The sequence below is a fragment of the Vicinamibacteria bacterium genome (genome assembly GCA_035570235.1).
Taxonomy (GTDB): Bacteria; Acidobacteriota; Vicinamibacteria; order Fen-336; family Fen-336; genus DATMML01.
In genome coordinates this window covers 1-56,723 of the sequence record DATMML010000097.1, presented here as the reverse complement: position 1 = coordinate 56,723, position 56,723 = coordinate 1, and the positions used below count along the sequence as shown (strand labels likewise).

Genomic DNA, 56,723 nt, shown 5'->3' with positions numbered 1-56,723 from the left:
CGGTATTCTTGATCCTCCTTTTGGATCGTCCGCACAGCCCCTTTCGAGCTCGACGAGCCCTACCGGGAGCAAGGAGTGCGCGGCTTCTGCCGCGCGTGGTTCGCTCTACGTCTCCGCCATTGTAAGGCTTCCCGGGCTTCTTGTCTTGCCCTCACGCCTTGCGGGGGCCGTTGAAGCGGTTCATGGCCGCCACCACGCCCTCCCGGATCACGCATTCCGCCGCGTCCGCGGCCCAGCCGACCGCCTCCTGCACGACCAGCACGTCGTCCGGGGGGAAGTCCGACAGCACATAATCGGCCAGGTCCGGCGGCAACTCGCCCTTCTTGATCCCCACCCGCACCCGGGCGAACTCGTCGGTCCCCAGAACGTCGATGAGGGAGCGGAGGCCGTTGTGGCCACCGTGGCTCCCCCGCTCCCGAACGCGGAGCACCCCTAGGTCCAGGGCGGCGTCGTCCACGACCACCACCAGGTCCTGGGGGCCAGCGTCCCGGGAGGCGAGGAGGGCGTTCACCGGTTCCCCGCTCCGGTTCATGAAGGAGAGGGGCTTGACGAGCAACACCCCCTCGTCTCCCAGCTCGGCCTCCACCACCCACGCCCCCTGCTCCTCGCGGCCGCGGGGCCCGCGGCCGCGGGCGGCGAGGGCGTCCACGGCCATGAAGCCCACGTTGTGCCGCGTGCGCCGGTAGCGCTCTCCGGGATTGCCGAGACCGACGACCAGCCGCAGTCTACTTCTTCTCCTTCTTCTCGGCCTTTTCCTTCTTGTCCGGCCTCTCCTTCTTCTCGCCCTTGTCCGGCTTCTCCTCCGTGACCTCGCCCTCCGCCGCCGGCTTGCCCTTCTTGATGACCTCCGGCTCCGCGGTCGCGGCCTCCGCCTCCGCCACCGCTGCCTCCGCCACCGCCGTCGGAGCCTCCTCCGCCCGCGGCGCCACCACGTGCGCGATCACGAGCTCGGGATCGGTCCGGACCTTGATCTTGTCGGAGAGCTTGAGCTCCGAGACCCGCACGTGCTTGCCCAGCTCGAGGTGGGACACATCCACCTCGATCTTCTCCGGGATGTCCGCGGGCAGGCACTCGATCTCCAGCTCGCGGGTCACGAAATCCACGATTCCGCCCTGGGCCTTGACCCCCACCGGCACGCCCTGGAGCTCCACGTGGACCTTGACCGCCAGGACCTGGTCCAGGGCCACTTCGTAGAAGTCGGCGTGCAGGAGGCGGCCCTTAACGGGCTCGCGCTGGAACTCCTTGAGGATGACCTTGCGGCGCTTGCCCTCCAGGTCCAGCTCGAAGAGGGTGTTCTCGCCCTTGGCGCTGCGCAGGATGGACCCGATCTCCTTGGGGGAGACGGCCACGGGCACCGCCTTCTTGCTCGGCGCGTAGAGCACGCCGGGCATGAGGCCCCGGGTGCGCAGGCGCCGGTTGGCGTTCTTTCCGGTATCGGTGCGGCTCTCGGCCGCGACCACAATCTCAGGCATGGCTTTCGAACTCCTTGGCAGATATGAGGGCTAGACGAATAGGCTCGTGACCGAGGTCTCCTCGTGGATGTTCTTGATGGCCTTCCCCAGCAGCTCGGCCACGGAGAGGACCACGATCTTCTCCGAACGGCGCTTCTCCAGGGAGACGGGGATGGAGTCGGTAACGATGAGCTTGGAGAGGGGGCTCCGCTCGATCTTCTCCATGGCGTTGCCGGAGAGGACCGCGTGGGAGGAGGACGCGAGCACCTCGCTCGCCCCCGCTTCCTTGATGGCCTCCGCCACCTTGGCCAGAGTCCCCGCCGTATCCACGATGTCGTCCACGATGAGGGCCGTGCGTCCCTCCACGTCCCCGATCACGTGGTGGATCTCGGCCACGTTGGGAGTCTCGCGCCGCTTGTCAACGATGGCCAGGGCGGCCTCCAGCCTCTTGGCGTAGGCCCGGGCCCGCTCCACTCCTCCCGCGTCGGGCGAGACCACGGTCAGCCGGGGCAGCTTGAGCCGGGAAACGTAGTCCATGATCACGGGGGCGGCGAAGAGGTGATCCACGGGCACGTCGAAGAAGCCCTGGATCTGGGAAGCGTGCAGGTCCATGGTCAGGATGCGGTCGGTGCCGGCGGTGGAGATCAGGTCCGCCACGAGCTTGGCGGAGATGGGCACCCGGGGCTTGTCCTTGCGGTCCTGGCGAGCGTAGCCGTAGTAGGGGATCACCGCCGTCAAGCGGGAGGCGCTCGAGCGTTTGAAGGCATCGAGCATGACCAAAAGCTCCATCAGGTTCTCGTTCACGGGGGGGGCGGTGGGTTGAACCACGAAGACGTCCGCCCCCCGCACGTTGTCCTGGATCTGGAACCAGACCTCGCCGTCGCTGAATCGTGAAAGGTGGGCGCGGCCCAGAGGGATCCCCAGCGAGCGGGCGATGCCCTCGCCCAGCCGGGGGTGAGCGCTTCCCGTGAATACCTTCAGCTCTTGGCTCATGCCATCCGCTCGATCGTTCATGCGCTACCCGTGCCCCTCGGCCCTGGGCATGCTGCTCCTCGCCGCGGGCCCGGGTTGGCTGGGGCGGAAGGATTCGAACCTTCGAATACGGGGTCCAAAGCCCCGCGCCTTACCACTTGGCCACGCCCCAGTAGGGGTACTGCTCTACGCTTGAGAGGCGTCCCGCGTCGAAGTCTGGTCGGAGCCGGGAGGGGTCTCGCCGCCCGGAGACCCCCCGGGCGCGGCGGGGGCCGCGGCCACCTGCTGCTTGTAGACCGAGAGGACCTTCTCCTCGAGGTACTGCCGCATCTGGTTGTTCAGCGGATGGGCGATGTCCTTGAACGTGCCGTCCTTCCGCTTCTTGCTCGGCATGGACACGAACAGGCCCTTAGGACCATGGATGATCTTGATATCGGTGACGACGAAGCACGCGTCGAAGACAATCGATACGAAAGCCTTGAGCTTCTCATCATCCACGGGGATGACCTTGACGTCCGTGATCTCCATGATGTCCGCTCCTCTCCGCCCCTCCAGAACCCCCTAACGACATCGTACCCGCGACCAACGTCTTCGATACTGGTCCAGAGACAGCGTCCGCGCGCGAGAGACGGTGAAGCCTTCCTTGGCTAGCGCCGCCTGGGCCTGGCGGGCCCGGCGGGCGTCGTCGAAGAGACCAAAGAAGGACGACCCGCTCCCGGAGAGGGCCGCCCAAAGGGCGCCGTTCTGGACCAGCACGCCCCGGATCCGCCTCCCCTGCTGCACCAGGACGGGGGCTTCCTCCAGGGCCGCCTCCTCGAGGTCGTTGGAGAGGAGCCTCCATCCCCCATCCCCCTCCAAGTCGCTCGATACAAAGCGAAAAATCGTAGTACTGTTTTCGCGGGGTGTCAAACTTGCGTCCAAACGCCGGAACACCGCGGCCGTCGAGACCGGCACCCCGGGGTCCACGACCACCACGTGGGCCTGCACCTGTCGCTTGAGGGGGTAGACCTCGTCTCCCCGGGCCAGCCCGAGCGCCGTGCCCCCCAGGAGGAAGAAGGGCACGTCCGCCCCCAGGCGGCGGGCCAGGGGGTGGAGTCCGGCCGGCCCCAGGCCCAGCTTCCAGAGCCGATCCAGGCCCATGAGCACGGCGGCGGCGTTGCTGCTGCCACCCCCGAGGCCACCCGCCACCGGGATCCGCTTGGTGATCACGATCTCGACCCCGTGGCCGAGCCGCGCGTGGCGCCGCAGCTCGAGGGCGGCCCGCACCGCCAGGTTGCTCTCGTCCGCGGGCACCTGCGGGTGGTCGCAGCGGACCCGGATCTCGCGCGGGAGCGGCCGCAGCACGATGTCGTCATGGAGGTCGATGGTCTGGAACAGCGTCCTGAGCTCGTGGTAGCCGTCCGCGCGAGAGCCGAGCACCTCCAGGCCGAGGTTCAGCTTCGCGAACGACGGCACGCGGAGCGCCCTCAACGGCCCCCCCACAACCGCCGGGCCTCCTCCGCGCTCACCCGGCGGTAGCCCGCGTGGGGGGGCTCCGCGAAGGCGGCCGGGGGCAGCTCGACGCCGGTTTCGGCGTCCTCGACCTTGGCCTCTAGCCGGCTGCCGTCGGGCAGGGTGGCCTCGATCTGGGCGGGCAAGACGGGGCCCCAGCGCACCCGGTAGGCACGCAGGCGCGGCGAGCCCACTCCCACCAGGAGGTCGATCACCTCCTCCGGGGCCAGGCCCACGCCGAGCAGGGCCTCGAACTCCGCGGGAGTGGCCGCGCCCAGGAACACCGCTCGGTCCCCGGGAAACACCGCGGCCAAGGCACCCTCCCTCGCCACCGCCACCAGGCGCGCCCCCGTCGGCCCCGGGATCTCGATGCGGAGGGCGTCCGGCCGCCGGAAGGCCACGAGCGCGCGCGTGCGGGCGCGGAGGGCGGGGCCCTGCAAGGAGATCCGCAAGCGGCCGCTGTAAGTGGGAGTGGCCCGCGCCTTCTCTCTGACCGCGGGCGGCGGCAGGGCGGCGGTGGCACAGCCCCCGGCCAAGAGGGCCAGGGCGACGGGGCTACGGACTCTTCTGGTCGTGGGCGTGCAGGAGGGTCTGGGCCTCACGGATCTTGCGCTCGACGCCGGCCCGATCGAGCTCTCCCTCCTCGTCCTCACCCTGGAGGGCCTTTTGCCAGAGGGTCATGGCCTCGGCCACGTGGCCGCGACGCCCGAGGATGTCGCCCAGGTGGTCGAGGATGACCGCACTGCTCCCTTGCTGCTCAAGGGCCTTGCGCACGTTCTCCTCCGCCAGCTCCAGGCGGTTCAGGCGGTACTGGGCCCAACCCAGGCTGTCGAGGTAGGCTCCGCTGCCGGGGTCGAGGGCCAGGGCCTTCTCGAGCAGGCCCATCGCCTCCTCCACCCGCACGTTGCGGTCCGCGTTCATGTAGCCCAGGTAGTTGAGGATGGCCGCGGAGTCGGGCTCCAGCTTCAGGGCCTCGCGGAAGAAACGCTCCGCCTCGTCGAGGCGCTTCTGCCGCTCGAGCACGGCCCCGAGCTGGAAGAGCACGGGCAGGCTCTTGGGCTCGAGCTCATGCGCCTTCCGGAGGGCGGCCTCCGCCTCCGAGAACTTGCGCGCCTTCCGGTAGAAGTCCGCCACCTGCAGCAGCACCTTGGGGTCCTCGGGCGACTTCTGGCGCAGCGCCTCCACCACGGTGAGGGCCCCCTTGAGATCCCCCTTCTCGCGCAGGACCGTGGCTTCCAGGCTCGCGAGATCGGGATCGTCGGGGAAGCGCGCGCGGGCGGCCCGGGTCTCGGTCAGGGCCCGTTCCAGGTCCTTGGCCAGGAGGAGGGCCTCCGCGTGGTAGCCGAGGAGGGTCGCGTCGGGATCTCCTCCGACCCGCTTGGCCCGTCCGAAGGCCGCGGCCGCGTCCGCGTGCCGGTTCTGCTGCTGGTAGGCGAAGCCGAGGTGGATCAAGAAGACCCGGTCGTTGCTCGCGCTCTCCTGAGGGTCCTCCCCGCTCCGGCTCCGGGCCAGGATCGCCTCGAGCTGGGTGGCGGCGGCGGGGAAGTCTCGCCGAGCCTCCGCGATCGTGACCTTGAGGTAGGCCGCCTTGAGGTCGCTCGCATCCTGGACCAGTACCTCTTCCGCCGCCTCGTCCGCTTTGTCGAATTCTTTCAGGTCGCGGAGGATGCGGCCCTTCAGGTCGAGGGCGTAACGGTTCTTGGGATCGGCGAGAAGAACCGCCTCCGCCTCGGCCAGGGCCTCCGGGTACCGCCGGGCCCGCTGCAGGATGTCACCCAGGCCCAGGTGCACCCGCAGGTTGCCGGGCTCGATCTCGAGAGCCTTGCGATAGTGGAGGATGGCCTGGTCAGTTTGCTGGGCGTGCGCGTAGATCTCGCCCAGGGCCTGGTATGCCCGCACGGAGGGCTGCATCTCGACGGCCTTCTTGAGGGCAGCCGCCGCCGCCTCGCTGTCTCCGGCCGCCAAGAGCTGGGTGCCGAACTGGACTTGGGCGTCGAAGCGGATCTGGGGGTCGAAGCTGCTGGCGTCGAGGGCCAAGAAGAGCTGCCATACCCGGGCCGCGTCCTTGTGCTCCTGAAGCTGGCCGTACACGTTGGCCAGGGCATGAATGGTGTTGCCGTCCGTGGGCTGGAGGCGCACGACCACCTCGTACTCCGCGGCCGCGCGCCGCAGGGCCTGCTCTGCGCCCGCACCCTCGGTGCGCAGCTGGTAGAGCTGGCCCAGGATCAGGTGGGCGTCGGCGTTGTCCTCCTCCAGGCGCACCGCCTCCTTGGCCTCGGCCAGGGCCTCGTCCAGGCGGCCCGACTCGCGGAGCAGACGCGCCGTCTCCACTCGGATCGCGGACGAGCCCCCGTCGAGCTTCTGCGCCCTCCGGTACTCCTCGAGCGAGGTCTCCGTATCGCCGGTCAGCCGGGCCTGGAGCCCCAGGCTGAAGTGATAGTAGGCCTCGGCCCGGCGGGCTTCCAGGGAAGCCCTGGCCGGGGGTGGCGACGCGATCTGGGCCGCCAACACGATCAAGGCCGGGTTCATCATTTAGTGCTCGGACCCCCCAAGCTCGATTCTCACACGCCCTTCCCGTGGGAGTCAAAGACGGTTTTGGGGTTGGCTACCCGCCGGGCGGGAGCCTGCGTTAGACTCGGCCCATGGCGATCCATCCGGAACTGCTCGAGATCCTGGCCTGCCCCGTCTGCAAGACCCCGGTGGAGGTGGTGAAGGAGGGGGCGGGGCTGCGGTGCGGGCAGTGCAAGCGCGTCTACCCGGTTCGCGACGATATCCCGATCATGCTCCCGGAAGAGGCCACGGTCGAGGACTGAGGCCAAGGCCGGAGGCAGGCGGGAAGGGCCGGTGGTGAACCTCGAACGCGCGCAGCTCGGCCTGGTGGCCATCACCGCGGCCACGTGCCTGGTCTCTATATTCGCTGCCCAGCTCGCGCTGGCCCTGGCCGTCGTCGTCTTCCTGGTCCGGCTCCTCAGCGGGCGCGCCCCGCTGCCCCGCACACCGCTCGATGGGCCCATTCTGGCCTTCTCCGTGTGGACCCTGCTCGCCGCCTCCTTTTCCGCCGATCCCTTGGCCTCCCACGAGAACGCCAAGAAGCTGCTCCTCTTCGCCCTCGTCTACCTGGCCCTGGACTCCGCGGGGGGGGAGCGGGAGCGCGAGCGGATCGTGGACGCCGCGCTTCTGGGCGGGATCGCGCTCGGCGTGGGCACCATCCTGCAGTTCCATTTCCTGGGCTTCGACACCCTGAACCGGCGGCCCCACGGCTTCATCGGCCACTACATGACCGCGGCCGGCCTCTCCATGGGCGTGGCGGTGGTGGCCGCGGCGCGGCTCGCCTTCCGCCGGGAGCCGTTCCGTCCCTCCCGGGGGGACGTGAAGCTCTTGGCCGGTTTGGGAGCCGCCCTCCTCGTCGTCTCCCTGGCCGACGCGGCGGGGATCTTCGCGGTCGAGACCACGCGCCTCTTCGTGGCCGGGCTGGCGGCAACGGCGGCGGCGACGGCCCTGGCCCGGGGGCCCTGGCCCTCGCCTTCCACGGGCACCACCCTCGCCGCCCTGGCCCTGCCGATCTGCGCCTGGTCGCTCATCATCTCCATGACCCGCAACGCTTGGCTCGGGGCCATCGCCGGCCTGGCCGTGGTGGCGGCCTTGCGCGCACCCCGCGCCCTCTGGTTGCTCCCCACCGGCCTGCTCGCCGTGCTCGTGCTGCGCCCCGCCACCGTGATCGACCGCTTGACCCTCAGCGACCCCAGCAGCGTCGATCGCTACTACATGTGGCAGGCCGGCATCGACATGATCTTGGACAAGCCCGTGTTCGGCCAGGGGCCGGGGATGATCCTCCAGACCTACCCCCGCTACCGCTGGCCGGAAGCCCCCAACCCCCTGGCCCCCCACCTCCACGACAACGCGCTGCAGATCACGGCCGAGCGGGGCCTTCCCTGCCTAGTCTTCTGGCTGTGGCTGGTGGCCGCGGCCATGGGCGACGCCTGGCGCGAGTGCCGCCGCGGCCTCTACGGGCGGGGCTGGGTCGCCCCCGGCGCCCTCGCCCTCCTGACCGCGGTGATGATCTCCGGGCTCTTCGAGTACACTTTCGGGGATTCTGAGGTCCTCATGTTCACGCTGATCTTCTCTGCTTTCCCCTACGCCTTGCGGCGGCAACGGGCGGTGGCCGCGGTTTGAGGGAGGCATGAAGCCCGCCCGGGCCCGGGCCCTGCTCAAGGCCATGAGCGGCCGGCGGGTCCTTGTCCTCGGGGACGTCATGCTCGACGAATTCATCTGGGGCAAGGTGGTGCGCATCTCCCCCGAAGCCCCCGTGCCCGTGGTCGAAGTCACCGACCAGAGCTTCCACCTTGGGGGTGCGGGGAACGTGGCCGGCAATATCCGCTCCCTGGGGGGGGAAGCGGTGCTGGTGGGGGTGGTGGGTGCGGACGCAGCGGGGGAGAGGGTCGAGGCGGCCTTGGCCGCGGCCGGGGTCGAGGCCGGCCTGACCGTGGCCGACAGCGGGCGGCCCACCACCGTCAAGACCCGGATCATCGCCCACCACCAGCAGGTGGTCCGGGCCGACCGCGAGCTGGCCGACGACATCCCGGAGGCCCTGGAGCAGGCCCTCCTGAAGCGGGTGCAGAGGGCCCTGCCCTCGTGCCAAGCCCTCATCCTCTCCGACTACCAGAAGGGCGTCGTCACCCCCCGGCTCATGAAGGCCATCTCTCCCTTGGCCCGCCGCCGCCGGATCCCCCTCCTCGTGGACCCCAAGGTGCCGCACTTCTCGCTGTACCGGCACGCGGCCGTCGTCACCCCCAACCAGACGGAGGCCGAGCAGGCCACGGGCATCCGCATCCGGAACGCGGCCGACCTGGCCGCGGCCGGCAGGCGCATCGTGGCCATGCTGGGCTGCCGGGCCGCCCTCATCACCCGCGGGGAGCACGGCATGAGCCTCTTCGAGCGCAGCCGGCGGCCCCTGCACATTCCCACCGCCGCCCGCGACGTCTTCGACGTGACGGGGGCCGGGGACAGCGTGATCGCCACCCTGGGCCTGGCCCTGTGCGCGGGGGCCACCCTCCCCGAAGCCGCCGCCCTCGCCAACTACGCGGCCGGCGTCGTCGTGGGCAAGCTGGGCACGGCCGCGGCCACCCCCGACGAGCTGCTCGCCGCGGTCGAGGACGGCGCTTGAGGGTCGCGGTCGTCGGCGCCGGCCCCGCCGGCTCGCTGCTCTCCTACCACCTGGCCAGGGACGGCGCCTCCGTCACCGTCTTCGACCCCTCCCATCCGCGCGAGAAACCCTGCGGCGGCGGGGTCACGGGCAAGGCCCTGGCCCTGCTGCCTCCGGCACCCGCCGCCGACCCCCTGCCCGCCCGCTGGGTCGACGCCTGTCGGTTCGAGTCCGGTCACGGCGAGTGGGTGGACCTCCAGCTTGACCGCCCCCTGGCCGTGGCCGCCCGCCGCGACCTGGACGCCTGGTTGCTGAGGCGGGCCACGGAGGCGGGCGCGGTCCACGCCCCCCAGCGGGTGGTCGAGGTAGACACGCAGGGCCGCGTCCGCACGGCGGGCGGGGACGAACACTTCGACTGCGTGGTGGGGGCGGATGGAGCGGGTAGCTTGGTGCGGCGGACGTTCCTGTCCCCCACCCCCCCCTCCCGCCTGTGCATGGCCGTGGGCTGGTTCGCCCGCGGCACCTCGCCCATGCTCGTCCGCTTCACACCCGGTCTGTCCGGCTACCTGTGGCTCTTCCCCCGCCCCGACCACGTCGGCGTCGGCATCTGCGCGCCTCTGGCCGCCCTTCCCACCCGGCAGCTGGTGGCGCGGCTCGAGGCCGAGGTGGCCCGCGCATTCCCGGCCCTGGTCGAGGACGAGGGCGACCGCTACGCCCACACCATCCCCTCCCCCTCCACCGATCCCGCTTCGATCCTGGAAATCGCGGGCCCCCGCTGGGCGCTGGTGGGCGACGCCGCGGCCCTGGCCGATCCCATAACCGGCGAGGGCATCCCGAATGCGCTGCGCTCCGCCGTGACCCTCGCGGAGACCCTGCGGATGGACGGCTCCCCCCTGCGCTACCCGGAGCGCGTGCTCGCCGCTTTCGGGCGGGAGCTCTTGAAGGCGGCCGCGATCCGCGCCCGCTTCTACGCCCCCGGCTTCGCGCGCCGCATGATCTCCTGCGCCGGCCGCAGCCGGGCTATCCAAAGGGTCATGACGGAGCTGGTGCTGGGTGAGCTCGGCTACCTCGCGCTCAAGCGGAGGCTCCTGCTTGAGGGGCCGCGCTTCCTGCTCCAGGGCGGGCTCTTCGCCCTCCGCGCCACCATCTAGCCCTCCGGCGCGCCGCCGCCGGGCCCCGGCGCTTGGTCAGTGGCGGAAGTGGCGGACCCCCGTGAAGACCATGGTCAGGTTCTGCTCGTCCGCGGCGGCGATGACCTCTTCGTCCTTGACCGAGCCTCCGGGCTGGATGACGGCCGTGGCCCCCGCCTTGGCGACCTCGTCGAGGCCGTCGCGGAAGGGGAAGAAGGCGTCGGAGGCGGCGGCGGAGCCGGCCAGGGGCAGCGCCGCCTTCAGGGCCGCGAACCGGGCCGCGTCCACCCGGCTCATCTGGCCGGCCCCGACCCCGAGCGTCTGCTGGGCGTTCGCGAAGACGATGGAGTTGGACTTCACGTGCTTGCACACGGTCCAGGCGAGGAGGAGCGCCTTCCACTCCTCGGCACTGGGCTTGCGCCGAGTCATGATCTCGCACTTGTCCTTATCGAGCTGATGGAGGTCCCATTCCTGGGCCAGGAGCCCGCCCATCACCCGGCGCAGGTCGAATCCGGTGACTCGATGGATGCCGGTGGTGTCCATGTCCATGACCCGCAGGTTGGGCTTGGCGGCCAGCGTCTTCTTGGCCTCCGATTCGAAGCCGGGTGCGATCACGGCCTCCACGAAGACCCCCGCGATCTTGCGGGCGGTCGACCCGTCCACCCGCCGGTTGAAGGCCAGGATCCCCCCGAAGGCGGAGACGGGATCCCCCGCCCAGGCCCGCTCGTAGGCCTCGAGGGGATCGTTGCCGAGACCGGTGCCGCAGGGGTTGGTGTGCTTGACGATCACGCACGCGGGCTCGCGCAGCTCCGTGGCCAGACGCCAGGCCGCGTCCAGATCGAGGATGTTGTTGAAGGAGAGCTCCTTCCCCTGGATTTTGCGGGCCGCGGCCACCGAGTAAAGCGTGGAGCCGAGGTCGCTGTAAAAGGCCGCCCGTTGGTGGGGGTTCTCGCCGTAGCGCAGGTCCTGGACTTTCTCGTAGTTCAGGGTGAGGCGGTAGGGGAACACGTCCTCAGATTCGGCCACCGCATAGCCGCCCTCGCGGACCTCGACCTGGGCGAAGTAGCCGGCAATCGCGGCCTCGTAGCGGGCGGTGTGGCGGAAGGCCTTCTGGGCCAAGAAGAGCCGGGTGGGGCCGTCGATGCCCCCCGCCCGGTCGAGTTGCTCGAGGAGCAGGGGGTAGTCGGCGGGGTCCACGACCACCGCCACCTGCTGGAAGTTCTTGGCCGCCGCCCGCAGCATCGTGGGCCCGCCCACGTCTATGTTCTCGACCGCCTCTTCGAAGGGAGCGCCCTTGGCCACCTTGTCCTCGAAGGGGTAGAGGTTCACGACCACGATGTCCACGGGCGGGATGCCGTGCTCGGCCAGGGCCTTTTGGTGCTCGGGGCGGTCGCGCCGGGCGAGGATTCCGCCGTGGATCAGGGGGTGCAGCGTCTTCACCCGGCCGTCCAGGATCTCGGGGAAGCCGGTGGCGGTGGACACCGGCACCACCGGCACCTTCGCCTTCGTCAGCTCAGAAGCGGTGCCGCCGCTGGACACGATCTCGTAGCCGCGGGAGTCCAGGCCCCGGGCCAGATCGACGATCCCTTCTTTGCGAAAGACGGAGATGAGCGCTCTCTTTCGTGCCATGTGGGTTCCTTCAGAGCGGAGGGGAGCGGGTCTCGAGGGTGGAGGGGGGCTCGTCTCGCGGCCGGACCTCCCGCGGCGGGGGCATCCGCGTCAGGTCGCCGTGGGCCTCGCGCCACACCACCAGCCAGGTGGCGGCGATGCCGGTGACCGCGCGTGAATAGGATATGGAGGCGACGCCGAAAACGGGTGAGCGATAGTCGACGGTCCGGTGATCCACCAGCCTCCCGTTGCGGAACAGTTCGGTTCTTATGACGGGCGACTGGACCCGGCTGCGGTCCAGCAGCCCCTGCCAGTAGGCGGCCAGGTCACGGTGGTCCAGCTTCAGGGCCGGGGGGTCCTCCAGGACGACCGGGATCAAGCCCAGGCTGCCCTGCGTGAAGTCGTAGTACTCGCGCACCACCCCGGGGGGGAAGCCCTCGGGCCCCGCGGTCAGCACCGGGTCCGCGAGGTCAGCGGGGATGCGCAGGAGCGCGCCCAGGCGCACCAGCCCCTCGCCCAGGCGCTGGGTGCGGAGCAACTCCACGACCGCTTGGAGCTCCGCTTCCAGGGCGGCCAGGGTCTCGGGCTGGAGGTGTCCGGTCTGGAAGTCCACGGCCAGAGCCTGGCTCAGGGCGGGGGGGAAGCGCTTCAGCTCCTCCCCGATCAGGGCCTCCCGCGAGGCCAGGAGCCGGCCCAGGGAGCGGGGAACGACCCGGCGGGCGTCGCGACCCAAGGCTTCCATGAGCGAGAAGGGCCAAGCCCCCGCGCTCGCCGCCCCCAGGGCCATTAGGCAGGTGAGGAGGAGGGGGCGTCGCACGTTGCTACTTGACGACCTTGGCCTTGAGGCTGACCTTGCCGTCCCGGGTCTCCAGGCGGAAGTCCACCGCCTGCCCCCCCTTCTCGCTGATGAGGCGCGTGGTCTGCTGGCCGATCAGCTTCTGGAAGCTGTCAAACTTCACGGGCGCGCTCTCCCCCGCCGCCTGGCGCGCGGCCAGGAAGCGCTCGTAGAGGGAGCGCACCGCTTTCGCGTCGCGGTCGAGGCTCTGCACCCGGACTTCTGCGTTCTCGGCCCGCCGCGCGGCGGGTCCCGCGGGGCTCTTCACGGCCGCGGAGGGGGGAGGCGGAGGAGGCAGAATGTCCGCCTTGAGGCCGTGGACGCCCAGGGGTCGCCCTTCTTCCTTGGCCCGCAGTCGCTTGGACCACAGCTCGTTCAGGGTGTTGTATTTCGCGGTCAGGCTCTGATACCGGAAGCGTTCGGTGTTGTTGCGGATCTCCGCGTTCGCGTGCCGGCGTATGAGCGCCTCCACCTTCGTCTTAAGATCGGTGGGGGGCTTCCTCTCCAGCCCCCCGAAGAACTTGTCCCACTCGATCTGGAGCTGCCGGATCGACCTCTCGATGACCTCGACGTCCTCCTCGATGGGCACCTCTAGGCCTCGCCGCCCACGAAGATCCAGAAGAGGGGCAGCCAGAGCTCGTGGGCGTAGGGAGCTCTCTTCCCGTCGACCAGCACCTCCGTACCCGGGCGCTGGCCCACGAGGTCGTAGAGATCGCGGAGCACGCGGGCGGAGTGGGCCTCGAAGGCGGCGTGGTGGGTGGGGCCGTCCGGGCCGGGCACCTCGCGGTAGGCGGGAGAACGCCGGGCCAGCTCCAACGCCCGCGCGTAGTCCTCCCCCGCGAAGGCCTCGAAGGAGATCCCCATTCGGTAGGGACGGGTTCGCCAGCGAGGATAGAGGATGTCCGCCATCTCGTCGGAGAGATGGGAGATGTCCGCCTCCTCCTGGGGGATGAGCCGGGGCAGCCTCTCGGCAAAATCCTTCGCGCGCTCCCGACCCATGCCGGCGAGGATAGGTCACGCGCCGGGAACAGTCAACGCGTGTATAGTTTTCGAGGTGCCGAATCCCACCGAAACCGACCTGCGTCGGCGGCTGCCCTCGGTGGACCAGGCGCTTCAAGCGCCCGGGGTGGCCGCGCTCCTCGAGCGCCACGGGCGCGCGCCCGTCCTGCGGGAGCTGCGGGAGCTCCTCGAGGAAGCCCGCGCCCGGGCCAACGCGGGGGACGGGCCCGGCCTCGAGGCCTCGCTCCGCGATCTGCCCAGGCTCCTGGCCGACCGCCTCCTCGCCGCCGCTGCGCCCTCCCTCATTCCCGTCATCAACGCGACGGGCGTGGTCGTCCACACGAACCTGGGCCGGGCGCCCCTCTCCCCCGAGGCCGCGGCCCGCGTGGCGGAGATCGCATCCTCCTGCTCCAACCTGGAGTTCGACCTCGAGCGCGGGGACCGTGGTGACCGCGAGGTCCACGCCGAGGGCCGCCTCAGCGACCTACTGGGGGTCGAAGCCACCCTGGTGGTCAACAACTGCGCGGCCGCCGTGCTCCTCGCCGTCAACACCTTTGCCGAGGGCCGGGAGGCGCTGGTGAGCCGGGGGGAGCTGGTGGAGATCGGCGGCTCCTTCCGGATCCCCGAGATCTTGGGCAAGGGGGGGGCTCGCCTGCGCGAAGTGGGCACCACCAACCGCACGCGCCTGGCCGACTACGCGGCCGCCCTGGGGCCGGAGACGGGGATGATCCTCCGCGTTCACCCCAGCAACTTCAGGATCGTAGGCTTCACGGAGTCGCCCTCCCTCAAGGACCTGGCTGGCCTCGCTCGGGAGGCGGGCGTCCCCCTCGTTGAGGACCAGGGGAGCGGCCTTCTCGCACCGCTGCCCCCCCCTCTTGATGGCGAACCCACCGTCGCCCAAAGCCTTTTGGCGGGGGCCGACGTCGTGACCTTCAGCGGCGACAAGCTGCTCGGGGGGCCCCAGGCGGGACTGGCCGCGGGGCGCCGGGCCCCCCTTCTGGCCATGCGGCGGAACCCGCTCTACCGCGCCCTGCGCGTGGACAAGATGACGCTCGCCGCCCTGGACGCTGTCCTCCTCGACCACGCCGCGGGCCGGGCGCGGGAGAGCGTGCCCGTTCTGCGCATGCTCACCGCCACCGCGGGCGAGGTGCGGGCGCGCGCGGAGGCCTTCGCGCGCGCCCTCCGCTCGGAGAGCCCGGGCCTCGGGGTCGCGGTGGAGGAGGGCAGTTCCAAGGTGGGCGGGGGGGCCGCGCCCGCCGTCGCCGTCCCTACCGCCCTCGTGACCGTGGCCCATCCCGCTCTGGGGCCGGCCCGGCTGGCCGCGGCCCTGCGCGCGGGGCGGCCACCGGTCGTGGCACGGGTGGCCGACGACCGCCTGGTCCTCGACTTGCGAACCGTACGACCGCAGGACGAGCCGGTGCTTCGGGCCGTGCTCGTGCGCGCGGCCGCCGAATCAGACGAGACCGGTTGAACCGGTCAGGCGGGAATGGCATGATCGCACGCGATTAGATGAGACGCGCCCTTCTCCCCCTGGTCGTCCCCTCCCTCCTCGCTCTCGCCGTCCCCGGTTCCCCGCAGGACATTGTGAAGCGGGTGGGTTTGGTGACGTTCCTGGTCGACTCCAGCCAGGCCTTCCCGGGGGGTCTCTTCGTCGTCCGCCTCCAGGCGCGGGGCGCCCTGGGCGCAGCGTATGCGGTCGTGGACGGACAGCGCGCCCCATTCTTCATGGCCGCCAAGGGCCCCCGGGCCCTCGTGCCCATCCCCCTCACCGCCGTGCCCGGGCCGACCACGCTGGGCGTCGAACTCATGGCCCGACGGGGGCGGCAGCGTATTCCCCTCTCCGTCACCATCGCCCGGCGCGACTACCCCGCGCGCACGGTGACGATTCCCGAGACCAAACGCCCGCTCCTCAAGCAGCCGTCGGTCACCCACGACGCGCGGCAGCTCCTGCTCTTGCTGCGGACGGAGTCCCCCGACGCGCCTGGGCCCCTCAAGCCTCCGATCACGGTGGTGGACGGCCACGGATTCGGGGGCGTCCAAACGTGGCTGGGGGGCTCCCCGGTGGAGTCGATGCTGGATGGGATGTACGGAGAAGAGCACCGCGGCCTGGACTACGAGGTTCCTCCCGGCACGGTGGTCATGGCCCCCGCCTCCGGAACCGTCCTCTTCGCCGGCCCCATGGCCCTGGGGGGACAGACGCTCGTGCTCGACCACGGCCAAGGGATCCTGAGCGTGCTCTTCCACCTCTCCCGGATCGACGTCGCCCCCGACGGCCACGTGGAGGCGAGGGCCGCCGTCGGCTACTCGGGGGAGACGGGTCTGGCCGTGTCGCCCCAGGTGGAGTGGCGGACCTATCTGCACGGGGTAGCGGTGGACCCGCGCAGCCTGGACCGGCTGGATTAGGGTCGGCCCCCGCTCCCCCGCGCCGTTCCGTGAGCCCTCGCGTGGCGTTTGGCGCCCCGCGGCTCCCCTTCCCCCCGGAGAAGGCGCTGCCCTTAGTCTGAGGTCAGAGATCCTTCCCCAGGCAGACGCTCAGGGGGGAGTCGACGTACTCGCCGAAGGCGGGGATGGGCGAGTAACCGACCCTCCCATAGAGCGCGAGCGCCTCTTGCTGGCGAACACCGGTCTCGAGAACCAGCCGCCGGATACCCAGGCGGCGGGCCTCGGCCTCGAGGGCGTCCAGAACGGCGAGCCCGACGCCCCGGCCGCGGACGGCCGGAGAGACGTACATCCGCTTGATCTCTCCGACCGCCTCTCCTATGACCCGGACGGCGCCACAACCGACGGGGGTCGACGCCAGGTAAGCGACGAGGAAGGCGCCCCGTCCCTCCGCCACCTCCTCCGCGTGGAGACGAAAATGCGTGGCCCCTTCCTCGGGGTAGCGGTCGGAGAGCTCCGCGTTCAGGGAGCGGATGAGCTGCTGCGCGACCGCGGAGAGGATGTCCTCCCGGACAACCTCTACTCTGGGCTCGACCCCCATTGCCGCCAACGCCTCCCCCGGGGGAAGGCTCCCCTTAGCGTCCGTGAAGAGCGGGACGAACTGGGGCCGCATCCCCGCCGACCGCGGAAGTGTCGGGCTCGCTTCTACTGCAGCGACCGCGCGGCCTGGCGGGCGAGGGCCAGTACCGGCCCCGGGTAGACGCCGAGGCCGAGGACCACCGCCACCGACACGGCCAGGGCCAGCGCGGAGCCCGCGCTCACGGGGCCCCAGGCGTCCTCACCCGCAGGCTCCCGCATGTACATGGCCACGACCACGCGCAGGTAGTAGTAGGCGGAGACCACGCTCATCAGCACTCCCACCACGGCCAGAATCGTGCGCCCGGCGCTCACCGCCGCCCCGAACAGGTAGAACTTGCCCACGAAGCCGGCCGAGACTGGGACCCCGGTCAGGGAGACCAGGAACACGGTGAGGGCGGCGGCCATGGCGGGGCGGCGGGTGGCCAGGCCGGCCACGTCGGAGAGCGAGAGCGGCTCGCGCCCCTGGCCGGCCAGAGCGGCGAGGGCGCCGAAGGCCCCGAGGTTCACCGCCGCGTAGGCCACCAGGTAGAACAGCACCGCCTCCGCCCCCACCGCGGGGACCGCCACCAGGGCGGTGAGCATGTAGCCGGCGTGGGCCACCGAGGAGTAGGCGAGCATCCGCTTCAGGTTGCTCTGGGCCAGCGCCCCCAAGTTGCCGAAGACCATGGTCACGATGGCGAGCACCGCCACCGCCGGCTTCCACCCTCCCGCGAGCCCGGCCAGTCCGGAGGCGAACACCCGGAGGAGGGCGCCGAAGGCGGCCGTCTTTACCCCCGCCGACATGAGGGCGGTCACGGTGGTGGGCGCTCCTTCGTAGACATCGGGGACCCACATATGGAAGGGCACGCTCCCCACCTTGAATCCGAAGCCCACGAGCAGAAGACCGGCTCCGAGCACCGCAAGGGAAGCCCCTCCCGCGGGCAGCCTGTTCAGCGCGGAGGCGATCTGCCCGAGGGTGGTGCTGCCGGCGACGCCGTAGAGGAGGGCCACGCCGTAGAGGAAAAAGGCGGAGGAGAAGGCCCCGGTCAGGAAGTACTTCAGCGCCGCCTCCTGGCTCTCCGGGCGCAGGCGCTGCAAACCGGCCAGGCCGTAGAGGGCGATGGACATGATCTCGAGGGCCACGAAGAGCGAGACGAGCTCCAGACAGGAGACGAGGCCCAGCATGCCCACGATCGCGAAGAGGACGAGCGCGTAGTACTCGACGCGGTCCATGCCCGTCGCTTTGAGATAGGAGGGCGAGAGGAGGACGGTCAGGACGCCGATGCCCAGGATCAGCCCTTGCGTGAACAGAGCGAAGTCGTCCGCGGTGACGCTGCCCCCCGTCACCGCCACCCCACCCCCGCCCTGGGCGACGATGATGACCGCGAGCAAGCCCCCTCCGAGGCCGACGAGCGAGATCTCGGCGGCGGGGGCCCGCCGACCGGGGGGGGTGAACGCTCGGAGCAGGAGCACGGCCAGGCCCGTGACGGCCACGATGAAGGCCGGGAAGAGCGGCCGCAGGTCCAGGGTGCCCATCACGGCCGGGTCGCCCCCGGAGGGCCGGGCGCGGGGGCCAGGGCCGAGCTCGCGAGGGGGGCCGGCCCGGCATGCTGTCTCACCTGCCGAACGAGGCTGTCCACCGAGGGCTCGATGCTCCGGGTGAAAAGCGGGCTCGCCACCCCCATGAAGAGGGCCAGGGCGACCAGGGGAAGGAGGATCGCCGCCTCCCGGGCCGAGAGGTCGGCCAGGGCGCGGTTCCTCTCGTTCGTGACCTCGCCGTAAAGGACCCGCTGCACCATCCAGAGGATGTAAGCCGCGGCCAGGACCACGCCCAAGCTGGCCACCACGGTCAGGGGCTGGCTGAAGGGCCAGGAGCCGATGAGGATGAGGAACTCACCCACGAAGCCGTTGAAGCCGGGCACGCCCATGGAGGAGAGGCAGACGAGGAGAAAGATCGCCGCGTACCAGGGCATGACGTTCTTCAAGCCCCCGAACTGGGCGATGACCCGGGTGTGGCGCCGATCGTAGAGCATGCCCACCAGGAAGAAGAGCGCCCCCGTGGAAACGCCGTGGTTCAGCATCTGGTAGACCGAGCCCACCATGGCGGTGGTGGTGAGGGAAGCGATCCCGAGCATGACGAAGCCAAGATGGGCAACCGAGGAGTAGGCGACGAGCTTCTTGAGATCGGGCTGCACCAGGGAAACGAGCGCTCCGTAGATGATCCCGATCACGGCCAAGACCCCGAGGAGGGGGGCAAAGCGCAGGGCGGCGGCCGGGAATAGGGGGAAGGCCACGCGCAGGAAGCCATACCCGCCCATCTTGAGCAGGACCCCGGCCAGGATCACGGAGCCCGCGGTGGGGGCCTCCACGTGGGCGTCGGGCAACCAGGTATGGAACGGCCACATGGGAACCTTGATGGCAAAAGCCAGCGCGCAGGCCGCGAAGAGCCAAACCTGCAGACCCGCGTCCACGGGAAACCGCGCCAAGGTGGCGATGTCGAAGGTCTGGGTGTGGCTCGCCCGGTAGAGGACCAGGAAGGCCACCAGCATGAGCACGCTGCCCGCGAACGTGAACAGGAAGAACTTCACCGCCGCGTAAATCCTCCGCTCGTGGCCCCAGATCCCGATCAGGAAGTACATGGGGATGAGCATCGCCTCCCAGAACACATAGAAGAGGAAGAGGTCCAGGGACACAAACACGCCCATCATGCCCGCTTCCAGAAGGAGCATGAAGATCCCGAACTCCCGCACGCGGTGGTCGATCGAAGACCAGGAGCCGAGCAGGCAGAGAGGGGTCAGAAAGGCGGTGAGGACCACCAGCCAAAGGCTGAGGCCGTCCACGCCCAGGTGGTAGGAGATGCCGTAGGCGGGGAGCCAGGCGCGCTGCTCCACGAACTGCATCGCGGGAACGGCCTCGAAGCCGCGCACGAGGAGGAGGGAGAGGAGGAACACGGCGGTGGACACCCCGAGCCCCAGCAGCTTCTGCGCTCTCTCCGCCTCCCGGCGGGTGAAGGCGATGGCGGCCGCCCCCGCCACGGGCAGGAAAACGAGCGCGGTCAGGAGGTGCTGGCTCAGGAAGGTCATGACCACAGCAGGTAGCCGAGCAGGGCCACCGCTCCCGCTAGGATGAGCAGGGCGTACGACCGAACGTAGCCGGTCTGGGCCAGGCGCACCCTCTGCCCGAGGGCCCCCACCAGCTCGGCTCCTCGGTTCACGGCCCCGTCGATCAGCCCCCCGTCGACCCGCTTCCAGAGCAGGGTCTCGCTCTCCCTCACCAGGCGGTCCACCAGCCAGTTGTAGGCGTCGTCGAAGTGGTACTTGGCCTCGAAGAGGCGCGCGAGTGGGGTCAAGGCCAGGGACACCCGCGCGGGCAGGCCGGGGTAGAGCACGTACGCGTAGTAGGCAGCCACGATCCCGACCACGGCGTTCAGGCTTGCCAGCAAGGGCAGCCAGGGCATGTAGTGGTGCCCGGCGGGGGCGAGTCGAAGGGCGGGCTGGATCAGCTCCGGCACCGCAACGAACCCTCCCACCGCCGAACCCACGGCCAGGAGCACGAGCGGCCCGCGCATCGTCCAGGGCGACTCGTGGACGTGGGGCTCGGCGGCCGGGCCTCCGCGGAAGCTCCCGAAGAAGGTCAGGAACATGAGCCGGGACATGTAGAAGGCGGTGAGAAAGGCGGTGAGGAAGCCGAGCGCGAAGAGTCCGGTCTTGCCCGCCAGCAGCGCCCCCCGGAGGATCTCGTCCTTGCTGAAGAAGCCGGCCAAGGGGGGGATGCCGGCGATGGCCAAGGTGCCCACCACGAACGTCCAGAAGGTCCAGGGGATCTTCGCTCGCAGACCACCCATGTTTCTCATGTCCTGCTCGCCGCTCAGGGCGTGGATCACGGAGCCCGCGCCCAGGAAGAGCAAGGCTTTGAAGAAGGCGTGGGTGAAGAGGTGGAAGATGGCCACCCCGAACGCTCCCACTCCGCAGGCCAGGAACATGTAGCCGAGCTGGCTCACGGTGGAATAGGCGAGCACCTTCTTGATGTCGGTCTGGACGAGGGCAATGGTGGCGGCCATGAGCGCAGTGGCTCCCCCGACCACCGCCACCACCGTGAGGGCGCCCGCGGAGAGATGGTAGAGGGGGGCCAGGCGGGCCACCAGATACACGCCCGCGGTGACCATGGTGGCGGCGTGGATCAGAGCGGAGACGGGGGTGGGGCCCTCCATGGCGTCGGGCAGCCAGACATGCAAGGGAATCTGCGCGCTCTTACCGCAGGCGCCCACGAAGAGGAGCAGGCAGACCAGGGTCACGACCCCGAACTCGCCCCCGGCCTCGGGAGCGAGCGCACTTGCGTTGTCGGCGATGGTCACGAGGTCCAGGCTGCCGAAGGCGTGGTAGGCCAGGATCATGCCCAACAGCAGGCCCACGTCGCCGATGCGGTTCACGATGAAGGCCTTCATCCCCGCATCGGTGGCGCTCTTCCGGCGGAACCAGAACCCGATCAGGAGGTACGAGCAGAGCCCCACCCCTTCCCAGCCCACGAACATCAAGGGCAGGTTGCCCCCCAAGACCAGGAGGAGCATGAAGAACGTAAAGAGGTTCAAGTAGGAGAAGTAGCGGACCCGGTCCTCGTCGTGGGCCATGTATCCCAGGGAGTAGATGTGGATGAGCGAGCCCACCCCCGTCACGACCAGGATCATCACGGAGGAGAGGGGATCCAGGAGCAGGCTCAGGGAGACCCGGAACCCCCCGGCCTCGATCCACTCGTAGCCCAGGTAGGGCTGGGCAAAGCGGAGGCCGGTGGGCCCTCCCACCAGACCCTGGAGGCGGATCACGGACCAGGCCGCGAGGGCGAAGGACAGGAGCACGAGAGCGCAGGCCAAGAGGGTGGCCCCCCACTCGTCGTTGTCCCTCCGGAACCGCTCCCCGAACAGGGCCAGGCTGATGGACCGGAAGAGGGGGAACAGGGCTAGGGTGATGAACCCGAAGAGGGGGAGCATGGGGATCATGAAGGTCGCGACGATCAACGCGTGATCTTCGAACATCGCTACCACTTCATGAGGTTGAAGGCGTCCACGTCCAGGGTGTCGCGGTGCCGGTGGATGGCGATCACGATGGCCAGGCCCACCGCCGCCTCCGCCGCCGCCACCACCATCACGAAGAAGACCAGGACCTGCCCGTCCAGGGTGCCGAAGGCCCGGCTGAAGGTCACGAACGCCAGGTTCACCGCGTTCAGCATGAGCTCCACGCACATGAAGACGGTGATGACGTTGCGGCGCAGGAAGACGCCGAGCGCCCCGATCGCGAACAGCCCCAGGCTGAGGAGGACGGCGTAGTTCAAGAAGGCGGGCCCGGGGGGCATTTCAGGGATCCTTCTTGGCCAGGGCCACCGCGCCCACCAGCGCGGCCAGGATCAGGATCGAGGTGGCCTCGAAGACGTAGAGGAAGCGGGGGGAGAAGAGGATCTCCGCCATTTTCCGCGTGGAAGCGTCGAAGTCAGGGGGGGCCGGGTGGTGCCAGTGGAGGAGGACGGTCCCCACCTGGAAGACGAGCAGCACGGCCAGGGCGAAGGCGGTGCCCGCGAGCGCGCGCCAGCTCCCCTCCTCCTGGGACTCGCGCTTGACGTTCAAGAGCATGAGCACGAACAGGAAGAGAACCATGATGGCGCCGGCGTAGACCACCACTTGCAGCACGGCGATGAAGGGGGAGCCCAGGAGGCCGTAGATCGCAGACAAAGAGCAGAGGTTGAGGATGAGGGCAAAGGCGCTGTAGAGCGGGTTCCGCTGGCCCACCACGACCAGGGCGGAGCCCAGGGCGGCGCCCGCGAACATATAAAAAAGGATGGCGTCGATCATGATCCGAAGACCGTCACCATGACCGCGGTGACCATGATGTTGAGGACGGCGAGAGGGATCAGCACTTTCCAGCCAAAGTCCATGAGCTGGTCGTAGCGGAAGCGGGGAAGGGTGCCCCGCAGCCAGACGAAGACGAAGAGCACGAAGAACACCTTGGCCCCGAACCACACGAAGCCCAGGAGCCCGTGGGAGGGGAGGAAGGGCAAGCCCGAGTACCAGCCCCCCAGGAAGAGGTCGGTGGCCAGGACCGAGACCGTGATCATGTTGATGTACTCGGCGATCTGCATGAGGCCGAAGCTCATGGACGAGTACTCGGTGTGGAACCCCGCGACCAGCTCGGTCTCGCCTTCAGGGAGGTCGAAGGGAATGCGGGCGACCTCGGCAGTGGCGGCCACGAAGTAGACCAGGAAGGCCAGGGGCTGCCTGACGATGTTCCAATGGACGAGCCACCCTGCCTGGTGCTGGACGATGTCGCCGATCTTGAAAGAGCCCGCGAGCATGATGATCCCGACCCAGGAGAGGCCCAGCGCCAGCTCGTAGGAGAACATCTGGGCCGAGGAGCGGAGGCTGCCCAGGAGGGTGAACTTGTTGTTCGCGGACCAACCCGCCACCACCACCCCGTACACTCCCAGGGCGGTGATGGCGAAGATGAAGAGCACGCCGACCCCGAGGTCCGCCACCTGGAGCTGCCACTGCCGGCCGAAGAGCGTGAAGGGCGGCCCGTAGGGGATCACGGCAATGGCCATGAAGGCGGCCGCGACCGAGATCAAGGGGGCGGCCACGAAGGCCTTGCGGTTGGCCTCCGCGGGCATGGTCTCTTCCTTGAAGAAGAGCTTGATGGCGTCGGCGTAGGGCTGGAAGAACCCCAGGGGTCCGGTGCGGTTGGGACCCAGGCGGAACTGCATGAAAGCCAGAACCCGCCGCTCCAACCAGGTCATGTGCACGAAGGTCAGCATGTTGATGTTGAAGATGACGAAGACCTTGGCCGTGTCGCCCAGCAGGGCTTGCCACCAGAGCAGGGGGACCATCAGGGCGCCACCCCCGTCAGGCGTCGAGCCCTCGCCTCCTCGAACGTCCCCGCCACCGCGCGCCAGCACTGTTTCTCGCGCACGTGGTATTCGAACTCCTCCCGGAACTTCTTGAGGTTGGACTGGGGAGGGGCCACCGCCGCGTCCCCGAAGGGGCAGAGGGTCTTGCCCGCGATGGCGTCCGTCACCCGCCAGAGGGTGTCCAGGTCCTTGTCCGCTCCCTGCCCCTCCTCGATCTGGGTCAGGAGCCGCAGCAACCAGCCCGTCCCCTCTCGGCAGGGGGAACACTTGCCGCAGGACTCGTGCTTGTAGAAATAGGTCAGGTTGCGCGCGGCCCAGACCATGCACGTGGAGTCGTCCATCACGATCGTGCCCGCGGAGCCCAGCATGCTCCCCGCCTTGGCCACGCTCTCGAAATCCATCCCGATGTCGATCTCGTCCGCGGTGAGTACGGGGGTGGAGGAGCCGCCCGGCACCACCGCCTTGAGCTTCCGGCCCTCGCGGATCCCCTGCGCGTACCCGTCGCCGTAGATCAGCTCCCGCAGCGTGATCCGGCCCATGGGCGCCTCGTAGCTTCCGGGCCGCTTCACGTGGCCGCTGATGGAGTAGAGCTTGGGCCCCCCGTTCTTCTCCACCCCGTAGCCGGCGAACCACTCCGCCCCCCTCTCCAGGATGAGAGGGACGCAGATGAGGGTCTCCACGTTGTTGACGATGGTGGGGCATCCGTAGAGCCCCACGTTGGCGGGAAAGGGGGGCTTCATCCGGGGCTGGCCGCGTTTGCCCTCGAGGCTCTCCAGGAGGGCCGTCTCCTCCCCGCATTCGTAGGCGCCCGCGCCCCGGTGGACATGGACCTCCACGTCCACCCCCGTGCCGAGGATGTTCCGGCCCACGTAACCGGCGGCCCGCGCCTCCTGGAGCGCCGTCTCCAGGTTGCGGGCCCCCTCGTGGAACTCACCGCGGATGTAGATGTAGGCGGTGCGGGAACGGATGGCGTGGCACGAGACCACCGTGCCCTCGATGAGCTGATGGGGGTCCTGCTCGATGATGACCCGGTCCTTGTAGGTGCCGGGCTCGCTCTCGTCCGCATTGACGCAAAGGTAGCGGGGCTTGGGGTTCTCCTTGGGCAGGAGGCTCCACTTGAGTCCGGTCGGGAAACCGGCCCCCCCCCGCCCGCGCAGGTTGGACCGCTTGACCGTCTCGATGATGTCTTCGGGCTTCATGGAGAGGAACTTCTTCAGGTTGGCGTACCCCCCCCCCGCCTGGTAGGTGGCGAGGGCCTGGGAGTTCTTCTTCCAGACGTTGCGGAAGAGGATGTGCTCGCCCGGGCTCTTTGGCCAGACGAATGGGCGCCTTACCGTCTCCCCCGCGAGCACACGGTCGATGTCGGCTTCCGTGGCCCCTTCCAGCCAGGCCCCGTCCACCTGGACCGCGGGCGCGCCCCCGCAGGCGGCCAGGCACTCCACGCGCTTGACCGTGAACTTCCCATCCGCGCTGGTGCCGCCCTCCGAGATCCCGAGCTTGCGGCAGGTCGACTGAAGCAGGCCCTCCGCCCCCCCTAGCGAGCAAGAGAGCGTGGTGCAAAACTCGAGGAGCGTGCGGCCCTCGGGCTGGAAGCGGTACATCGCGTAGTAGCTGGCGGTGTCGTGGACCTGGGCGGGCGTGAGGTCGAGCAGCCTTGCCAGGTACTCCATCGCCTCTTGGCTCAGGTATCCGAACTGCTCCTGGGCGAGGAAGAGGGCGGGCAAGAGCGCGGAACGCTTCACCGGATAGCGCTCGAGGATCTCGTCGAACTTCCGCTTGTTCTCGGGAGTGAATTCCATCAGGCCGGACTCACCAGTCGAGGGCTCCCACCTTCCAGGCGTAGACGAAGCCGCCCCCGATGAGGACGATGAACACGCCCATCTCGAGGAGGCCGAAGAGCCCCAGATCCCGGAAGATCAGTGCCCAGGGGTAGAGGAAGGCCGCATCCACGTCAAAGAGGATGAAGAGCATGCAAACCAGGTAGAACTTGATCGGGAAGCGCTCCCGCGCGGTGCCGATGGCGGGCACCCCGCACTCGTAGACCGAGTTCTTGGCGGGATCCGGACGCGGGCGACCGATTAGGCGCGACAGGATCGCGGTGGAGACCGCGAACCCCAGGGTGACCGCGCCGAGAATCAGGATAGGGGCGTAGCCGGGCATGGCGTTCGCTGCTGAACTCGAAGCGCGGGAAACCTAGTTCTATGAACCCCGGACGAGGGGTGCATCGACGGTAAAGCGTGGAGACTATAGCGTTCCCCTGAACGGAGTGTCAAACCTCCGGGAGCGCCCAGGGGTCCGCGCCCGGCCAGGGCTTGACCGACGCCGCGCCGACCGTGCCGATCATCGCAGGAAGCCTGCGGTCGCCTCCAGCGAGGTGTCACGGATCCATCTGAACGGCCCCGCCCCGTCCCCGCCGGGAGAGGGTCGGGTATACTCGGCCATGCAGCGCACCAAGATTGTGGCCACCATCGGCCCCGCCTCCCGCGACCCCCAGGTGCTCGAGCGCCTCGTCCGGGCGGGCGTCAACGTGGTTCGGCTGAACTTCTCCCACGGCGAGCCGGAGCAGCACCTCCAGGTTCTGAACGCGGTGCGGGAGATCGGGGCCCGTCTGGGTCAGCCCGTGGCGATCCTTCAGGACCTCGCAGGGCCCAAGATACGCATCGGCAACGTCAAGGGGGGCGAGGCGGTCGAGCTGCGGGAGGGCGCGCGCCTGGTCATCACCACCGATGAGAGAGTGGAGGGCACGAAGGAGAGGATCTCCACCACTTACGAGCCCCTCCCCCACGACGTCTCGCCGGGCGACAAGATCCTCCTCGACGATGGCAATCTCGAGCTCAAGGTCTTGAAGACCGGGGGCGAGAGCGTGGAGTGCGAGGTCGTTCACGGCGGGCTCTTGAAGGCCCACAAGGGAATGAACCTGCCGGGGGTCAAGCTCTCCAGCCCCGCCCTCACGGAGAAGGATCGCCGCGATCTTGCCTTCGGCGTGGAGCACCGCGTGGACTACGTGGCCCTCTCCTTCGTCCGCCAGGCCGCGGACGTCGAGGAGGCGAAAGCCCTCATCCGCTCGCACGGGGGTTCGATGCCGGTGATCTCCAAGATCGAGAAGCGGGAGGCCGTGGACAACCTGCCCTCGATCCTCGAGGCCACGGACGGTGTGATGGTGGCCCGGGGCGATCTGGGGGTGGAACTCTCCACGGAGGAGGTGCCCACCCTGCAGAAACGGATCATCCAGATGGCCAACGGCGCGGGCAAGGTCGTCATCACCGCCACCCAGATGCTGGAGAGCATGGTCGAAAACCCGCGGCCGACCCGAGCCGAGGCTTCCGACGTGGCCAACGCCATCCTGGACGGCACGGACGGGATCATGCTCTCCGCGGAGACCGCCTCCGGACGCTACCCGGTGGAGACCGTGGAGACCATGGCCCGCATCGCGCGCTACACCGAGGAGCACTACATCTTCGGGAGCCCGGCCCGCATGAGCGGCGGCGGCCCGGGCTCGCTCGTGGCCCGGAGCCTGGCCCGCGTGGCTTCCACGGTGGCGGAGGAGCTGGCGTGCAAGCTCGTGGTGGCCTTCACGGAGTCGGGTTCCACCGCCCGCCTGCTCTCGTCGTTCCGTCCGCGACCGCCCATCGCCGCCATCACCTACCACGAGGAGACCTACCGCCGCCTCGCCCTCTGGTGGGGGGTGGTGCCCGTCAAGTCGGAGTTCGCAGCCACCACGGACGAGATGATCGTGAAGGGCGAGGCGTTGCTCAAGCGCCGGGGTCTCGCGGCCGCGGGGGACACGATCCTCATGCTGGCCGGCCAGAGCCACAGCGCGGGCGCCACGAACATGTTGCGCGTGCACACCATCTCGTGAGGGCGTGCCGGGCGGCGCTGCCCCTGGTCACGGTCTTGGTCCTCGCGGCCTGCGGGGATCACCGACCCCCCCTAAGCCCCCGGCGAACGGCGGTCACGCCGCCCGTGGGAACGGTGGTCGAAGGCACGGCCTCATGGTACGGACCCGGCTACCACGGCCGGCGGACCTCCAGCGGTGAGGTCTTCGACCAGGACGATCTGACCGTCGCCCACTCCGACTGGGCCTTCGGAACCCGGGTCAGGGTCACTCTGCTCTCCACCGGCCGGAGCGTGGTGGTGAGGGTCAACGACCGCTTCGCCAACCACAAGGGGCGGCTAGTCGACGTCTCGAGAGGAGCGGCCCGGCGGATCGGCCTCATCGGCCCCGGCACGGGGCGGGTGCGGTTGGAAGTCGTGGACACGCCCACCAGCGATTCCTCGGGCTTATCCAATAAGCGATAACCGGAGAGCCACTCCCCGGACCGACCTTCTTTCCCGTCGGAGCCAGACTAAGTCGACCCCTTGCAGACGGTTGACTGCGCCCGGCGGCAGGCGTGCCCGGCGGGCCGCGATTTTCGTGGCTCGGGCCGCGGAAAGCGGGAATAGAATGGCCGGGGACTAGAAAGGACCCCGCGCATGGAGACGGCCCTGGCCGGGGGACGCGCCCTTCTCGATCAGGCTTACGAGCAGATCGAGCGCGGAGATTCGGTCGATGACGGGATGGACCGCCTGGTGGTCGGGCTCAGGGCCCTCCGGCAGAGCTCGCCCGCGCGGGCCTGGGAAGCCTTCTGCCGCACCGAGTGCGTGGGCCACCCCGTTCGCTTCCTGGTCCACCAGGACCCACTCACGGAGAGGGCTTTCTTCAAGCCCCGCGGATATCCGGGGGACGCCGTGCTTCTCGACCTCTTTTACGGCGCGGAGGGGGTCAACGTTTACGTGGACGATGCCACCCCGCTGGGACGGCAGATTTACCACTATACGAGCAACGCTCCCGCCGCCCGTGCCCTCCGCCGCCGCAGGGAAATCCTGGCCACCATGATCGACCAGGTCTCGGACTCCATCTCCGCCTCTCGCATCATGACCCTGGGCTGCGGCCATCTGCGGGAGGCCGAGCTCTCTTCTGCGGTCAAGCAACGACGGGTGGACCGGTTCCTGGCTGTGGACCGCGACCCGGACAGCTTGCGTGTGGTGCGGGAGAAGTTCGGGCCTTTGGGAGTGGAGACGGCGGAGAGCACGGTCAACGAGCTGATCGAGAGCGCGGATCGGCTGGGAACCTTCGACCTCGTTTACGCCGCCGGTCCCTACGACCACCTGCACCGGCTCATGGCCACCCGGTTGACGGAGGCCCTGTTCAAGACCACGCGCCCGGGGGGCCTCCTGCTGGTGACGAATTTCGTGCACGGAATCAAGGACGTCGGTTACATGGAAGCCTTCATGGACTGGCATCTGAACCACCGTAACGCAAGCGACATGTTCGCTCTCAGCTCTTCCCTGCCCGAGGACCAGATCGCCGACCGTCGCACCTTCGCGGAGGAGAGCGGCGGTATCGTGTTCCTAGCCGTCCGCCGCCGGTAGCGGGCGCGGCACCCGGGTCGCGACCCTCCCGTCATATACTGGGACCGCGGCCCCTTCATGACCGACCCCACACGGAACGTCTACTCCCCTCAGCGGCTGCGGCTGGTCCTGATCCTCCTCTCCTTGGTCACCTTGCCGGTGGTGGTGGGCTGCTCCACCCTCATTTACTACTACTTGCGCTTCAGCGTGCTCGTGGAGCGTCGGCTCCGGGGCGAACGCTGGATGGTGCCCTCCCGCCTCTACGCGCGCCCCCTCGTCCTTCGCGAGGGCCTGCCCCTCTCTGCGCGCGGGCTGGTCAAGTCCCTGAACGGCCTCAAGTACGAGCAGAAGGCGGGGGGGGCACCCGGCCCCGGGGAGTTCGTGGCGGGGGAGAAAACCGTCACCTTCAATCCCCGCCCCATCCCGGGGGCGGCCCGCGAGCCCTTGATCGTGGCCTTCGAGAAAGACCGGTTGAAGGACATGAAAGGCCTGGGCACGAAGAAGCGTTATCCGGAGCAGGGACTGGAGCCCGAGCTCATCACCTATCTCTTCGACGAGAGCCGGGAGAAGCGCCGGCTCGTACGCTACGAAGAGCTGCCCGATCCCCTGATCAAGGCCGTGCTCGCCATCGAGGACCGCCGGTTCTTCAGCCACCCCGGCCTGGACCCTTTTCGCATCGTGGGCGCCGCCCTCCGAAACGTGCGGGCGGAGAGCTACATCCAGGGGGGCAGCACCATCACCCAGCAGCTCTGCAAGAACTTCTTCCTCACCCCCGAAAGGACCGTGCGCCGCAAGGTGCAGGAGGCCATCCTCGCCTTTGTGCTCGAGCGGCGGGCGGAGAAGAAGGACATCCTGGAGCTCTACTTGAACGAGGTCTATCTGGGCCAGGCGGGATCTTTCAGCATCAACGGCGTGGGAGAGGCGGCCCGGATGTACTTCCACAAGGACGTGGCGAACCTCACCCTCCCAGAGGCGGCGCTGATCGCGGGGATGATCCAGTCCCCCAACCCCTACAACCCCTATCGGCATCCCCAGCGGGCCGGCGAGCGCCGCAACCAGGTCATCCGGGCCATGAATGAGGCGGGCTTCATCGACGCCGCCAAGATGGAGGAGGCCCTCGCCCAGACCCTCAAGGTCGAGTCCACGGCCTTTGACAGCACGGAGGCCCCCTACTTCGTGGACCTCGTGCGCTCCCAGATAGCCCAGCGCTACGACGCCAAGGACCTGACCACCCAGAACCTCTCCATCCTCACCACCCTGGACCTGCAGCTCCAGGCGGTGGGCCAGGATGCGCTCGAGAACGGCCTCCAAGCCGTCCAGAAACTGGTCAAGGCCAAGAACCACGGACCCGTTCAGGGCTGCCTGATCGCGCTCGAGCCCGCCAGCGGCCACGTGGTGGCCCTCGTCGGCGGGCGCTCTTATGGCGCCAGCCAGTACAACCGTGTGATCCAGGCCCGCCGCCAGCCGGGCAGCACGTTCAAGCCATTCGTGTACCTGACCGCCTTCGAGGCCACGTTCGAGGATCCCGCCTTGCCCCCCATCACCCCGGCCACGGTGGTCGAGGACGCGCCCCAGGTTTTCTTCTTCGAGGACAAGGAGTACATCCCCCAGAACTACGAGGATAAGTACTTCGGCAACGTCACGCTCCGAAAGGCGCTCGCTAAGAGCCTTAATGTGGCTACGGTGAAGGTGGCGGAGATGGTGGGCTACGGGCGGGTCGCGGATCTCTGGTCGAACAAGCTGGGCATCGGCGCCCCCATCAAGCCTTACCCGGCGGTGGCCCTGGGCTCGTTCGAGGCCACCCCTTATGAGATGGCCACCGCCTACAACATCCTCGCCAACGGCGGCCTGAAGGTCGAGCCCGTGACCGTGCTCCGGGTGACGGACGAGAAGAACCGCACCCTAGAGCAGCACCGGCCGCCCCCGCCGCAGCGCGTGGTGCACGAGGAGTCGGCCTTCCTGGTGACGAACATGCTGCGCGCCGTGCTGAACGAGGGAACGGCCGCCGCTGCCCGGGCTTGGGGCTTCAGCGCGGACGCCGCGGGCAAGACCGGCACCACCAACGACCTCCGTGACGCCTGGTTTGCCGGCTACACGCCCGACCTGCTCTGCGTGGTCTGGGTGGGCTTCGACGACAACACCCCCATCGGCCTCTCCGGCGCTCGCGCCGCCCTACCCATCTGGGTGGATTTCATGAAGGGGGCCCTGGCCGGGACCAAACCTCGCCCCTTCCCGGTGCCTTCGGAGAACGTGGTCTTCGTGGACATCGACAAGGACACGGGGCTCTTGGCCACGCCGTACTGTCCCACGGTGGTGTCAGAAGCTTTCATCGCGGGCACCGAGCCCATGGAACGCTGCCGCCACCACTGAAAGGCGGTTGCGATTCCCGCTCTGGCGCCGGCCCCTTGATTTCCCGTCCGGCCCGGGTCTATGCTGCCCTACGCAGATGGGCGCTTAACTCAGCGGTAGAGTGCCACCTTCACACGGTGGAAGTCGTAGGTTCGAATCCTACAGCGCCCACCAATCTCAAGAGTTATCGCCGTAGAGCTGACGAGTCGGGTCCAATTGGGTCCCTCTCTGGGGTCCGGAATGGACCCCTCCCCCTCCCGCCACGGACTCAAGGAGGGCAAGGGCGTGTGGTGCCGGTTAGCGACGAGATGCACTGACCAAAGGACCCGTGGCCCCGGCAGGTGACATCGGGGGGTTACTCGGGGCAACGGGGGTGATCGAACTTGAAGGCCGCGGCACTCGAAGCACTGGGGCGCCTGATGGAAGGAAACACCCGGTTTGCCTCTTGCACGGGGAGCGTGGACGGTCTGTCCAGTCGCACTCGGCGCCTCGAATTGCTGACGGGCCAGCAGCCGTTTGCGATCGTCCTTGGATGTTCCGATTCGCGCGTCCCCGCAGAACTCGTGTTCGACCAAGGCCTGGGAGACCTGTTCGTCATCCGCGTTGCCGGGAACATCGTTGCTCCCTCACAGATCGGCAGTGTGGAGTTTGCTGCGGAGCGGTTCGGCACGAGGTTGGTCGTAGTCCTCGGCCATTCCCAGTGTGGCGCCGTTCTCGCCACCCTGGAAGAGCTCCGGCGGCCCAACGAAGGTCAATCGAGGAATCTGCGCTCCATTGTCGACCGCATTCGCCCGTCCGTGGAGGGCCTCTTGGCGACACCATTCGCGCGGGACCTCGACACTCTCGCGCGGGAGGCCGTCCGCGCCAACGTCCGCGCCTCGGCGAATCAGCTGCGGCATGGTTCCGAGACTCTCGAGCGGCTGATCGAACAAGATGGCTTGCTCGTCGTGGGCGCAGAATACTCTCTTGAGAGCGGTACGGTGGACGTGTTCGATGGTGCGTTAGAAGCCGGCTAACTAAGGGTTGGGCGGACGAAGCCGGCCAAAGCGTAGCAGTCTCGCCGCTCAACCCTGCCGCTACGGACCTAAACGCGACCGACAGTGTGCCAACGCCTCTACATCGCTAGCCGAACGAAGCTGAAAACGGTTCGGAAGACGAAGGCCGCGCCGTTCCTCGCCGTCCAGGACAAGTGACGATGCTCGGCCCGAGGTCGTTTCGGGCCAGATTGATGACCGTAGTTTGACATCCGTCGCGAAGCCCAGTGGGTGGCAGATGAAGAATAGAGGAGTAGATGAACAGGGTGGAGCTGTTAGCGTTGCTGCGGCGGCATCGCGTGGCCGTGCAGACCTCGGTAACCGCGAGCGGCGCACCGCAGGCCGCGATCGTGGGCATTGCGATCGGGGACACCTTTGAAGTGGTCTTCGATACGCTGCAAACCAGCCGCAAGGCTCAGAACCTGCGGCGCAATCCGCGCATCGCGCTGGTCCTCGGTGGCTGGACGCCCGGGGAGGAGCAAACGGTTCAGTACGAGGGCGTAGCAGACGAACCGAGGGGAGCGGACCTAGAGCGCATCCGGCAGCTGTATTTTGAGGTTTACCCGGACGGCCGTGAGCGACTGGCTTGGCCAGGCCTGATCCATGTGCGTGTCAAGCCGACTTGGCTCCGCTATAGCGACTTCAACCAGACGCCGGCGGCGATCCTGGAGTTCTCCGCGGACCAGTTGGCGGCGCTAATATGAAGGGTGGCGCAATCAAAGCGCTGAGGCTGACCGCGCCCGAGGTCTGCTTGGGGCGATGCAGCTGAGGGCGGCGGTATACCGACGCCAGGCTCACCGCGTGACCGGGTGGCTGAAGCCCGCGCTGGAGTCGTAGGTTCAGCTGCTGCACCGGCCACCCCCAATCTCCGGATCGCCTAAGGAGTCGAGCGATGCCCCAGGACGCCTCCCCGCCGGCCCGCGCCTATCGATACTACGACCTGGTCATGGCGGCCTTCGTGACCGTATTGCTTTGCGCCAATCTCATCGGGGCCTCGAAGGTGGCCAGCCTCTGGGGCTTCACCTTCGGCGCGGGTGTGCTCTTCTTCCCCATCAGCTACGTCTTCGGGGATGTGCTGACCGAGGTCTACGGCTATGCGCGGGCGCGCAAGGTGGTGTGGGCGGGGTTCAGCGCTCTGATCTTCGCGTCGTTCATGAGCTGGGCCATCCTGGCCTTCCCCCCCGCACCCGGATGGGAGCACCAAGCCGCCTTCGAGACCGTCTTCGGCAACACCTGGCGGATCGTGCTCGCCTCGCTCACCGCCTACTTCTGCGGGGAGTTTTGCAACTCCTACGTACTCGCAAAGATGAAGCTCTGGACCGAGGGGCGCCTGCTCTGGAGCCGAACCATCGGCTCCACCATCGTGGGGGAGGCGGTCGACTCGCTGATCTTCTACCCCCTTGCCTTCCTTGGCGTGTGGCCCAACGAGCTCGTGCTCCGCGTGCTGGTGGACAACTATCTGTTGAAGGTCGCCTGGGAGGTCGTCATGACACCCCTGACCTACAAAGTCGTGAACTTCCTCAAGCGGGCAGAGAGCGAGGACTATTTCGACCGCGACACGAACTTCACTCCGTTTTCGCTGGAGGCTTGAGCGCGGTCGCCTCCAGCTCGTCGTCGATGACTTGGGCGAAGCTCTCGAAGGGCATGGCTCCCACGAGCGGCCGTCCGTTGATAAAGAAGGCGGGAGTGGCGGACACCCCGTAGCGCGCCCCCTCCTCCAGATCCCGCGTCCAGTCGGCCGCGTGTCGGCCCGAGTCCAGGCACTGCTCGAAACCCTGCGCCTCCAGGCCCAGCTCCCCCGCGTAGCGCTTCAGGTCCGACAGCTGGAGCCGGGCCTGGTTCTCGAAAATGCGGTCGTGCATCTCCCAGAACTTCCCCTGCTCCCCGGCGCAGGCTCCGGCTTCCGCCGCCTTTGCGGCTTGGGGATGCATCGGCAGGGGGAAGTCGCGGTAGACCATCCGGACCCGATCGCCGTAGGTAGCGCGCAGGCGATCGAGGGTGAGACGGGCGCGGGCGCAGTAGGGGCATTGGAAGTCCGAGAACTCCACGATGGTCACGCGCGCCCCTCGGGGTCCGCGGCTGGCACCCGCTCCCGGCTCCACCGCCAGCCGCAACGGCTCCCGAAGCACGCGCACGCCGGCCTTGGCGCGGAGCTCGCGAACGAAGGCCTCCCGCCGCTCCCGCTGGCGCTGCTGCGCCAGCCCGGCATCGATCAGCTTCAGCGCCGCCGATTCTCCCTCATCCCGGAAGCGCTCTTTGTTGCTCTCGTAGAAGGCCTTTACCTCAGAGGGCGTCACGGTGGCCTTCTCCTCGACCTCCGTCTTGAGGAGGGTGGTCAGGGTGATCCCCCGTGCGGCCGCCTCCCGTTCCAGGAGGGCTTGGGTGATGAGCTCGTCCAGGGCCTGGCTTCGGAGGCTGTCCTCCCGAAGGCGGAGCTCCAGGAGCGGGCCCTTGATCGCCTCCTCCAGCTGGAGGGCGGTGATGGGGACGCCGCCCACCACCGCCACCGGGCGGGGCGGCGGGGGCGCGTCCTCGCCCGCGGGCGCGGGCCCAGCCGGGCCCAGAGCCAGCAGGCAAAGGCCCCAGGCGGGGATTGCGATTCGGTTGGTCATGAGGCTCCTTTGCTGAGGGTGGCCCCGGGCGCCGCGAAGGCCATGCCGGCAAACGTCACCACGCTCTCGGGGTCGATGTTCCATTGCTCGTAGCGAAGCAGCTCCCCGCGCAGGGGTCCCGCGGCGTGCAGGAAGGTGTAGAAGGGCGAAGCCCCGCACCACTTGAGGTCATCGTCTCCCTTCCCTTCCACGAGGTCCCAGAAGCCCCCGGCGTCTCCCCTGGCGATCCGGGTGATCCGCTCCCGATCCCGCTCCGCCACCGCCGCCATCTCGCCACCGTCGGCCCTCGCCACGAACCCGTCCCCGTAGCGCCGCCCCATGTGGGCCATGTCCACGCCCAGCACCCAGAAGAGACGGTCCTCCTCACGGACGGCCAGCTCGGAAAGGACGTCCAGGAAGCGGCGCACGCCCTCATCGTCCTCCGGCCGGGCGCGGGGGAGGAAGGGGCCGCACAGGATGGGGAGGACACGGATCTCCGGCCCGAGGACGTGCTGCAGGAAAATGACCTGGAACTCGATCGAGTGCTCGACCGCGTGGCAGTAGTCCTCGCTGCGCACGACCCGGCCGCCCTCCCGTTCCAGCCGCTCCACCAGCTCGAGGTCGGAGAGGGACTCGCCGAGGGGCGTGGCGAAGGGCTTGCGGGTGAGACCGAAACGGCCCGGCTCGCCGTAGTGGGATGTGCCGAGGATCACGAACGTGCGGTCCGCGAGGTCGGGCCCGAGCAGCCCGTACGCGGCCCCGTACGACCGCCATCCCCCCTCGGGGCTGACGTGGGGGGCGGCGATGCCGCGCAGGTCGGCGGGCGCTCCCCGGCCCGGCCCCGCCGCCAGGTAGCCGCCCAGGGTGGTGGCCAGCGCGGCCGGCTCCGCCGGGTAGGCGGTGCCCGCGTGCACCGGCTCCCTCCGCGACGCCCCCGTGAAGGCGCGCTGCCGCTCCTCCTGCAGGCGCTCTAGGGTCTCGTTGGCGAGAAACCCGCCCCCTCCCAGCGTGTCCACCAGGTGGCGCACGGCCCGTTGGACCTGGATCTCCCCCGTGGCGCGGACCAGGGCCTCCGCCAGGTCCAACTCGTCGTGCTCGCCGTCGAAGAGCCTCAGGAAGGGAACGAGAGGGGGGGGGATGATGAGCGCGTCCTCGGTGTAGCGGAGGGGGTCGCGCATGAGCAACCCCGGTCGGTCCCGCACCGGCGACGGCATGACATCCAGGTCTTGCCGGAGGGGAGGGAGGGGACGAGCCACCCGGCCATGGTACATGAGGGGGGGGGCGGACTTGACACGCCGCCGCCGGGCAAAACAGGATGGTTATCATGACGTCCGCGACCTGGACGTGCCCCAGCTGCAAGCGTCGGGTTCCGAACCGGGTGTCGGTGTGCCATTGCGGCACCACCCGGGAGCAGGCCGACCGCGGCGAGCTCCCCCCGCCGCCGGCCGCGCCTCCCGCACGGGCCCGCCGGGGGTTGCTGTCCGAGCTGCCCGCCTGGTCGAGCCTTCCCTGGGACCTAAAGGCCCTGGCCATCGCCTTCGGGCTGGTCGTGGTCCTGGCCGTGGTGGTTCTCTTCCTGCCCTCCCGGCCCCAGCAAATTCGGCCCGTCCTCGGTTGGACCGACCCCACGCCCCCGCCCCCCGCGTCGCCTTCGCCCCTGCCCCGCTCGTCCCCTTCGCCCGCGCCCTCCCCGAAGCACTGGAAGCTCCCCTGGTCCCGGTGAGCAGCGCCGGCTTCCTGAGGCTATCGCGGGCCATCGCCCTCCTGGTCCTGGCCCCCACCCTCCTTTCCGCCCAGGAGGACGGGGCGCTCCGACGGGCGCGCAAGCTGCTCGAGAAGCATCCGCTGATCGATGGTCACAACGATCTTCCCTGGGCGATCCGTATCGACAAGCACGCTCCGCGGGACGTCGAGGCCTACGATCTCCGCCGGCCCACCCCGGGGCAGACAGACCTTGCCCGCCTGCGCGCGGGCGGAGTGGGCGGGCAGTTCTGGTCCGTCTACATCCCGGGAGAGGACAAGGCCGGGGGCTTCGCACGCGTGCAGCTCGAGCAAATCGATATCGCTCGCCGCGTCATCGCGCGCTACCCCGAGCATCTGTCCTTGGCCCTCACCGCGGACGAGGTGGAGAAGGCCATGAAGCGCCACCGGGTGGCCTCCCTCCTGGGCATCGAGGGCGGGCACGCGATCGAGAACTCGCTGGGTGCGCTCCGCGCCTACTACGACCTGGGCGTGCGCTACATGACCCTCACCCACAACGCGACCCTGGACTGGGCCGATGCCGCGCAGGACACGCCGCGCCACGGCGGTCTCACGAGGTTCGGGGAGGAGGTGGTGCGGGAGATGAACCGGCTGGGCATGCTCGTGGATCTCTCCCACGTCAGCCCGGAGGTGATGGCGGCCGCCCTCCGGGTGTCCGAGGCCCCCGTCATCTTCTCCCACTCTTCGGCCCGCGCCCTCGCCGACACCCCGCGCAACGTTCCCGACCCCATCCTGCAGAGGCTGCCCGAGAACGGGGGGGTGGTCATGGTCGCCTTCGTGGCGGCCTTCGCGTCTGCAGATGTGGCCCGCGTCATGACCCCGCTCTTCGCCGAGTACAAGCGGCGGAGCGAGGGCATGGCCGACGAAGGAGAGCGCGAGCGCCTGCTCAAGGAGATGCGCGCCGCGGTCGTTGTCCCCACGGCGACCATCGCCCAGGTGGCCGACCACATCGAATACGTACGCAAGGTGGCGGGGGTGGACCACGTGGGGCTGGGAGCGGACTACGACGGCAACGACCTCTGGCCGGAGGGTCTGGAGGACACATCTCGCTATCCGTACCTCTTCGCGGAGCTGATCCGCCGCGGCTGGAGCGATAAGGACCTCGAGAAGTTGGCCCAGGGGAATGTGCTGCGCGTGCTGCGGGGGGCGGAGGCCACGGCCCGGCGCTTGCGGGCTCAGCGGCCGCCCTCCCTGGCCACCATCGAGGCGCTCGACGGCAAGCAGCCGTGACCGACGGCAGGGCCACCATGGCCGTGGTCGAAATCGCCCAGCCTGGCCCCCCCGAGGCGCTGCGGCCCGGCCAGCGCCCGGTGCCCCAACCCGGACCCGGCGAGGTGTTGATCCGGGTGGCGGCGGCGGGCGTGAACCGGGCGGACGTCATGCAGCGCCAGGGCAAATACCCACCGCCGCCCGGGGCCTCCGATCTTCCCGGTCTCGAGGTGGCGGGCAGGATCGTGGCCGTGGGCAGCGGGGTGGGCGAATGGCAGGTCGGCGATGAGGTGTGCGCGCTCGTGGCCGGCGGTGGCTACGCCGAGTATTGCCTGGCCCCCGGCCCGCAGTGCCTGCCCGTGCCCCGCAGGCTCAACATGGTGCAAGCGGCGGCGCTGCCCGAGACATTCTTCACGGTTTGGACCAGCGTCTTCGAACGCGGGCGCCTGGCCGCGGGCGAGACCCTGCTCGTGCACGGCGGGTCCAGCGGGGTCGGCACCGCCGCCATCTCTTTGGCCCGGGCCTTCGGCGCCCGCGTTCTCGTGACCGCCGGCTCGGCCGAGAAGTGCGCGGCCTGCGAGCGGCTGGGCGCGGAGCGCGCCATCAACTATAGGACCGAGGACTTCGTGGCCGTGGTGGCGGAGAGGACGGGTGGGCGGGGCGTGGACGTCATCCTGGACATGGTGGCCGGCGGCTACGTGCCCCGCAACATCGAGGCCCTGGCCCTCGATGGCCGGCTGGTCGTAATCGCGATCCCCGGGGGGGCCCGCGCCGAGGTCGACCTGCGGGCGGTCCTTCATCGACGCCTGACCCTGACCGGCGGCAGCCTGCGCGTGCGCACGGTCGAGCAGAAGGGGGCCATCGCGCGGGCGCTCGAAGAGCATGTCTGGCCCCTTCTCGAGGCGGGGCGGGTGGCTCCCGTGGTCCACGCCACCTTTCCCCTGGCCGAGGCGGCCGCCGCCCATCGGCTCATGGAGTCGAGCGCCCACATAGGGAAGATCGTGCTCGTAGTCCCCCCGGGGGCGGGGGCCTGACCGGTAAGAGGGCCCGCCCCGCGCTCTCCCTGCCCCGGAGGCTCCGCTACGCGGACGAGTTTGCCTGGGTTATATTGCGGGAGGGATGACCCTTCTCGATCGGTTCCGGCCGAAGCCCGAATGGCAGCACCCCGACGCGCTGATCCGCGCGGATGCGGTGCGGCGGATGGATTCCCGGGAGCGGGACACCCTGGAGGCCATCGCCCGCGAGGACGTGGATGCGCGCGTGCGCCGCGCGGCCGTTAAGAAGCTGGGCCCGGCTTCGGTGCTGGGAGCCATCGCCCGCGGGGACCGGGACGAGGGCGTCCGCGAGGAGGCGGCCGAGGTCTTGGCCGGCCTTGCCATCCACGAAAGGGACGCAGCGGCGAGTGCGGAAGCGGTGGCCTCCCTCGACGATCCCCGGCACTTGGCCGCCGTGGCCAAGTCCGCCGTCCTCGAGTCCACCCGGAGGGCCGCGCTTGGCCGGCTGGGGGACGCCAAGGCCCTGGGGGGGGTGGTGCGCGAGGCCCAGGATCCCGCCATCCGCCTGGAGGCGGTGGCCCGGATCCAGGACCCGGCTGTGCTCGCGGCGATTGCCCTGAACGGTGAACACAAAGCCTCGGCCCTGGCCGCGGTCGAGCGGGTGGCGGACGGGGAGGCCCTGACCGCAATCGCGGCCCGGGCCAAGGTGGGCGCGGTCGCCCGCCGCGCCCGCGCCCGGCTCGAGTCCCTCGCTCCCCCGCCCCCCCTCCCTCCGCCGGAGGCCGTCAACGAGGAGGAGGAACAGCGGCAGCGGGAGCGGTTCGAGGAGGCGCGCCTGCGCGAGGAGCGCCGGCAGCAGGAGCGGGCGGGAGAGCGGGGAGCGCGCAGTGCCCTCTGCGCGTCCCTGGAATCCTCGAAAGGTCCCGATGCTCTGCGCATCCTGGAGGAGGCCCGCGCGGCGTGGGCCGCCCTCCCCCCCGCGGCGGGGGCGGAAAAGGAGGCCCTCGACCGCCGTTTCGAGGAGGCCGCAGAGGCGTGCCGGGAGCGGCACCGGGCCTGGACGGAGGCCCAGACCCTCCTCGTCCGCGGAGGGGAGCTCGTCGCGGAGGCGGAGGGCCTCGCCGAGTCGGCCGACCTCGCCGGGGCCAGGAGCGGCCTGGCCGCGCTGCAGCAGAAATGGCATGCCCTGCCGCCGCCTGCGGGCGGGGAGGCTCTCCAAACGCGCTTCGACCGGGCCGCCGCGCGGCTCCGCGCGCGGGAAGCGGAGGTAAGGGCGGAACGGGAGGGACGGGAGAAAGAAAACTTGGCCCGGCTGGAGGCCCTCTGCGCGCGTTGCGAAGGCCTGGCCCAGAGCGAGCGCCTCACCCTGAAAGAGGCGGACCGCGCCTCCCGCGAGGCCAAGCAAGCCCTGGAGGACCCCGGGCCCCTTCCCTCCCGCCGCGATCGCGAGACGCTGAGCGCCCGATTGGGATTGGTGCGCAAGGCCCTCTACCGGCGGCTCCAGGAGCTCCGCGAGGACGAGGAGTGGAAGCGCTGGGCCAACGTAGGGGTCCAGGAGGAGCTGACCGTACGCGCGGAGGCGCTGCGAGCGGAGGCGGACCTGGAGGCAGCGGCGCGCGCGCTGCACGAGCTGGACGCCCGCTGGAAGCAGGCCGCGCAAGCCCCCAAGGAGCAAGGGGAGGCCCTCTGGGCCCGCTTCAAGGCCGCACGCGATGAGGTGAAGGCCCGTTGCGACGCCTATTTCGCCCGGCTGGCCGAGGAGCAAGCGGAGAACCTAGCCAAGAAGGAGGCGCTCTGCGCGCGCGCGGAGGCCCTGGCCGAGTCCACGGACTGGCTGAAGACGGCGGAGGAGATCAAGGCCTTGCAGGCGGAATGGAAGGCCATCGGCCCCGCCTCCCGCACCCGGGCCAAGGCGCTCTGGGAGCGCTTCCGCAAGCCCTGCGATCGATTCTTCACCCGCCGCCAGGAGAACCGGGAGCAGCGGACCCGCGAATGGGGGGCCAATCTCGAGAAGAAGGAGGAGCTCTGCACGCGGGCGGAGGCCCTGGCCGAGTCCACGGAATGGGAGAAGACGGCGGCGGAGGTCCGGCAGCTGCAGGCGCAGTGGAAGGCGATCGGACCGGTGCGAAAGAACAAGTCCGAGGCCGTCTGGGCGCGGTTCCGCGGGGCCGCCGACCGCTTCTTCGAACGCTACAAACACCGGGAGGAGCTGGAGCAGGCGGCCGGGCTGACCGCGCGCGAGGCCCTTTGCGCGGAGCTCGAGGCGCTGGCCGCGGCGGAGGCTCCCGAGGACCTCGGGGTGCGCGTGCAAGCGGTGCAGGTCGCTTGGCGGCAGGCGGCCCCCGCCACGCCCGAGGCCCTGGCCCCCCTCTCCGCTCGCTTCGCGGAGGCCCGGGACCGCGTAGTGCTCGCCCACCCCCAGAGCTTCGCGGGGACCGACCTGGATCCGGAAGCCAACCGCCGGAAGATGGAGAAGCTCTGCGCGCGCGTGGAGCGCCTCCTGGAAGAGCTTCAACCCGCAGGGGGGGACCCTTCGGGGGCCGACCTCGCCCAGCGGTTGCGCAACGCCCTCGCCTCCAACACGATCGGCGGCCACGCCGCCGTGGAGGCCAGATGGCAGGCCGCCCAGCAAGAGGTGGAGTCGGCGCAGGCGGCCTGGCGCCGCTTGGGCCCCCTCCCGGGAGAGGCCGGGCTCACCCTTCGGGGGCGGTTCGAAGACACTTGCCGCCGCTTCTTCGCGCAGCGGCCGCCCCCCGCGACCCGGCGGACGCCCCCCGAGCCGGCCCGCTCGCGGCCCCGTTCCTGAGGCCCCAGCGGCCGGCGCGCCAAGCTGAAGAAGTGAGGGCCCATGGACACCATTCGGCTCGGTCGTAGCGGTCTCGAGGTCTCGCGGCTCTGCCTGGGCTGCATGAGCTACGGCGATCCCGGCTGGCGGCCCTGGGTCCTGGACGAGGAGTCTTCGCGCCCCCACTTCCGCAAGGCTTTCGACCTCGGCATCAACTTCTTCGACACCGCCGATATGTACTCCCTTGGTCGGAGCGAGGAGGTCACGGGCCGGATGCTCAAGGCGCTGGCCTCCCGCCACGACTACGTGCTGGCCACCAAGGTCTTCTTCCCCGTAGAGAAGGGTGCAAACCGAAGCGGGCTCTCTCGGAAGCACATTCTGGAAGCCTGCGACGCGTCCCTGCGCCGGCTGGGGGTAGATTTCATCGACCTCTACCAGACCCACCGCTGGGACCCCGCCACGCCCACGGAGGAGACCATGGAGGCCCTGGACGCGCTCGTGCGCGCGGGCAAGGTGCGGTATCTGGGGGCGAGCAGCATGGCCGCCTGGCAGTTCGCGGGGGCCCTCCACGCCGCCGCCCGCAACCTCGGCCACCGGTTTGTCTCCATGCAGAACCACTACAACCTGGTCTACCGGGAGGAGGAGCGGGAGATGATCCCCCTCTGCCTGGACCAGGGGGTGGGCCTTATGCCCTGGAGCCCTCTCGCCCGCGGATTCCTGACCGGCAATCGCACTCGCGATGGACAGAAGGACACTGCCCGCGCCCGCTCCGACGACTTCGCGGACAAGCTTTACTTCCGCAGCGAGGACTTCGACGTGCTGGACGCGGTGCAGGAAGTAGCCCGTGCGCGGGGCCTCAAGCCCGCCCAGGTCGCCCTGGCCTGGCTGCTCTCGAGGCCGGGGGTGGCGGCGCCGATCATCGGGGCCACCCGGATCGAGCATCTGGACGAGGCCGCGGCCGCGGTGGCGGTGAGCCTCAGCGAGGAGGAGATCGCGCGGCTGGAGGCCCCCTACAAGCCGCACCCCGTGCTCGGCCACAAGCAGCCAACACCCCAGGACGTGGCGGGCCGGAGGGTCTGAGAATTGGCGCGCTTCCCCGCCCTCTTCATTTCCCACGGCGCCCCCAGCATTGCTCTGGAGGAGGACGACTACACCCGCGCCCTGCGCGGCTTCGCCACCGGCCTCCCTTCCCCCACCGCAATCGTGGTGGTGTCCGCCCACTGGGAGGATTCCGGGCCCGTCCGCGTCAACGTGAACCCCCGGCCGCCGCTCATCTATGACTTCTCCGGCTTCCCGGACGCGCTCTACCGCCTGACCTACCCCGCTCCGGGCGCACCGGCGCTCGGGCGCGAGGTCGCGGGCCTGCTCACCGGGGCGGGTCTCAGCCCGGCCCTCGAGCCTTCGCGGGGCTGGGACCACGGGCTCTGGGTCCCCCTCCGCATCGCCTTCCCCGAGGCGCGGACGCCCGTGGTGGAGGTCTCCCTTCCGCGGCTCAGAGAGCCGGAGGCGCTTTTGGCCGTCGGGCAGGCCCTGGCCCCCCTCCGCGAGCGGAGCGTCCTCCTCCTCGGCAGCGGGGGCATCGTCCACAACCTCGGCCGCATGCGCCTCGACGACAAGGCCGCCCCCGCCGAGGAGTGGGCCCGGGCCTTCGACGAGTGGATGCGGGAACGTCTCCTCGGCATGGACATCGAGGCCATCAAGGCCTATCGCCAGATGGCCCCCCAGGCAGCCCTCGCCGTCCCCACCAGCGAGCATTTCGACCCGACCTTCTTCGTGCTGGGGAGCCGCGCCAAGGGCGACGGCGTGGCCACGGTCTACGAGGGCTGGCACTACGGCAGCCTCTCGATGCGGACCTTCGCTCTGGTCTCCCCTTGAGCGAGCCCGTACGCGACTGTTCGGAGTGCCGGATCGTCAGGGGAGCCCCCGCGCCGGGTGGGATGCTCCGGCGGGGGCCGTTCGTGGTCCACGCGATTCCGGAGGGGGGACCGGTGCCCGGCTGGCTGGTGGTGGCCCCCGCCCGGCACGTGGAACAGATCGACGCTCTCCGGGCGGAAGAGCTCTCCTTGCTCGGGCCGCTCCTGGCCCAGGTGGCGGCGGCGCTCAGGGCGGAGACGTCCTGCGAAAAGGTCTACGTCTCGCTCTTCGCCGAAGTCCTCCCCCACCTGCACGTGCACGTAGTCGCCCGGCCTCCCGGGTGGGCCCCCGCCGAGACCGGACCCCGGTTGTTCCTGGCCGGGGGCCGGGCCGAGGGGGCAGAGGCCCTGACCCGACGGGTCCTGGCCCGCCTGGCCGCACCGGCCGCGGCGAAGCTACCGGCCCGGAGCCGGCCGCTCCGCGCGGCCTTGCTCTCCGGGCTCGTCTGCCCGGGAGCGGGCCAAATCCACAACCGCGAGTACGGGAAGGGCGTCCTCCTGATAGGGGCCACGTTGATCTCGGCCATCTGGCTAATCGTGCGCCTCGTGAGGGAGGTCCTGGGCGGCCTGCCCGAGGACATGGCCACCTTCGATCCCCTCTCCGTCTTGGCGATGGTGGAGGAAGTCCAGCGGCGGAACGGGGGCTTCTTCGTCGGCTTCACCCTCCTCCTGACCGCCCTTTGGGTCTACGGGATCGTGGACGCGTACCGGAGCGGGCCGCGGCCTCAGCGCTGACGGGCGGGAACCCAGGCCGTGGTGCGACCGCCAATGGTCTCGTGGACGATTCTCTCCGCGTGTGCAGTGCGGGCCCCCTCCTCCTTCCCCCAGCGGTAGTGGAAGAGCCAGGTGCGGGGGAAGCGGTCGGAGTCGGCCCCCACCGCCACCGCCCGGGTGACGATCGCAAGCAGCCGCGAGCGGAGCCGACGCACCTCCGGGGGGCGGAGATCGGCGGCCGGACGGTGAGGCCGGATGCGGGCCTGGAACAGGACCTCGTCCGCGATCCAGTTCCCGACCCCCGCGAACACCCCTTGGTCCAGGAGCACGGCCTTGATCGGAGCCCGGCGCCGGGCCAGCAACGCTCCCAGTGCCACGGCCTCGGGCAGGCCCAGGAGGGGGTCGAAACCCAGGTCGCGAAGGGGGGAGTCCCGCTCGGGCTCCTGCTGCAGGCGGATCCGCCCGAAGCGGCGAGCGTCGGGCATGGCTAGGCAGACGCCCTCCTCGGTGGTGAGCTCGACCTTCCAGAAGCGGGGCCGCTCGCGCCCCAGGGCGTAGATCTCGAAGGAACCCGTCATGCCGAAGTGGAAGAGTGGCCATGGGCGTCGGTCCAGCTCCAGCCAGAGGTGCTTGCCCTTGCGCCCCACCGCTTCCACGCGGCGGCCGGAGAGCGCGGCCGCGAAGTCGCGGGGGCGGACGCCCGCGTAGACAATCGGGTCTTCGACGACGGCCACCCGCGCGATGCGACGTCCGCGGAGTACCCGCGACGCCCGGCGGCGGGCATTCTCGACTTCCGGCAGCTCCGGCATCTCGCTTCCTGGGGTCCGAACGATTTGACGGGAGCCGGTCCCCGCCCGTAGTCTGCCCGAGGTCACTCGCTTCGTCTCGGAGTCGGCGTCCTGAACTTGCCATTCACGCTTCCCGCGGCGTCCGCCAAACGTCGGCGGGGGTCTCGACGCTCCACGTGCTTTACCTTCGGCCCTCCTGGCCGTAGCGCCCGTCATGTGGGCGAGTCAGGATCTCACCCTACCACCGACCGACGCCGAGTCGGGTCCAATAGCCCTGGGCAGCCTCGGCTCGGTCGCAACCGGCTGCCGGGGGTCCCGTTCGGGTCAAGCGCTCCGATGAGCCCCCGATCGTGAACGAGCCCCACTTCCCCGATCTGCGCGCGTTTCTGGACCAGCTCCGGCGGGAGGGCGACCTCGCGGTGGTGGAGGCGCCGGTCGACGCGAGGCTGGAGGCGGCCGAGATCCATCGCCGGGTGATCGCGGCCGGCGGTCCGGCGCTTCTCTTCACGAACGTCAAGGGGGCGGACTTCCCGCTCACCACCAACCTCTTCGGCACCGCGCGCCGGGCGGAAATGGCCTTCGGCCGCAGGCCGCGGCGGTTGATCGAGCGCCTCGTCCAGCTGGCCGAGCGGCTGGTGCCGCCCCGCTTGGCGGCCCTCTGGGAGGCCCGGGACCTGGCCCGCGAGGCCTGGCGCATCGGCCTGGGGCGCGGGCGCTCGGGCCCCGTCCTCGACGTGGTCACGAGCGACGTGCGGCTGGACCGTCTTCCCATCCTCACCTGCTGGCCGGAGGACGGGGGGCCGTTCGTCACCCTGCCCCTCGTCTACACCGAGCACCCGGAGGGAAAGGGGCACAACCTCGGCATCTACCGCTTGCACGTCCACGACCCCCGCCGCACGGGCATGCATTGGCAGATCGGCAAGGGCGGGGGCTTCCACTACGCGGCCGCGGAGGCGCGGGACCAGCCGTTGCCCGTGACCGTGTTTCTGGGGGGGCCGCCGGCCCTCATCCTGGCCGCGGTCGCCCCCCTGCCCGAGAACGTGCCCGAGCTGATGCTGGCCTCGCTCCTCCTAGGCGAACGGCTGAGGCTCTGCCCAGGTCCCGGCCCCCACCCGCTCGTGGCCAACGCCGAGTTCGCGCTCGTGGGTCACGTTCCCCCTCGGGAACGCTCGCCCGAGGGGCCTTTCGGCGACCACTACGGCTACTACTCGCTGCGGCACGACTACCCCGTCTTCCGCGTGGATCACCTCGCCCGTCGCCGGGACGCGATCTACCCGGCCACGGTCGTGGGCAAGCCCCGGCAGGAGGACTTCTACATCGGCGACCTCCTGCAGGACCTGCTCTCCCCGCTCTTCCCCCTGGTCATGCCCGCGGTCAGCCACCTTTGGTCCTACGGCGAGACCGGCTACCACTCCCTGGCCGCGGCGGTGGTGAAGCAGCGCTACCCGCGGGAGGCCATGGCTTCCGCCTTCCGCATCCTGGGCGAGGGCCAGCTCTCCCTCACGAAATTCCTCTTCGTGACCGACCGCCCGGTGGACCTCCGGGACTTCCGGAAGACGCTCGAGCACGTGCTCTGCCGCACGAACCCCGCCACCGATCTCTATGTCTTTGCCAACCTCTCCATGGACACCCTCGACTACACGGGGCCCCGGGTGAACGAGGGCTCCAAGGGCGTCTGGCTGGGCTTGGGAGATCCCGTGCGCGACCTGCCCCGCGAGTTCCGGCCCTCCCCACCCCCGCCCCCCGAGGTGACGGACGTGCGGGTCTTCTGTGGAGGCTGCCTGGTCGTGGGAGGCCCCCCCCACGCCACCGACCCCAAGGCCGGTGAGCGCCTGGCCGCCCATCCCGCCTTCCGGGGTTGGCCCCTCCTCGTCCTCACCGACGAGCCCAAACGGGCCGCGGCCAGCCCCATGAATTTCCTCTGGACCACCTTCACCCGCTTCGAGCCCGCGGCCGACATCCACGCGGCTTCGGTGCGCGTGCTCCGCCACCACCTGGGCTACGAGGCCCCGGTGCTCCTGGACGCCCGCCGGAAGCCGTCCTTTCCGAAGGAGCTCAGCGGCGACCCCGAGACGGCGCGGACCGTGACCCGCCGCTGGCGCGAGTACTTCCGGACGGGCGTGGAGATGGGGGACGCGGAAGCGGCCCACCTCGACCGCGTCTAGGGCTGGACCGTGGTCAAGGGACCGAACTGCGCCATCTCCGCCTTGATCTTCGCCTCGTCGCCCACCACGACCACGGTCTGGGTGACGGAGGGGTAGAAGGACTGCCCCGCCTTCCGCACCTCATCCGCGCTCACCGCGTTGATCCGGGTCACGAACTCGCCGAGGGCTTGGGGAGGCAGGCCGTTGACCCAGTTCGTGGCCAGAGTGCGGGCCACCGCCCCCTGGATCTGGTTGCGCAGCAGGTAGAGGCCGGCCTGATAGCGCTTGGCGCGGCTGAGCTCGTCCGCGGTGGGGCTGGTGGCCCCCATGCGATCGAGCTCGTAGAAGATCTCCAGGGTGGAGGCGCCGGTCACCTCGTTGCGCACGTCGGCGCGCACCCGCACGAGGCCGCCCTCCTCCCGGGCCACCACCGCCCCCCGGGGCGAGTAGGTGTAGCCCTTGTCCTCGCGGATGTTCTTGACCAGGCGGCTGCTGAAAGAGCCCGAGAAGATGGTGTTGGCGACGAGCAGGGGGTAGTACTGGGGATCGGTCGCGGTGACGGTTGGTCGGCCGGCCAGGATCAGGGACTGGACGGAGCCCGGCCGGTTCACGACATAGATCCGACGGCCGCCGGCCCCCGGAGAGGGAGGGGTGGCGGGTGGTGCCTCGCCCGCTCCTTTCCAGCCCGCGAGGCTCCGGGCCAGTAGCGCAGACACCGCCGCGGGGTCCAGGTCCCCGACCACGACCAGAAGCGAGCGCTCGGGACGGAAGCGGCGGGAAAACTCCGCTTTCAAGAGCTCGGGGGTGACCAGGCCCAGCGTCTCCCGGGTGGGCGCCACCACCCGGTAGGGATGGTCGCCGTAGACGGCCCGGGCGAAGGCCTTCTCGGCCAAGAACTCGGGGGTGGACTCGCGCGCCAGCAGGCCCTGGATGGCGTTGTTCCTGGCCAGCTCCACCTCCGCGGCCGGGAAGGAGGCGTGCTGGGCCACGTCGGCCAGGATCTCCAGGAGGGTCGCGGCGCCCGAGGACAGGCCGTCCACGGTGAGGAAGATCGCGTCATCCGAGGCCGAGCTCCCGATCTCGCCTCCGACCGACTGCAGCTCTTCGGCGATCCGCTTGGAGGTGCGGGTGGTCGTACCCTCTTTGATCGTGTCGGCCAGGACCTGGGCCACCCCCTCCCGGCCCGCGGGATCGGCGGCGGTGCCGCCCCGCGTGACCAGCACCGCGGTCAGGCGGGGAATGCCGGGGCGCTTCACGAGCCAGATGGTGAGCCCCCCGGGCAGCCGCGATTGGTCGAGGGCGGGCACGGGCAGGGGCCGGTCCTCTCCGTAGGGAGGCAGGTCCTTGGGCAGGGAGAGCGGTTTCTCGGCCGCCCTGAGAGCCGCGGGCGCGGCCAGGAGAGTGAACAGGACGGCGAGGCGTCTTGCCATGGTCCTACCTCGTCTCTTTCTGAGCAGCGGGGGGGGCCGCAGGCCGGCGGTCCACCACCGTCCGGTTGGAGACCTTGAAGTACGTCCCGGCCGCCCGCTGAACATCCGCCGCGGTCACGGCCTGGATCTGCCCGGGGATCTCGTTGAGGGAAGCCGCTCTTCCCGTGATCAGCTGGGCCAGAGCGAGGGCGTCGGCTCGGTTGATCAGGGGCTCCAGGCCGGCGTAGAAATCCGACCGCATCTTGGTTTTTGTGCGCGCCAGCTCCTCGGCCGGGACCCCTAACGTCACGAGCTTCTGGATCTCGCCCTCCATAGCATCCACCACCGCGCGGGCGGTGGTGGTGGGCTTGTAGAGAGCGAAGATGGTGGTGAGGGTGGGGCCCCCGAAGTTCCAGGGGGTGCCCAGGGGCCAGTTGAGGCCGCCCTGCACCTGAAGCAGGAGCTCCTTCCCCTTGACCAGCCCCTGGTATAAGCGGGACGCCTCCCCCCCCACCAGGATCTGGGCCAGGACGGCTGCGGGCACATGGTCGAGGCTGCCCCGGGCCGGCATCTTCCAGCCCACGGCGAGCGCCGGGACTTTGGCCAGGGGATCCGTCTCCTCCAAGGTGCGCTCGGCGGTGTTCAGGCCCTCGGAGACATCGGGGGGCTTGGGCGTGGGGCGGGAGGGGACGCTGCCGAAGTACTTTTCGGCCTTCGCGAAGACCTCCCCCGGTACCAGGTCCCCCGTGATCGCGAGCACCGCGTTGTTGGGGGCGTAATAGGTGTGGAAGAACGACTCCACGTCGGCCAGGGTGGCCGCGTCCAGGTCCGCGAAGGAGCCGTACCCGTCGTGGGCGTTCTCCCACTTGTCGAAGGCCTTGCCTGCGACGTCGGTCCAGAAAAAGAGGCCGTAGGGCCGGTTCTTGACGTTGACCCGGATCTCCTCCTTGACCACATCCCGCTGGTTGGCGAGGTTCTTCTCCGAGAAATCCAGGGTCTTCATCCGGTCCGCCTCGATCCACAGGATGGGGTCTAAGGCGGAGACGGGCGCGGAGGAGATGTAGTTGGTGTAGTCGTAGCGCGTGGATCCGTTCAGGACGCCCCCCCCGCCCTCGATGACGCTGTCCATCACTCCTTTGGGGGCCGCGGGCGTGCCCTCGAACATCAAGTGTTCGAAGAGGTGGGCGAAGCCGGTCCGGCCTTTCGGCTCCAAACGGAACCCGATCCCGTAGACGATCGAGAGCCCGAAGGTCGGGCTCGTGTGGTCTTCCGAGACCACCACCGTGAGCCCGTTGGCGAGCTTCTTCACTTCCACCGGGATCCGCCATTCGGCCGCCTTCGTGGCCGCGGGGGCCGGGGCCGCCACACCAAGGGCGAGCACGGACAAGAGCCATCCGCCACGCATCGAGGTCCTCCTCTCTCTTCCCGGGGCCGGACCGCTCACCAGACTCGGCAAGCGTTCTCCCGGACCATGGACGCCCCCGCCTTGCAGCCGAAGGCCTTGGCGAACTCGGGCATGTTGGAGACCACGCCATTCACGCGGTCTGAGGGCGGGGAATGGGGGTCGGTCTGGGCCAAGAGGCGGGTGATCTCGTCCCGCTGGTTCGCGCACCAGATCTGCCCCCAGCCCAGGAAGAGGCGCTGGTCGGCGGTGAACCCGTCCGTGAGCGCCGGCTCCCGAGCCGCGAGCACGTCGTGGAGCGCCTTGTAGGCGATGCGCACGCCGCCGTTGTCGGCCACGTTCTCGCCAAGGGTGAGCCGGCCGTTGACTTTCACGTCCGCGACCGCCGTGTAGCCGGAGTATTGGTCGGCCACGCACCCGGAGCGCTTCTCGAACTCCCGCGCGTCCTCCTCCTTCCACCAGTCCTGCAGGTTCCCGGTGGGCCCGAACTGTCGGCCCTGGTCGTCGAAGCCGTGGGTCAGCTCGTGCCCGATGACGGCTCCGATGGCCCCGAAGTTGATGGCGTCGTCGACGGCGTTGTCAAAGAAGGGCGGCTGCAGTATGCCGGCGGGGAAATTGATGTCGTTCATCAGGGGGTTGTAGTAGGCGTTGACGGTGGGAGGAGTCATGAGCCACTCCTGGCGATCCACGGGCTGACCGATCTTGGCCAGCCTCCGCTGAAGTTCGAAGGCGTTGCTCCGCAGGGAGTTGCCGAGGGCGTCGCCCCTTACGATCTTTAGGCTGCCGTAGTCTCGCCAGCGGTCCGGGTAGCCGATCTTGTTGGCAACCGCGGCCAGCTTCTTCAGGGCCTCTTTCTTCGTGGGCTCGGTCATCCAGGTCAGCTCCTGGATGTCGCGGGCGAGGGCCTTTTCGAGGGCCGCCACCATCGCGATCGTCCGCTCCTTGCCCTTGGCCCCGAAGGTTTGCTCGACGTAGCGCCGTCCCAGGGCCTCGCCAAGATCGCTGTCCGTGAAGTCCGTGCAGCGCTTCCAGCGCGGGCGCAGCTCGGTGGCGCCGGTCAGGACCTTGCCGAAGAAGGCAAAATTCTCGTTCACGAAGGCGGCGGGCAAGACGGGGGCGGAGGCGTGGACGAGCTGCCAGCGCAGGTAGGTCTTCAGGTCCTCGAGGGGGACATTTGGCAGAAGCTCGTCCAAGCCCTTGAAGAAGTCTGGCACGGCCACGTTCAGGCTCTGGAGGGGCGGGGCATTGACGCCTTGGAGATAGCGGCTCCAGTCGAAGGCGGGGCATAAGGCCACCAGCTTTCCCCGCTCCATCTTGTGGTAAATCTTGGCGGGATCGCGTCGTGACACCACGTCCAGGGAAGCCCGGGCGAGGGCGGTCTCGATGTCCATGACCGCCTTCGCCCCGCGCTCGGCCGCCTCGGGTTTGTCCCCCAGCAGCCCCAGCATCTTCTTCACGTGGGCAAGATACTGGGTCCGGATCTCAGCGGACTTGGCGTCCTCCCGGAAGTAGTAGTCGCGGTCGGGCAGGCCCAACCCCCCCTGGTCCGCCTCCGCGATGACCGCGCTGGCGTCCTTGAAGTCCTGGTTCGAGGCGAATGAGAAGAGGACGTTGACGCCCTGCCGGTGGAGGTGCGCCACCACTCCCGCGAGGGCGGGCTTGGTCGTGACGGCGGCGATCAGCTCTTGCTCCGGCCTCAGGGGAGAAGCACCCTTGGCCTCGATGCCGCCCTCGTCCATGCAGCTCGCGTAGTAGTCGCCGATCTTCTGGTCCAGTGGGTCTCGGCCCGGGGTGTCCGGGGAAGCCTTCTCGAGGATCCCCCGCAGGGTGGCCCGGTTGCGCTCCTCCAATTCGTTGAAGCGGCCCCACCGCGACTCCTCGGCGGGGACGGGGTTCTTGGCCAACCAGCCGCCACAGGCGAACCGGTAGAAATCGGTGCACGCATCCACGCTTCGGTCGAGGGCGGTCAGGTCGAACGTGGACGCGGCCCCGGCGGGCGTGGAGACGGGCTCCGCGGAGCCGGTCGGCGCCACGGCGAGAGTCAGGGTGGCAAGCGGCCAGGCCACGAGCTTCTTGATCACAGGCAGCATCCTCTCTAGGGACCGGGGTTGGACACGTATACGAGGGAGCGATACGACCGGGAAGGGCTCAAAGTTCCCGCTTTCCGCGGATCCCCGTTCAAGAAGGTGGCGGCGTGCTTGCCAGCGGCGCATTCTAGCTGATCTCGGCTAGCCCTTGCTCCGCCCGAGGATGAGGCGCGCGCTGCGCTGGTAGGTGAGGTAAGCCCAGGCCCAGGTGAACATGACCACGAAGCGGTTCCTAAAGCCGATGAGAAAGAAGATATGGATGCCCAGCCAAGCGATCCAAGCCGCGAACCCAGAGAGCTTGAGCGGGCCAATCGCCGCCACCGCCGCGCAGCGCCCGATGGTGGCGAGCGAGCCCTTGTCCACGTAGCGGAAGGGCAGGAGGGGCTGCCCGCGCAGGGAGCGAGAGATGTTGCGGCCGGCGTGGCGCCCCATTTGGATGGCGGCGGGGGCGACGCCCGGGATAGGCAAACCGTCCTGTTCGAGCGCCACCAGGTCCCCGATCACGAAGACCTCCTGCCGATCCGGGAGGGTGAGGTCCCCCCTGACCTTGACGCGCCCCGCGCGGTCGAGGGGCCCGCCCAGGTCGCGGGCCAGGGGCGAGGCCTGGACCCCCGCCGCCCACACCACGGTGCGAGCGGCAATGCGCTCGGGGCCGAGCTGGACGCCCTCGGCGTCCACCCCCGTCACCATGGTTCCCGTCCTGACCTGCGCCCCCAGCGCCTCCAGCTGCCGGGCCGCCTTGGCGGACAGATCAGGGGGGTAGGCGGGAAGCACCCGCGGACCCCCCTCCACGAGGATCACCCGCGCCGACGCGGGCTCGATGCGCCGGAAGTCCCGGGCCAGCGTGTGGCGCGCGACCTCGGCGAGGGCTCCCGTCATCTCCACTCCGGTGGGCCCTCCCCCGATCACCACGAAAGTCAGCCACGAACGCCGCCTCTCCACCACGAGCTCGCGTTCCGCCTCCTCGAAGGCCAAGAGCACGCGCCGCCTGATGTCGAGGGCCTCGTCAAGGCTCTTGAGGCCGGGCGCGTGGGGCATCCAATCCGCGTGACCGAAGTAGGAGTGGGTGGTTCCCGTGGCCAGAACCAAGTAGTCGTAGGACACCTCGCCGTCGAGGAGGCGCACGCGTCGGGCTACGGGGTCGATACCGGTGGCTTCCGCCAGCTCCACCCGTGCGTTCGCCTGTCTCCAGAGGATACGGCGGATGGGGGAGGCGATCTCGGCCGGGGAGAGCCCGGCCGTCGCCACCTGGTAGAGAAGGGGCTGGAAGAGGTGATGGTTGGTCCGGTCCAGGAGCAGGACATCGACGGGGGCGCTCGCGAGGGCGCGGGCGGCGGCCAGGCCGCCGAATCCTCCGCCCAGGATCAGGACCCGGGGGCGCGCCTCGCTCCTCATGGCCCAGAGTTTAGCGGACCGACGCGGCTTGCGCGCGGGGACGAGCGTGGGCTAGATTCGGCCGCGGGAGGTGGGCTTGGGAACGAATGCGACGACGAGGCTGGCGGTGGCCGTGCTGCTCTGCGTGGCGGGGGCCATCCTCTCGAGCCTTCTCCTCTTCCAACATCACGGGGAGGATCTGGCGGTCGCGGCCGTGAACCAGGTCTGCGGCGACGGGACCACGAGCGGCTGCGAGACCGTGGCCCGCAGTCAGTACTCGGCGCTGGCCGGGATCCCCTTGGCCGCGGTCGGCCTGTTTCTCTACCTCTCCCTGGCTCTGCTCCTCGTCCCCGCCGCGCTCTCTCCCCCCGAGTCCCGCGATCCCTTTGCCGGATTGGCCTTCGCCCTGCTCGCGCTCGCCCTACTCGTCGACCTCGGCTTACTCGGCGTGCAGGCCTTCCTGGTCAAGGCATTTTGCAAGCTCTGCCTCGCCACCTACGTCTTGAACGCAGGCGCTCTGGCCGCGCTCTTCCCCGCCTGGCGGTCGGCGCGCGCGCTGGGAGCGGCGCTCGGTCGGCCGGAGGGCCGCTTGGCCGCGGTGGGCTGGGCTCTGGGCAGCCTGGTGGCGGCCGGCGGCACGTTCGCGGCCGACCGCGCGCTCAAGGCTCGGGAGGCGGAGCGGGCGGCCGCAATGTTCGGGCGGCCGGCCGCATCGGCGCCGCTCACCCCCGTAGCTACCGCCCCCATGGTCACCGCCAGCCCGCCCGCGTCTGTTCCCACAGATCCCGAGGCGCGCAAATACCAAGAGCAGGCCCGCCGCTTGCAGGAGACGCTGGACGATCCGCAGAAGCTCGAACAGTACTTCGCGGCCAAGGCGGCCCGCGAGTTCGACCAGGCCCCCGTACAGAGCCTGGACTTGACGGAAGTGCCCTTCAAGGGACCGGCGGGAGCGCCCATCCAGGTCGTGGAGTACTCGGACTTCATGTGCCCCTATTGCCGCGCGCTGGCGGGGTTTTTCATCAACTTCATGACCCAATCAGGGAACCGGGTGGCCCTGTACTACAAGAACTTTCCGCTGGATCAGGCCTGCAACCCCAAGCTGAAGGCCTCGACCCACCCCGGGGCCTGCTGGCTGGCCTTAGGCGCCATCTGCGCCCAGTACCAGGGTCACTTCTGGCCGTACCACGACCGGGTCTTCAGCAACGAGCTCCACAATCCCCAGCCCGCGGATGTCGCACGGCTGGGGACAGAGGCGGGCCTGAACGGGGCGGCCCTCGAGGGCTGTATCGCCGACCCGCGTACGAAAGAGCGGCTGACCGCCCAGATCGAGGAGGCGCAAAGGCTGGGCATCCAAGCCACGCCGACCGTCTTCATCGACGGGAAGAAGCTTCCCCGCCTGAATGACCTCGTACAGGTCCTGGACAAGGAAGCCCAGCGCAAAGGCTTGCCACCGCTGACCCCACCCCCCTCACATTGATCCTTGGGGGCGGGGAGAGCTGGGACGGCGGGCGTCCCGCGGCCGCGCGTAGATTCCGCGCGGCAGACACGCTGCGGGGGCCCTGACCCCTCGGGTGGATTGCCCGCCATCCGTTGGCGGGGGCGGGGACACGGAGACCCGGCTTGATTTGCACCCGCGTCTTGCGGCATTGTATGGCCTTTGTCGCCCGATCCGAGTCCCCGGGCACCCCTGAAGAGGTCCGTCTCAAGCATGGGCGATGCCATTCCGGCAGGGATCCAGCGTGAAGTCGAGGCCCGCAAGGCCCGCCGGCGCTTGTACCCCGTCTCCATCCTCTACTCGGTCTTCGCGGTTGGGGTCATGGTCCTTGCTGTGCCCTCCCGCCCGAGCCTGGCCCTCGGGTCCTTCGCCCTCGGGGTCTTCGTCTGGACCGCGGTCGAGTACGCCGTCCACCGCTACATTCTGCATGGGCGGTTCCCGGATGGCCCCGGGGTCCTCGAGCACTTCCTCCACAGACACTTCGATCACCTCCACTGGGAACACCACAAGCGCCCCTGGGACGGCAACCACATCAACGGCACCATCCAGGACACCCTGCCGTTCGTCGGCCCCATCGCGCTCCTGAGCTTTTTGTTCCCCCTCGCGACCCTGCCCGCCCTCCTGGCGGGCTTCCTCCAGGCCTACATCATCGAGGAGTGGGTCCACCACTCCGTCCACTTCTGCCAGTTCCGGGGACGTTACTTCCGGTACATCAAGCGGCACCACCTCTACCACCACAGCCCGAAGGGATCGGCGGTGGCCTACGGACTCTCGAACGGCCTCTGGGACGTGGCCTCCGACACCCGGATCTCTCCCGACATGCGGCGCGCCCTGTACGCCCCCTTGAGGGGGCGCTCCCCGCGGGCCCTGGCCTGAACGGGGTCCGGCTCGCCCCTTGACCGTGGGGCTCTCGGCGGGTAGCCTCAAGCCCAGGATGCCTCGCCCCACCGTTTTGCCCCCCTCCCGGGAGCCATCCCGGGCATGAATCTCGATGCCTGGCTCAGGCAGGACCATTCCCTCGCCGAGCAGCTCAAGGTCATAGAGGGCCTCTGTAGCGCCCTCAACGACGCCCACAAAAAGGGAACCGTGCACCGTTCCCTCGAGCCCTCCAAGATAGAGGTCCAGTCCGACGGCACCTGCGTCCTGACGGAAGCCATGGGCGGCACCCCTTCCCCGCGCTACCGGGCCCCCGAAATCGCGGAGGGCGCCGGTCATTCCCCGCAGGCCGACATCTACTCCGCGGGCGTGATCCTTTACGAGATGCTGTCCGGCAAGAGCCCCTCGGAGGAGAGGCCGACGCCCCTCTCGGACCTGCGCCCGGACGTCTCACGGGACCTGACCGACGCCATCATGGGCTGCCTGGAGAAGGGCCCCGACTGGCGGCCCAAGGACCTGTCCTATCTCCTGCAAGTTGTGGGGAGCCTGCGGACCCCGGCTGGACGCCAAGCACCCCGTCCCTCCCCCCGCGCCACCGAGGCCGCGCGAATGCCGACCGTCAAGCCGAGGAGGGCGACCGGCCCGGCTTCCCGCAGCAACGTGCCTCTCTTGGCCGCGGTCGTCGTGCTAATAGCGGGGGCCGGGGTCGGCGCCTGGTTCTGGATCCACTCCCAGGCGCCGGGAACGCCGGTTGCGTCGCCGGCATCGCCCCCCCCCGCGACTCTCGCCCCCACCCCGCAGCCCGCGCAGACCCCCACCGCCCCCACCCTTCCCACCCCTAGGCCCACGCCTTCGGCGCGGAAGACGGCCTCCCCGGAACCGGTGAAGCCCG

At 69.6% G+C, this 56,723-nt stretch carries 52 protein-coding genes, 2 tRNA genes and 1 pseudogene (1 of these 55 running past the window's edge); 25 read left to right on the top strand and 30 right to left on the bottom strand.

What is annotated here, in order from left to right; translation table 11 throughout:
- The 9 genes from rpsF to VN461_18400 all read right to left on the bottom strand — a co-directional run.
- Position 1 carries a 1-nt sliver of a 30S ribosomal protein S6 gene (gene rpsF, locus VN461_18440; protein HXB56752.1) on the bottom strand. The gene continues 407 nt to the left of window position 1, outside the view, so just 1 of its 408 coding nucleotides falls inside the window; the start codon is cut by the window's left edge — 1 of its three bases falls inside, at position 1; the stop codon falls past the left edge of the window.
- 150 nt (positions 2 to 151) lie between these two features.
- On the bottom strand, positions 152 to 718 hold the full coding sequence (gene pth, locus VN461_18435; protein ID HXB56751.1) for an aminoacyl-tRNA hydrolase: 567 nt from the start codon (positions 716 to 718) through the stop codon (positions 152 to 154).
- A 7-nt stretch (positions 719 to 725) separates the two neighbouring features.
- Complete coding sequence (locus VN461_18430; GenBank protein HXB56750.1) at positions 726 to 1,472, bottom strand: 50S ribosomal protein L25; 747 nt, start codon at positions 1,470 to 1,472, stop codon at positions 726 to 728.
- 30 nt (positions 1,473 to 1,502) lie between these two features.
- Positions 1,503 to 2,444 carry a ribose-phosphate pyrophosphokinase gene (locus VN461_18425; GenBank protein HXB56749.1) on the bottom strand — a complete coding sequence of 314 codons (942 nt, stop codon included), beginning with the start codon at positions 2,442 to 2,444 and terminating at the stop codon, positions 1,503 to 1,505.
- 76 nt (positions 2,445 to 2,520) lie between these two features.
- Positions 2,521 to 2,595: transfer RNA gene (locus tag VN461_18420), tRNA-Gln, on the bottom strand.
- 14 nt (positions 2,596 to 2,609) lie between these two features.
- Positions 2,610 to 2,951: a septation regulator SpoVG gene (gene spoVG, locus VN461_18415; protein ID HXB56748.1), complete on the bottom strand. Its 342-nt coding sequence runs from the start codon at positions 2,949 to 2,951 to the stop codon at positions 2,610 to 2,612.
- 33 nt (positions 2,952 to 2,984) lie between these two features.
- Positions 2,985 to 3,893 carry a 4-(cytidine 5'-diphospho)-2-C-methyl-D-erythritol kinase gene (gene ispE / locus VN461_18410; GenBank protein HXB56747.1) on the bottom strand — a complete coding sequence of 303 codons (909 nt, stop codon included), beginning with the start codon at positions 3,891 to 3,893 and terminating at the stop codon, positions 2,985 to 2,987.
- Positions 3,890 to 4,516, bottom strand: a complete 627-nt coding sequence (locus VN461_18405) for a hypothetical protein (GenBank protein ID HXB56746.1) — start codon at positions 4,514 to 4,516, stop codon at positions 3,890 to 3,892. Before VN461_18405 ends, ispE begins: the two co-directional genes overlap by 4 nt.
- Positions 4,470 to 6,446 (bottom strand): tetratricopeptide repeat protein, encoded by a 1,977-nt coding sequence (locus VN461_18400; protein HXB56745.1) that lies wholly within the window; start codon positions 6,444 to 6,446, stop codon positions 4,470 to 4,472. The genes VN461_18405 and VN461_18400 overlap by 47 nt, the downstream gene beginning before the upstream one ends.
- Positions 6,447 to 6,556: 110 nt before the next feature.
- Here VN461_18400 and VN461_18395 point away from each other — a divergent pair, with 110 nt between their 5' ends.
- Genes VN461_18395 through VN461_18380 form a run of 4 tightly spaced genes read left to right on the top strand, consistent with a single transcriptional unit; the run spans position 6,557 to position 10,208 of the window.
- Positions 6,557 to 6,727 (top strand): Trm112 family protein, encoded by a 171-nt coding sequence (locus VN461_18395; protein HXB56744.1) that lies wholly within the window; start codon positions 6,557 to 6,559, stop codon positions 6,725 to 6,727.
- A gap of 34 nt (positions 6,728 to 6,761) precedes the next feature.
- A complete protein-coding gene (locus VN461_18390; GenBank protein ID HXB56743.1) occupies positions 6,762 to 8,087 on the top strand; it encodes an O-antigen ligase family protein in 1,326 nt (441 codons plus the stop codon).
- 7 nt (positions 8,088 to 8,094) lie between these two features.
- Positions 8,095 to 9,078 (top strand): D-glycero-beta-D-manno-heptose-7-phosphate kinase, encoded by a 984-nt coding sequence (gene rfaE1 / locus VN461_18385; GenBank protein ID HXB56742.1) that lies wholly within the window; start codon positions 8,095 to 8,097, stop codon positions 9,076 to 9,078.
- Positions 9,075 to 10,208, top strand: a complete 1,134-nt coding sequence (locus VN461_18380) for an NAD(P)/FAD-dependent oxidoreductase (protein ID HXB56741.1) — start codon at positions 9,075 to 9,077, stop codon at positions 10,206 to 10,208. Before rfaE1 ends, VN461_18380 begins: the two co-directional genes overlap by 4 nt.
- 36 nt (positions 10,209 to 10,244) lie before the next feature.
- On the opposite strand, the gene purH is transcribed toward VN461_18380, so the two are convergent.
- From purH to VN461_18360, 4 genes are read right to left on the bottom strand one after another with little or no spacing between them, the layout of a single operon-like run.
- Positions 10,245 to 11,816, bottom strand: coding sequence for a bifunctional phosphoribosylaminoimidazolecarboxamide formyltransferase/IMP cyclohydrolase (gene purH, locus VN461_18375; protein HXB56740.1), 1,572 nt, complete (start codon positions 11,814 to 11,816; stop codon positions 10,245 to 10,247).
- Between the two features lie 10 nt (positions 11,817 to 11,826).
- Complete coding sequence (locus VN461_18370) at positions 11,827 to 12,612, bottom strand: hypothetical protein (protein ID HXB56739.1); 786 nt, start codon at positions 12,610 to 12,612, stop codon at positions 11,827 to 11,829.
- Positions 12,613 to 12,616: 4 nt separating this feature from the next.
- Complete coding sequence (locus VN461_18365) at positions 12,617 to 13,219, bottom strand: MXAN_5187 C-terminal domain-containing protein (GenBank protein ID HXB56738.1); 603 nt, start codon at positions 13,217 to 13,219, stop codon at positions 12,617 to 12,619.
- Positions 13,220 to 13,221: 2 nt separating this feature from the next.
- Positions 13,222 to 13,629 carry a hypothetical protein gene (locus tag VN461_18360; GenBank protein HXB56737.1) on the bottom strand — a complete coding sequence of 136 codons (408 nt, stop codon included), beginning with the start codon at positions 13,627 to 13,629 and terminating at the stop codon, positions 13,222 to 13,224.
- A 55-nt stretch (positions 13,630 to 13,684) separates the two neighbouring features.
- On the opposite strand from VN461_18360, the gene selA reads away from it, so the two are divergent.
- Together selA and VN461_18350 are read left to right on the top strand one after the other, a co-directional pair.
- Positions 13,685 to 15,100, top strand: coding sequence for an L-seryl-tRNA(Sec) selenium transferase (gene selA / locus VN461_18355; GenBank protein ID HXB56736.1), 1,416 nt, complete (start codon positions 13,685 to 13,687; stop codon positions 15,098 to 15,100).
- Between the two features lie 38 nt (positions 15,101 to 15,138).
- Positions 15,139 to 16,032 carry a M23 family metallopeptidase gene (locus VN461_18350; GenBank protein HXB56735.1) on the top strand — a complete coding sequence of 298 codons (894 nt, stop codon included), beginning with the start codon at positions 15,139 to 15,141 and terminating at the stop codon, positions 16,030 to 16,032.
- Between the two features lie 103 nt (positions 16,033 to 16,135).
- On the opposite strand, the gene VN461_18345 is transcribed toward VN461_18350, so the two are convergent.
- The 10 genes and pseudogenes from VN461_18345 to VN461_18300 form a co-directional block, all read right to left on the bottom strand.
- Entirely contained in the window at positions 16,136 to 16,681 is a 546-nt protein-coding gene (locus tag VN461_18345) for a GNAT family N-acetyltransferase (GenBank protein HXB56734.1), read from the bottom strand.
- A 32-nt stretch (positions 16,682 to 16,713) separates the two neighbouring features.
- Entirely contained in the window at positions 16,714 to 18,162 is a 1,449-nt protein-coding gene (locus VN461_18340; GenBank protein ID HXB56733.1) for an NADH-quinone oxidoreductase subunit N, read from the bottom strand.
- Complete coding sequence (locus VN461_18335) at positions 18,162 to 19,709, bottom strand: NADH-quinone oxidoreductase subunit M (GenBank protein ID HXB56732.1); 1,548 nt, start codon at positions 19,707 to 19,709, stop codon at positions 18,162 to 18,164. The genes VN461_18340 and VN461_18335 overlap by 1 nt, the downstream gene beginning before the upstream one ends.
- Positions 19,706 to 21,655: an NADH-quinone oxidoreductase subunit L gene (gene nuoL / locus VN461_18330; GenBank protein ID HXB56731.1), complete on the bottom strand. Its 1,950-nt coding sequence runs from the start codon at positions 21,653 to 21,655 to the stop codon at positions 19,706 to 19,708. The genes VN461_18335 and nuoL overlap by 4 nt, the downstream gene beginning before the upstream one ends.
- 2 nt (positions 21,656 to 21,657) lie before the next feature.
- Positions 21,658 to 21,972: an NADH-quinone oxidoreductase subunit NuoK gene (gene nuoK, locus VN461_18325; protein HXB56730.1), complete on the bottom strand. Its 315-nt coding sequence runs from the start codon at positions 21,970 to 21,972 to the stop codon at positions 21,658 to 21,660.
- 1 nt (position 21,973) lies between these two features.
- Positions 21,974 to 22,465 (bottom strand): NADH-quinone oxidoreductase subunit J, encoded by a 492-nt coding sequence (locus VN461_18320; protein HXB56729.1) that lies wholly within the window; start codon positions 22,463 to 22,465, stop codon positions 21,974 to 21,976.
- The gene (nuoH, locus tag VN461_18315) at positions 22,462 to 23,493 is read right to left on the bottom strand and encodes an NADH-quinone oxidoreductase subunit NuoH (GenBank protein ID HXB56728.1); all 1,032 of its coding nucleotides are present in this window, start codon (positions 23,491 to 23,493) and stop codon (positions 22,462 to 22,464) included. The genes VN461_18320 and nuoH overlap by 4 nt, the downstream gene beginning before the upstream one ends.
- Complete coding sequence (gene nuoF, locus VN461_18310; GenBank protein ID HXB56727.1) at positions 23,493 to 24,806, bottom strand: NADH-quinone oxidoreductase subunit NuoF; 1,314 nt, start codon at positions 24,804 to 24,806, stop codon at positions 23,493 to 23,495. The genes nuoH and nuoF overlap by 1 nt, the downstream gene beginning before the upstream one ends.
- Before the next feature lie 63 nt (positions 24,807 to 24,869).
- Positions 24,870 to 25,313: pseudogene (locus VN461_18305) on the bottom strand (NAD(P)H-dependent oxidoreductase subunit E).
- A gap of 10 nt (positions 25,314 to 25,323) precedes the next feature.
- Positions 25,324 to 25,674 (bottom strand): NADH-quinone oxidoreductase subunit A, encoded by a 351-nt coding sequence (locus VN461_18300; GenBank protein ID HXB56726.1) that lies wholly within the window; start codon positions 25,672 to 25,674, stop codon positions 25,324 to 25,326.
- Positions 25,675 to 25,954: 280 nt separating this feature from the next.
- Between VN461_18300 and pyk the strand changes: the two genes are divergently transcribed.
- From pyk to VN461_18260, 8 genes are all read left to right on the top strand, one after another.
- A complete protein-coding gene (pyk, locus tag VN461_18295) occupies positions 25,955 to 27,373 on the top strand; it encodes a pyruvate kinase (protein HXB56725.1) in 1,419 nt (472 codons plus the stop codon).
- Positions 27,370 to 27,813 carry a septal ring lytic transglycosylase RlpA family protein gene (locus VN461_18290; protein HXB56724.1) on the top strand — a complete coding sequence of 148 codons (444 nt, stop codon included), beginning with the start codon at positions 27,370 to 27,372 and terminating at the stop codon, positions 27,811 to 27,813. The genes pyk and VN461_18290 overlap by 4 nt, the downstream gene beginning before the upstream one ends.
- Positions 27,814 to 27,987: 174 nt before the next feature.
- Entirely contained in the window at positions 27,988 to 28,926 is a 939-nt protein-coding gene (locus VN461_18285) for a class I SAM-dependent methyltransferase (protein ID HXB56723.1), read from the top strand.
- Between the two features lie 57 nt (positions 28,927 to 28,983).
- Complete coding sequence (locus tag VN461_18280) at positions 28,984 to 31,275, top strand: PBP1A family penicillin-binding protein (protein HXB56722.1); 2,292 nt, start codon at positions 28,984 to 28,986, stop codon at positions 31,273 to 31,275.
- Positions 31,276 to 31,353: 78 nt separating this feature from the next.
- Positions 31,354 to 31,428 (top strand) — tRNA-Val (locus VN461_18275).
- A 245-nt stretch (positions 31,429 to 31,673) separates the two neighbouring features.
- Positions 31,674 to 32,270: a carbonic anhydrase gene (locus VN461_18270; GenBank protein HXB56721.1), complete on the top strand. Its 597-nt coding sequence runs from the start codon at positions 31,674 to 31,676 to the stop codon at positions 32,268 to 32,270.
- A 275-nt stretch (positions 32,271 to 32,545) separates the two neighbouring features.
- A complete protein-coding gene (locus VN461_18265) occupies positions 32,546 to 32,992 on the top strand; it encodes a pyridoxamine 5'-phosphate oxidase family protein (protein HXB56720.1) in 447 nt (148 codons plus the stop codon).
- Positions 32,993 to 33,180: 188 nt separating this feature from the next.
- Positions 33,181 to 33,879, top strand: a complete 699-nt coding sequence (locus tag VN461_18260; protein ID HXB56719.1) for a queuosine precursor transporter — start codon at positions 33,181 to 33,183, stop codon at positions 33,877 to 33,879.
- Here the strand turns inward: VN461_18260 and VN461_18255 are convergent.
- A complete protein-coding gene (locus VN461_18255; GenBank protein HXB56718.1) occupies positions 33,854 to 34,900 on the bottom strand; it encodes a thioredoxin domain-containing protein in 1,047 nt (348 codons plus the stop codon). The two genes, VN461_18260 and VN461_18255, sit on opposite strands and share 26 nt — an antisense overlap.
- Positions 34,897 to 36,093: an AmmeMemoRadiSam system protein B gene (gene amrB, locus VN461_18250; GenBank protein HXB56717.1), complete on the bottom strand. Its 1,197-nt coding sequence runs from the start codon at positions 36,091 to 36,093 to the stop codon at positions 34,897 to 34,899. Before amrB ends, VN461_18255 begins: the two co-directional genes overlap by 4 nt.
- Positions 36,094 to 36,203: 110 nt before the next feature.
- Between amrB and VN461_18245 the strand changes: the two genes are divergently transcribed.
- The 7 genes from VN461_18245 to VN461_18215 all read left to right on the top strand — a co-directional run bounded on the left by VN461_18245 (position 36,204) and on the right by VN461_18215 (position 44,277).
- Positions 36,204 to 36,602, top strand: a complete 399-nt coding sequence (locus VN461_18245) for a hypothetical protein (protein HXB56716.1) — start codon at positions 36,204 to 36,206, stop codon at positions 36,600 to 36,602.
- A 47-nt stretch (positions 36,603 to 36,649) separates the two neighbouring features.
- Positions 36,650 to 37,870 (top strand): dipeptidase, encoded by a 1,221-nt coding sequence (locus tag VN461_18240; protein ID HXB56715.1) that lies wholly within the window; start codon positions 36,650 to 36,652, stop codon positions 37,868 to 37,870.
- 17 nt (positions 37,871 to 37,887) lie between these two features.
- Positions 37,888 to 38,883: an NAD(P)H-quinone oxidoreductase gene (locus tag VN461_18235; GenBank protein ID HXB56714.1), complete on the top strand. Its 996-nt coding sequence runs from the start codon at positions 37,888 to 37,890 to the stop codon at positions 38,881 to 38,883.
- An 85-nt stretch (positions 38,884 to 38,968) separates the two neighbouring features.
- A complete protein-coding gene (locus VN461_18230) occupies positions 38,969 to 41,650 on the top strand; it encodes a DUF349 domain-containing protein (GenBank protein ID HXB56713.1) in 2,682 nt (893 codons plus the stop codon).
- Positions 41,651 to 41,692: 42 nt separating this feature from the next.
- Positions 41,693 to 42,709 carry an aldo/keto reductase gene (locus VN461_18225; protein HXB56712.1) on the top strand — a complete coding sequence of 339 codons (1,017 nt, stop codon included), beginning with the start codon at positions 41,693 to 41,695 and terminating at the stop codon, positions 42,707 to 42,709.
- A 3-nt stretch (positions 42,710 to 42,712) separates the two neighbouring features.
- Positions 42,713 to 43,504: a class III extradiol ring-cleavage dioxygenase gene (locus VN461_18220; GenBank protein HXB56711.1), complete on the top strand. Its 792-nt coding sequence runs from the start codon at positions 42,713 to 42,715 to the stop codon at positions 43,502 to 43,504.
- A gap of 83 nt (positions 43,505 to 43,587) precedes the next feature.
- Positions 43,588 to 44,277 (top strand): HIT domain-containing protein, encoded by a 690-nt coding sequence (locus tag VN461_18215; protein HXB56710.1) that lies wholly within the window; start codon positions 43,588 to 43,590, stop codon positions 44,275 to 44,277.
- Here the strand turns inward: VN461_18215 and VN461_18210 are convergent.
- Positions 44,268 to 45,065 (bottom strand): DNA-formamidopyrimidine glycosylase family protein, encoded by a 798-nt coding sequence (locus VN461_18210; GenBank protein ID HXB56709.1) that lies wholly within the window; start codon positions 45,063 to 45,065, stop codon positions 44,268 to 44,270. The genes VN461_18215 and VN461_18210 overlap by 10 nt on opposite strands.
- A gap of 329 nt (positions 45,066 to 45,394) precedes the next feature.
- Between VN461_18210 and VN461_18205 the strand changes: the two genes are divergently transcribed.
- Positions 45,395 to 47,209, top strand: coding sequence for a UbiD family decarboxylase (locus VN461_18205; GenBank protein ID HXB56708.1), 1,815 nt, complete (start codon positions 45,395 to 45,397; stop codon positions 47,207 to 47,209).
- Here VN461_18205 and VN461_18200 read toward each other — a convergent pair.
- From VN461_18200 to VN461_18185, 4 genes are all read right to left on the bottom strand, one after another.
- On the bottom strand, positions 47,206 to 48,618 hold the full coding sequence (locus VN461_18200) for a pitrilysin family protein (GenBank protein HXB56707.1): 1,413 nt from the start codon (positions 48,616 to 48,618) through the stop codon (positions 47,206 to 47,208). The two genes, VN461_18205 and VN461_18200, sit on opposite strands and share 4 nt — an antisense overlap.
- Before the next feature lie 4 nt (positions 48,619 to 48,622).
- Complete coding sequence (locus VN461_18195; protein ID HXB56706.1) at positions 48,623 to 50,002, bottom strand: pitrilysin family protein; 1,380 nt, start codon at positions 50,000 to 50,002, stop codon at positions 48,623 to 48,625.
- A 35-nt stretch (positions 50,003 to 50,037) separates the two neighbouring features.
- Entirely contained in the window at positions 50,038 to 52,080 is a 2,043-nt protein-coding gene (locus VN461_18190; protein ID HXB56705.1) for a M13 family metallopeptidase, read from the bottom strand.
- 147 nt (positions 52,081 to 52,227) lie between these two features.
- Positions 52,228 to 53,481 carry an NAD(P)/FAD-dependent oxidoreductase gene (locus tag VN461_18185; GenBank protein HXB56704.1) on the bottom strand — a complete coding sequence of 418 codons (1,254 nt, stop codon included), beginning with the start codon at positions 53,479 to 53,481 and terminating at the stop codon, positions 52,228 to 52,230.
- A 76-nt stretch (positions 53,482 to 53,557) separates the two neighbouring features.
- Here VN461_18185 and VN461_18180 point away from each other — a divergent pair, with 76 nt between their 5' ends.
- From VN461_18180 to VN461_18170, 3 genes are all read left to right on the top strand, one after another.
- Positions 53,558 to 54,937 (top strand): thioredoxin domain-containing protein, encoded by a 1,380-nt coding sequence (locus tag VN461_18180; protein HXB56703.1) that lies wholly within the window; start codon positions 53,558 to 53,560, stop codon positions 54,935 to 54,937.
- Positions 54,938 to 55,168: 231 nt separating this feature from the next.
- On the top strand, positions 55,169 to 55,831 hold the full coding sequence (locus tag VN461_18175) for a sterol desaturase family protein (protein ID HXB56702.1): 663 nt from the start codon (positions 55,169 to 55,171) through the stop codon (positions 55,829 to 55,831).
- Positions 55,832 to 55,936: 105 nt separating this feature from the next.
- Positions 55,937 to 56,723, top strand: a 787-nt coding sequence (locus VN461_18170) for a hypothetical protein (GenBank protein ID HXB56701.1), incomplete at its 3' end; no start/stop codon positions are given.

Coding starts and splice junctions, on each gene's coding strand:
- VN461_18210 (HXB56709.1), bottom strand. CDS start 45,065: ATGCCGGAGCTGCCGGAAGTCGAGAATGCCCGCCGCCGGGCGTCGCGG.
- VN461_18400 (HXB56745.1), bottom strand. CDS start 6,446: ATGATGAACCCGGCCTTGATCGTGTTGGCGGCCCAGATCGCGTCGCCA.
- VN461_18175 (HXB56702.1), top strand. CDS start 55,169: ATGGGCGATGCCATTCCGGCAGGGATCCAGCGTGAAGTCGAGGCCCGC.
- VN461_18195 (HXB56706.1), bottom strand. CDS start 50,002: ATGCGTGGCGGATGGCTCTTGTCCGTGCTCGCCCTTGGTGTGGCGGCC.
- nuoL (HXB56731.1), bottom strand. CDS start 21,655: ATGTTCGAAGATCACGCGTTGATCGTCGCGACCTTCATGATCCCCATG.
- VN461_18285 (HXB56723.1), top strand. CDS start 27,988: ATGGAGACGGCCCTGGCCGGGGGACGCGCCCTTCTCGATCAGGCTTAC.
- VN461_18300 (HXB56726.1), bottom strand. CDS start 25,674: ATGCCCGGCTACGCCCCTATCCTGATTCTCGGCGCGGTCACCCTGGGG.
- VN461_18235 (HXB56714.1), top strand. CDS start 37,888: ATGGCCGTGGTCGAAATCGCCCAGCCTGGCCCCCCCGAGGCGCTGCGG.
- VN461_18200 (HXB56707.1), bottom strand. CDS start 48,618: ATGGCAAGACGCCTCGCCGTCCTGTTCACTCTCCTGGCCGCGCCCGCG.
- VN461_18245 (HXB56716.1), top strand. CDS start 36,204: ATGACGTCCGCGACCTGGACGTGCCCCAGCTGCAAGCGTCGGGTTCCG.
- VN461_18265 (HXB56720.1), top strand. CDS start 32,546: ATGAACAGGGTGGAGCTGTTAGCGTTGCTGCGGCGGCATCGCGTGGCC.
- nuoH (HXB56728.1), bottom strand. CDS start 23,493: ATGGTCCCCCTGCTCTGGTGGCAAGCCCTGCTGGGCGACACGGCCAAG.
- spoVG (HXB56748.1), bottom strand. CDS start 2,951: ATGGAGATCACGGACGTCAAGGTCATCCCCGTGGATGATGAGAAGCTC.
- nuoK (HXB56730.1), bottom strand. CDS start 21,972: ATGCCCCCCGGGCCCGCCTTCTTGAACTACGCCGTCCTCCTCAGCCTG.
- purH (HXB56740.1), bottom strand. CDS start 11,816: ATGGCACGAAAGAGAGCGCTCATCTCCGTCTTTCGCAAAGAAGGGATC.
- VN461_18320 (HXB56729.1), bottom strand. CDS start 22,465: ATGATCGACGCCATCCTTTTTTATATGTTCGCGGGCGCCGCCCTGGGC.
- VN461_18345 (HXB56734.1), bottom strand. CDS start 16,681: ATGCGGCCCCAGTTCGTCCCGCTCTTCACGGACGCTAAGGGGAGCCTT.
- VN461_18255 (HXB56718.1), bottom strand. CDS start 34,900: ATGACCAACCGAATCGCAATCCCCGCCTGGGGCCTTTGCCTGCTGGCT.
- VN461_18230 (HXB56713.1), top strand. CDS start 38,969: ATGACCCTTCTCGATCGGTTCCGGCCGAAGCCCGAATGGCAGCACCCC.
- VN461_18280 (HXB56722.1), top strand. CDS start 28,984: ATGACCGACCCCACACGGAACGTCTACTCCCCTCAGCGGCTGCGGCTG.
- VN461_18395 (HXB56744.1), top strand. CDS start 6,557: ATGGCGATCCATCCGGAACTGCTCGAGATCCTGGCCTGCCCCGTCTGC.
- VN461_18360 (HXB56737.1), bottom strand. CDS start 13,629: ATGGGTCGGGAGCGCGCGAAGGATTTTGCCGAGAGGCTGCCCCGGCTC.
- VN461_18185 (HXB56704.1), bottom strand. CDS start 53,481: ATGAGGAGCGAGGCGCGCCCCCGGGTCCTGATCCTGGGCGGAGGATTC.
- VN461_18425 (HXB56749.1), bottom strand. CDS start 2,444: ATGAGCCAAGAGCTGAAGGTATTCACGGGAAGCGCTCACCCCCGGCTG.
- amrB (HXB56717.1), bottom strand. CDS start 36,093: ATGCCGTCGCCGGTGCGGGACCGACCGGGGTTGCTCATGCGCGACCCC.
- VN461_18430 (HXB56750.1), bottom strand. CDS start 1,472: ATGCCTGAGATTGTGGTCGCGGCCGAGAGCCGCACCGATACCGGAAAG.
- VN461_18225 (HXB56712.1), top strand. CDS start 41,693: ATGGACACCATTCGGCTCGGTCGTAGCGGTCTCGAGGTCTCGCGGCTC.
- VN461_18270 (HXB56721.1), top strand. CDS start 31,674: ATGGAAGGAAACACCCGGTTTGCCTCTTGCACGGGGAGCGTGGACGGT.
- VN461_18260 (HXB56719.1), top strand. CDS start 33,181: ATGCCCCAGGACGCCTCCCCGCCGGCCCGCGCCTATCGATACTACGAC.
- rfaE1 (HXB56742.1), top strand. CDS start 8,095: ATGAAGCCCGCCCGGGCCCGGGCCCTGCTCAAGGCCATGAGCGGCCGG.
- VN461_18350 (HXB56735.1), top strand. CDS start 15,139: ATGAGACGCGCCCTTCTCCCCCTGGTCGTCCCCTCCCTCCTCGCTCTC.
- VN461_18335 (HXB56732.1), bottom strand. CDS start 19,709: ATGACCTTCCTGAGCCAGCACCTCCTGACCGCGCTCGTTTTCCTGCCC.
- VN461_18340 (HXB56733.1), bottom strand. CDS start 18,162: ATGGGCACCCTGGACCTGCGGCCGCTCTTCCCGGCCTTCATCGTGGCC.
- pyk (HXB56725.1), top strand. CDS start 25,955: ATGCAGCGCACCAAGATTGTGGCCACCATCGGCCCCGCCTCCCGCGAC.